The organism is Anabaena sp. CCY 9402-a, assembly GCF_963920945.1.
GTDB classification, from domain to species: domain Bacteria; phylum Cyanobacteriota; class Cyanobacteriia; order Cyanobacteriales; family Nostocaceae; genus Trichormus; species Trichormus minutissimus.
In genome coordinates this window covers 1-57,671 of sequence record NZ_CAWUDL010000030.1, presented here as the reverse complement: position 1 = coordinate 57,671, position 57,671 = coordinate 1, and the positions used below count along the sequence as shown (strand labels likewise).

Below are 57,671 nucleotides of genomic sequence, written 5' to 3'. Positions count from 1 at the left end.
TGCCATTGAACACGAATACCCAGTTGGAAGGGCGGTTTTAATGGAAGATGCTTGGGGTAACGCAGTTTACTTTGTAGTTTCTGGCTGGGTGAAAGTCAGGCGTACCTGTGGAGAAGATTCTGTAGCTTTAGCGATTTTGGGTAAGGGCGATTTTTTTGGAGAAATGGCAATTTTGGATGAATCTCCCCGTTCAACAGATGTTATTGCCCTTTCTACCGTAAAATTGCTCAGTATTTCCAGAGAACGCTTTATTCAAATACTGTTTAAAGATCCCCAGTTACATCATCGGATGTTGCAATTAATGGTGCGGCGATTGCGACAAATTAACCAACGGTTACAAATTAGGTCTTCACCACCTGCGGTCAAACTGGCTCATACGTTGGTAAGTTTAGGGGAAAGCTATGGCCATGAATCTGAAACTGGTAAGGAAATTTTGAATATTCCTTTTAAGGATTTAGCTGAAGTGACAGAAATTGGTGTGGAAGAAACGACTAAAATTATGGAAAAACTACACGAAAAAGGTTGGATAGAAATTGACCATACTAACAATATTGTGTATCTTATCAACTTCAAACAGTTGGTGAATTTAGCTGGTAAAGTCTAATAATTGCTACTTCTTAAGCATTGATTCATCAAGTAAATATAAAATTTTTATTAATTATTAATGCAAATAACCCACAAAGAATTTAATGTTTACTTTATAAATAACCTCTGAAGAAGCAGTGTTTTGTTAAGCTAAGTCAGGTGGGCGAGTCCTTAGTTCCGATATGGCAAGCATTAGTGAGCTTAATCTGGGTTAATTTTCGCCAGATTGGCTCTATCTATTGTAGTAAATGGCGTTGCTGCATACTTAAGTGCTGAGTCTAACGTTGTTAACTATTGACTATTGACCATGAACTATTAACTATTAACTATGGACTGACTTTTGACTGAGAACTTATCACTCTTAACTACAGATGACTGAAGCAACAGCACCTCGTATCGATATTGACGTCCAGGAAACCGTGCCGACGATTTATTATCAGGTGGCAATGCCACAACCAGAAACGCATCTATTTGAGGTTAGTTTACAAATTGTAAACAATACATCATCAATTCTTGACTTAAAAATGCCGGTATGGACACCAGGATCATACTTGGTGCGGGAATATGCCAAAAATCTACAAGATTTTGCAGTTTTTGCAGGAGACAAGCCTTTAAGTTGGCGTAAGATTAGCAAAAATCACTGGCAGATCAACACAAATAATGTATCAGAAGCAACTATAAGTTACCGTATTTTTGCAAATGAGCTATCGGTAAGAACCAATCATTTAGATGCTACCCACGGCTATTTTAATGGTGCAGCCCTGTTTTTGAGACTGCTGGGATGCGATGATCGACCAATCCGTATTACTGTCATACCACCGTATCCCCAATGGCAAGTAACTACTGCTTTACCAACAATCGGTGAGCAGTCTAATACTTTCTATGCTGCCGATTTTGATACCTTGGTGGATAGCCCTTTTGAAGTAGGTGAGCATCAGCTGTATCACTTTGATGTGTTAGGAAAACCTCACGAACTAGCAATTTGGGGACAGGGCAATTTTCAAGTACAGCCACTAATTAGCGATATTCAAAAAATTATCCAAGTGGAAGCCCAGATGTTTGGCGGCTTGCCTTACGATCGCTACATCTTTTTGCTGCATTTATTTGCTCAAGCCTATGGAGGTTTGGAGCATAAAAATTGTTGCTCTTTGATTTATCAACGGTTTGGATTTCGCACTCAGGATAAATATGAACGCTTTATCCAATTACTAGCACACGAGTTCTTCCACTTATGGAACGTCAAGCGCATTCGCCCCAAAGCCTTAGAGGTGTTTAATTACGACCAGGAAAGCTATACACCGTCTTTGTGGTTTTGTGAGGGGACGACTAGTTACTATGACTTGTTAATTCCTTTAAGGGCAGGAATTTATGATGCTAAATCGTATCTAAATTATTGGAGTAAGGAGATTACTAGGTTTTTGACGACACCAGGGCGGAAAGTACAATCCCTGGCTGAGTCGAGTTTTGATGCTTGGATTAAACTCTATCGTCCAGATGCTAATAGTGGCAATTCTCAAATCTCCTACTATTTGAAGGGAGAAATGGTGTCTTTGTTGCTAGATTTGCTCATTAGAGCGCGGCATTGCAATCAGCGTTCTCTGGATGATGTGATGCGACGAATGTGGCATGAATTTGGGCAACCAGAAATTGGCTACACACCACAACAGTTGCAGGCAGTTATTGAGTCTGTAGCAGAAGTAAATTTGGCGGAGTTCTTTGAGTGCTACATTGATGGTACGGAAGAATTACCATTTAATCAATACCTAGAACCTTTCGGATTATATTTGGTGACAGAGAAGGAGGAAGAGCCTTATTTGGGAATCAAAGTACATACCGACAATGGTAGAGAAATGATTAAATTTGTGGAAGCTGGTTCTCCTGCCCAATTAGCAGGAATTGATGCAGGGGATGAGTTGCTAGCGATCGCAGGTATCAAGGTGACATCTCATCAATTGAGCGATCGCCTCAAAGATTATCAGCCACATGATCCCATTCAGATCACAATATTCCATCAAGATGAACTGCGGACTGTATCTGTTACTCTCGGACAACCACGTCCTATGAAGTATCAGGTACTAGCAATAAAAGACCCCAACTCTATACAGCAAGAAAATTTTGCTGGTTGGTTAGGTATGTCGCTATCTACAATTGGTTAATCGAGATTTTAATTCAGTCAGTCTCTTATTAACTCAGAGGCTGACTGGAAATTATTTTCTATACTCAGTTCTGGCAAACCAATTATGATTTTCAGTAGTAGAATTATTTAATTAGTATATTTATTAATTTGTACTATATTTGTACCCAACCAACTAGTATATTCACTTAACTATCTAACTAATACGAGTTACAACATAGTCACGAGTACGGGAATCAAGAGGCTTGGTAAAAATTTTTTTAGTGATACCAAATTCCACCAAATGTCCAACCCGATATTCATTCAGGTGAAAGAAGGCTGTAAAATCAGATATCCGGGTGACTTGTGATAAATTGTGGCTAATAACCACTATTGTTAGTTCAGAGCGTAAACGTAAACTTTGGATCAAGCTCTCCACCTTCATACTAGCGATGGGATCAAGACCAAAACACGGCTCATCCATTAAAATGACTTTTGGCTTAACAGCTAAAGCACGGGCAATACAAAGTCTTTGTTGTTGACCTCCAGAAAGGTCTAAAGCAGACTTATGCAGTTTATTTTTTAACTCATCCCACAGATCAGCATCTTTGAGTGCTGATTCGACAATACCATCTATCTCTAATTTGGGACGCCATCCCACTATTTTGATCCCATAGGCAACATTATCATAAACACTCATGGGAAATAGATTCGGTTTGGAAAAAACTATACTCACTTGTCGGCGTAATCGATTTAAATTGACTCGACGTTCATAAATATTTTGATTAAAAAATTCCACTCTACCTTCAACTCTTACTTCTTTTTCTGATTCGTTCATCCGATTGAGAGATTTCAAGAAGGTAGATTTGCCACAACCACTAGGGCCAATAATTGCAGTGACTTTACTCTGGTAAACATCCATTGACACACTTTCTAGTATTTTTTGGGTGTCGTAATAAAAACTGAAATTTTTGACTCTGATGGCTGGAATTAATTTATTCATGCTGGTAACCCCGGTGTAATAGAGAATGATTCAACACAGCAAAAAACTAAAAGTGATGCTGTTTCACTATTTATGTAGCTAATATTGATTTTGCATAGCTCTGTAACAAGGAAATTAGCATTTAGGCTGGGTTGAATGTAGTTTTTAACATACAGATATGTATATTAAAATCCTGTTCTTTAATCTAGAAAACGTGCTATTATTTCAGTATGTTAAAATCAAGCAAGTAACAAACTAATTAAATTTTTAGACTCATTCATCAGTTGCATTGACAATCACATTGTATTCATTATTTTCAATCATTATCTGAATTATCTTATACTTAGAGACAGTTATGAGGAAATATATTAATGTTATTGCCTGCAACCCATTTTCTTAAGCAAAATTACTGAATAATTTTAAAGCTGGTATCTGAAAAGCACGAAAATTACCTAAATGGGATCAATCTGATAGTATCGACTCAGTCCATAACCTACTACCGACGTGAAGTCAAAATTCACAAAGCTTATAGAATAGGCTTTTTACTTATTTAGTAGCTTGCTTCCTACCAGGGCTATAGTAGCTCTATTTATGCCGTACTGTACTACATACAACTATCTGGAGATTTATCTCAGTATTAATATTACAAAATATATAATTGCTCTACGAGAATATAAATTAAAAACATTGATAAACTGTTACCTAAATATATGCAGAAATTCATCAAAACTTTGTAATTTAGTATTGACAGAATAAATATGAAAAATGAGATTTATCATCATCAAGTTATCCAGAGATATCTGCATTAATAAGATGCTAAAAGCTAATAAATGCTTAAATTTAAAGTTTTTAAGCTCATTAAACCTTAATTAACCCATTGAGTATGTAATTTCTAATAGTCTGACAAATCCACTTTGATGCTTGAAGAGACGTGATAAATCGCTGTCTTCTAAGAAATGCCTTCTTGTTAAAAAATTGCCATGATTAAATGTCAAAGCCTGTTTCACTTCTGTAGCCGTAAGCTCAGGCTTGCCCAATTTTTGCCGTGTCAATGAAATAGCCTTTTAGCCAAAACGCCCGGAAACGTAGTCACGGGTACGAGAATCGAGGGGGTTACTAAAAATTTGAGTTGTAACACCAAATTCGACCATTTGACCAATACGACTTTCATCTGTACTAAAGAAAGCAGTAAAATCAGAGACACGGGTTGCTTGCTGCATATTGTGGGTGACAATAGCAATGGTTAGTTCAGAACGCAAGCTGTGAATCAATTCTTCAACTTTCATCGTAGCGATGGGGTCAAGAGCAGAACAAGGCTCATCCATCAAGAGAACTTTTGGCTTGATGGCTAAAGCACGAGCAATACAAAGTCGTTGTTGTTGACCTCCAGAAAGTCCTAAAGCTGATTGCTCTAGCTTATCTTTAACTTCGCTCCAGAGTGCAGCCCCTTTGAGGGCAGATTCCACAATTTCATCTAATTCTGCTTGCGGTAGCCTGCCTGATATTCTCACACCATAAGCAACATTTTCATAGATGCTCATCGGAAAAGGATTTGGTCTTTGAAACACCATCCCAATTTGGCGGCGGAGTCTATTAATATTGATGCGAGGATCATAAATATTTTGACCGAAAAATTCTACTCTTCCTTCTACTTTGACTGGCCCTTCTAATTCACTAATTCGATTTAGGGTTTTGATAAAGGTAGATTTACCACAACCACTAGGGCCAATAATTGCAGTTACTTGATTCTGGTAAATATCCATTGACACACCTTCAATTGCCTTTGAGGTGTTGTAGTAAAAGCTGAGACTTTTAACTTTAATGGCTGGACTTAATTGATTCATGATGTTAGGGGATGTCACGTCGCTTCGCTCCGAATTCAAAATTAACAATACCCATAAATAAATTTAGGGGCTTGTATTCTTCTTTTTTTAGGTCAGATTTTACGTCATGCTTGAAGTATCAGAGCTAGGATATCTGTATCCTAATGTGAAAATTTTTAGCTTTCTACTTCATCTTTTGCTTACTGGTAACTAAGCGAGAAATGAGGCTAACACACACAACTAAGCTGAGTAAGATGATAGAAGTTGTCCAGACTAGTTGATTTCTTTCGGGATCGGGATCGTTGTAGAGGTTAAAGATTAATACTGGTAGGGAAGCTGTAGGGCTAAGTAATCCGGCTGACCAATCTAGACTAAATAAGGCGGTAAAAATTAGGGGTGCTGTTTCTCCAGCTGCGCGAGCTAGAGCGAGTAGAATACCTGTAGTGATGGCGGGTATGGCAGCTGTTATAACTATGCGAAAAGTAGTTTGGAAGCGTGTTCCTCCTAACGCAGCAGAGGCCAGACGTTGATCTATGGGAATAAGTTTTAAGGCTTCTTCTGTGGTGAGGACGATGATAGGCAGCATGATTGTTGCTAAGGCAAAACCACCTGCGATCGCACTAAATTTTTTAGTCAATAACACTATAACCCCATAAGCGAATATACCCACCACAATAGAAGGAACGCCAGTGAGAATACTAGTAATAAAGCGCACAAATTTAGCAGTGATATTAGTTTGACCAAATTCTGCTAGAAATATGCCTGTTAATAACCCTATGGGAATACTTAATAAAGAACCAATCATCACAACTGTGATTGTGCCTAAAATGGCATTACCAAATCCGTTATCAATTACTGATTTGACAAATAATTCTGTTTTTATGCCGCCGATTCCTCTAGTAATAATTTCCCACAAAATCGAGATTAAAGGAATTAGTGCCAAACCTGATAAGGCAAAGGCCATCACATTCATTAAATATGTGAAAAATAGCCTTCTTGTTGGTAATGGATTATATAATTCTGCTGCTAAAAATTTATCTACTTCAGATTGTTGATAATCATTCATTTTTACTAATTCACTTAATATATTATTTATTTTTTATTACCAACCCACTGCACTAGTAACCTAGCACCAATATTTACAGTTAAAGTCAAACCAAATAAAATTAAACCCAAATAACTTAAAACTCCAATGTGTAATCCTGGATTGGCTTCAGCAAATTCATTGGCTAAGACAGAAGGAATTGTATAAGCTGGATCGAGTAAAGATAAACTTATTTGGGCAGAATTACCAATTACCATAGTTACAGCCATTGTTTCACCCAAGGCTCGTCCTAAAGCCAGCATAGATGCACTGACAATTCCAGAAAATCCAGCAGGTAAAAGCACTCGAAATATAGTTTCCCAACGGGTGCTACCCAAAGCCATAGATGCAGTGCGTAATTCTTTTGGTATGGCTATTAATACGTCACGAGTAATTGCTGCCATTGTAGGCAAAATCATAATAGCTAAAATAATCCCTGCTGTGAGCATATTTGTGCCTACAGGGAAATCTGATTTAAATATTGGTATCCAACCCAAGTTATTAGCTAACCACTGTTGTAGGGGTTCAATCACAGGAATGAAAGTAAAAATGCCCCACAAACCAATGATGACACTAGGGATAGCAGCGATTAATTCTACAATAAATGCTAATGTTGTTTGGGCGGATGGTGGTAAGAATTTCTCGCTGGTGACTAGAGCAATTGCTATGCCTACAGGAAAAGCTAAAAAAATAGCGATCGCACTACTTACTAAAGTTCCATAAATATAAGGTAAAGCTCCAAAATTTTCATTACTTACATCCCAATCTTGACCCCATAAAAACCCTATACCGAATTCCCCAATAGCAGGTTTAGCTTCTTGGAGAATAATCCAAGTCATCACAAAAAATACTGCAACTGTGATGGCAGAAAATATATATACTAGCCAAGTGAAGCTTTGGTTAAACCAAGAATTTGCCCCATTATTAGCCGTTAATTCAAAATTTACTTTGTCTGATGTTAATTGTATTGGAGAATTATTTTTTTTATCAGAAAAATTGGACATATAAATAATAAATTTGAAAAATGATTGAGGATATTTTATATTCATGATGGTGGACAAGTAGCCCAACATCATGAAATAACCAGAGTCAAGAGATAAATTATGGTTTAACAGTGCTATTGACTGTTTGTAATACTCGGTTTGCTATCTCAGCAGGAATTCTGGTGTAGTTGAGGTCATCATTAAGTTGTTGACCATCTCTCAATACCCAATTAATCCATTTTTTAACAGCCTCAGATTTAGCAGCATTAGGATACTGTTTGTAAACCATCATCCAGGTGAGACCAACAATGGGATAACCTTGTCCTGGATCTCCTACAAATACACGATAATTGTCTGGAAAACTTACCGATGATAAAGCGGCGTTTGCAGTTTGTAAAGAAGGTGAGACAAACTCCCCTCTCTTATTTTGTAGTTGCGCTGAATTTAGTTTGTTGGCAACAGCATAGGAATATTCCACATAACCAATAGAGCCGGGAGTACGAGACACCAAAGCCGCTACACCTGGATTACCTTTACCCTTAAGAACATTTTGCAAAGTCCATTTGGGAGCAGTATTAGCTCCAATTCTGCCTCGGAAATAACCATTAATGGTGCTTAAATGGTTAGTGAAAATGAAGGTTGTACCACTACTATCAGCACGAACTACAAATCTGATTGGTTGATTGGGTAAGTTGACACCAGGATTGTCAGCTTTGATTTTTGCGTCACTCCAGTTGGTGATTTGACCAGAAAAAATTGCTGGTAGTGTAGCGCGAGACAATTTCAGATTGTTAACGCCAGGAACATTATAAACAACAGAAACTGCACCCCCAGCTGTAGGAACTAGGATGACACCATTCTTGACTTTAGCTATTTCACTATCTTTCATAGCAGCATCACTACCACCAAAGTCAACAGTTCCAGCAATGGTTTGACGAATACCACCACCACTACCAATCCCTTGGTAGTTAATTTTCAACTCTGGATGCTTCTTTCTGACTTCACGAGCATACCTTTCATATAGTGGAGCGGGAAAAGTTGCGCCTGCACCATTGAGAGTCTGAGCTTGAGCGGTGGCTGTAAAAATAGGAGTAACTGCAACAGCAGATGCGAAGACTGCGGTGCTAAATATACGTTGAAAAACGGTGGTTGAAAAAACCATATTACCTCGTGATTTAAGGAATATTTGCTGCTTGAATTAAAGCCTTTATCAAGGTACATTTTTTGCTTTTAATCCAGGTTAAGAAAAGCTAAACTAGTGTTTAAAATGTGTTTAAATCCAGCTTATAGACAATATATTTTGTCAGTCTATTGGATGAGTGAAAACGATGAAGCTCAAAAACCCCCATTTCTTAAATAAACTGGGGTTTCTAGGCTCTAAATAATGACTGAAGATTGCTATATATTGTCAGGAAAAATTCTTTTTTGTGTTACTAAGCACTGGATACGATTAATGGAGATAAACACAGCATAAAACTGCACGAATAATATGATTTTTTGTAACTATAAAGAAATATTTAGTAAATTTTTGATGAATTAAATATAATAATTTCCTAATAATTATAGTAGCAATTGATAAAACTAATAGTTATGCTTTCAAGCATCAAGTTAAGGATTAATATCAATTTGATAAAACCTTAACTCTTGACGCGCACAGCAAGGGCGCATAGCTATGCACATCTAAGAGGATGTTTGAAAAGTTTTCTCCTCGGTAACAAAATCTTTTAGATCCCCCTAAATCCCCATTTTTAAGTGGGACTTTTAGAGGTTTCCCCCCTTTTTTTACAGGGAGCTAGAGGAGATCACAGCAAAATATTTTTCAAACACGCTCTAACAATGTATTGGTATTAGTTAAAATGAAAGTATTAGTCGCAATTAAATGAATTTGTAATTAAGTCTTGGAACGGAGATTGAGACTCAGAAACGTTAGTATAAAGTAAAACTGGCAGAGTCTATATCACCAGACTAACTGCCAGGAATACACGGTATGTTCTTGCCATGTTTGATCGGGGTAGTGCTTATTTATAGGAAATAATGCCTATCCGCCACTAAGGATAACTGAATTACTGCTACTAAGGGTTAAGGAAAGTTAACCAGAGAATTAATTTACAGTTAAAGGTTTCTGGGTCTTCTTTGTCTCTATGTCAGAGTACAGTAGCCGATCGCTAATAATATAAGAAGACACTTTACATTTCTTAAATATTAGCTTAACTAGAACTATGGCCAGAGATTTACGGGGATTCATTAAAATTTTAGAAGAAAAAGGGCAATTGCGGCGTATTTCTGCATTGGTTGACCCAGATTTAGAAATCGCGGAGATTTCCAACCGGATGCTGCAAAAAGGTGGCCCTGGTTTGTTATTTGAAAACGTCAAGGGTTCATCCTTCCCGGTGGCGGTGAATTTGATGGGAACTGTAGAAAGGATATGCTGGGCGATGAATATGCAGCATCCCCAAGAGTTGGAAACTCTGGGTAAAAAGCTGAGTATGCTGCAACAACCAAAGCCGCCGAAAAAGATTTCTCAGGCGATAGATTTTGGGAAAGTGCTGTTTGATGTAGTGAAAGCCAAACCTGGGAGAGACTTTTTCCCGGCTTGTCAGCAGGTAGTAATTCAAGGAGATGATTTAGATTTAAACAAGTTACCTTTAATACGTCCCTACCCTGGTGATGCTGGCAAGATTATTACCCTGGGATTAGTGATTACTAGGGATTGTGAGAGAGGTACGCCAAATGTGGGTGTGTATCGCTTGCAACTGCAATCCAAAAATACTATGACAGTCCACTGGTTATCAGTGCGGGGTGGGGCGAGACATTTACGCAAGGCTGCCGAAAATGGTAAAAAATTAGAAATAGCGATCGCACTTGGTGTAGATCCTTTAATTATTATGGCAGCAGCTACACCCATTCCTGTAGATTTATCAGAGTGGTTGTTTGCGGGACTGTATGGCGGTTCGGGTGTGCAGTTGGCGAAGTGTAAAACCGTAGATTTAGAAGTTCCCGCCGATTCAGAGTTTGTTTTAGAAGGGACAATTACACCAGGAGAAATTTTACCAGATGGCCCCTTTGGCGACCATATGGGTTATTACGGCGGCGTGGAAGATTCACCATTAATTCGCTTTCAGTGTATGACGCACCGCAAAGACCCAGTTTATTTAACTACATTTAGCGGTTGTCCCCCCAAAGAAGAAGCAATGATGGCGATCGCACTCAATCGGATCTATACTCCTATATTGCGCCAGCAAGTCTCAGAAATCGTTGATTTTTTCCTCCCAATGGAAGCTTTGAGTTACAAAGCGGCAATTATTTCCATTGATAAAGCATACCCCGGACAAGCACGGCGGGCAGCTTTGGCGTTTTGGAGTGCATTACCCCAATTTACTTACACTAAATTTGTGATTGTCGTCGATAAAAACATTAATATTCGTGACCCGCGTCAAGTAGTATGGGCAATTAGTTCTAAAGTTGACCCCACACGAGATGTCTTTATTTTACCAAATACCCCCTTTGACACTTTAGATTTTGCGAGTGAAAAAATTGGTTTAGGTGGACGCATGGGTATTGATGCAACTACCAAAATTCCGCCAGAAACAGACCATGAATGGGGCGCACCTTTAGAATCTGACTCAGATATAGCTGCGATGGTAGAAAGACGATGGTCTGAGTATGGTTTGGGAGATTTGCAACTAGGTGAAGTTGACCCGAATTTGTTTGGTTACGATATGAAGTAAGACTCCAGAATTCAAAATGCAAAATGAACCAAACCTAATTTTGCATTTTGAAATGACAGGGAGTTAATTCAAAATCAATTACTTGAGTGCGTAATCAGGCTGATATTCTACTAACTCAATTTCATTACCATCTGGGTCAGTGACATAAATTCTATGTTTAGTTTCCGGTGCTGACATTGTGTAATATTCAATGTCTTCCTTGTCTAGTAATTTTTGCATAGCTTCCCCATCTTTAATCACAAAGCCAACGTGATTAATCCCAATATTTTCATAGATGTGATGGACACGCTTTTGTTCTGGACAGTTATTGAGGGCTAAATAGAATTGATCATTGCCAAAATGTATCCAGCGATCGCCTTCATTTGATATCCCCTCAGCACGCACATACCAATCAGGAAATAGTGTTTGGTAAAACTTTTTAGTTGTATCAATATCTTGACAGGCAACATTAATATGTTCAAAGCGAGTAAAATTCATAATTTGCTCCTTTGCAGTTACATAAAAACCATTTTTCAAAGGCACAATAAATCGTGTCTTATCCCAAAGAAATATCCAAAAACATCATCACTACAAAACCCAACATCACACCGATAGTTCCTTCTTTTTCTAAGCCTTTACGATGAGATTCCGGGATGATTTCATCACTAATTACAAATAACATCGCCCCAGCTGCAAAAGCCATTGCCCAAGGTAAAACAAAATTAGCTACACTCACCACACCTGCACCAATCAAACCGCCAATTGGTTCTACTAAACCCGTCAGTAAAGTAATCCACAAAGCATAACCTGCGGAATATTTCTCAGCTACTAAAGATAAGGCAACTACTAAACCTTCAGGAATATTTTGTAAGCCAATTCCTAACGCGATGGGAATCCCATCAGTAATATTATTATTACCAAAATTCACTCCTACTGCTAAACCTTCGGGGAAGTTGTGAATAGTAATAGCCGCAATAAATAACCAAATTCGCTTCAGTTCATTACCGCGACAGTTTTCTTTTCCCTTAAAAAAATGTTCATGGGGTAAAAACCGATGGGCTAGTTGCAGAAATAGTCCTCCTAGCAGCATACCTGCAACAATAATTAAAGCGGCACTGGCTTGAGATTGACCTTGAGCAATTGCAGCCTCTGTTCCAGGTAATATTAATGAAAATGATGTCGCTGCTAACATCACTCCTCCACCAAACCCCAGCATTATCCCCTGCACTCGCTGTGTGAGATTAATTGGTAGTAAAACAGGTAACGCACCGACTACTGTGGCTAATCCTGCACCTAAGCTGGCTAATGCACCGATTACAAGGTTATCCATAGCTGGGGTTGTTTGTTCAATTTACTAAACTAATCATAGTCGAAATGACTATGAGTTGCAAGTAGTTCAGATAAAAAATCGCAGACATTGAGGCTGCGATATTAGTGGACTAATTTTGTAGTCAGGGTTTTGTCCCTGAAGCACCTAATTACCAAATAAATGGAATCAAGCGAGAGGTAGCTTGTTGGTACTCAGCATAATCTGCATATTTAGCAGTATTCTGCATATGTTGACCGACTCGATATTTTCAGTAAGCTTATTCTGATACTCGCCGATTAACTAGGGTAGCACTAGCTTGGTCTACGGGCATAAGTATGACCTCACTAATATTGACATGAGGCGATCGCGTCGTACAGAAAAAAACCACATCAGCCACATCATCGGGTGTTAGTGGTGTAACTCCCTGATACACTTTTTTGGCGCGTTCCGTATCACCATGAAAACGCACATCACTAAATTCCGTTTCCACCATACCAGGATCAACGGAAGTTACACGAATGGGAGTACCTAAGAGGTCTTGTTTTAAACCTTCAGAAATCGCCTTCACAGCCGCTTTAGTAGAACAGTAGACATTACCACCGGGATAAGTTTGATGTCCAGCGATTGAACCGATATTGACTACATGACCGCGATCGCGATTTACCATACCCGGAACAACATAACGGGTGAGGTACAGCAAGCCCTTGATATTGGTATCAATCATTTCTTCCCAGTCTTGGTAGTCGCCTTCATGCAGCTTATCTAAACCGCGACTCAAGCCAGCATTATTAATGAGAATATCTATATCTGACCAAGCAGGGGGGAGGCTAGATATAGCAGATTCTACAGCAGAGCGATCGCGCACATCTAACTGTATTAAATGAACCTGTGCAGACGTTACATTTAACGTCTCTACAAGTTGCTGTAACTTATCTAACCGCCGTGCCGCTAAAATTAGTTTTGCACCCGCATCAGCAAAAACTTTGGCACAAGCAGCACCGATACCGCTACTTGCACCAGTAATTAAAACAATCTGATTTTTGAGAGAAATCATTGTAATTCGTAATTCGTAATTCGTAATGAGGACTGGGGACTGGGTACTGGGTACTAGAATTAGTATTTGTTACTTATTACTTATTACTTATTACTTATTACTCAGCACTCAGCACTCAGCACTCCCCACTTACTTCCTAACAACTTGCAGACGCTGAGTAACTATTGTCATCCCACTACCACGAAGAATCACAGCAGAAATCCAGCGATTACCGGGAGTAGAAGGGGCGCGGCCGATTTTGAATAGACCACCAGAATTGAGTGGCTTTAAATCTACACTGGTGGGATTGAGATACTTCGAGGCTTGAATTGGTTCTTCTAGTGCTGTTCCCAACAGTAAATCATCACCCAAGGGTTCTTGGACGATCGCATCAAAATTGTACTGCTGACCGACTTTAACTTGTTGTGGTAATTTCACATCTATTTGGGGTGGCTTGCTACCAGAAGTCAGTAACGTACGTTCTGATAAAATATCTTGACGTATAATTTTCCCGCCTGTGATGCGTTGACGAGATTTAATGGTGGTATTCAGTGCCAAATTATTGCTGTTTGCTGAGGGTAAACTGGTTATATTAGTTACTGTTTCCGCAATGATGCTGTTACCTTCAGACTTCCAAGATTGTAGTTGTGTGCTGTAGCGCAAATTTGGGTGGCGTTTCCAGAATGTGACCAACGCTTTCTCCATTGTTTGACGGTTTAATCCGTCTCCGTGGGCAAAATTAGGACTGTAGTATTGCAAAACTCCTTTGACATCGCCTTTACTAGCGGCTGCATCAATTTGCGTTAACAGATTTTTAACTGGGGTGGGTGCGTTTTGGACGTTATTACTCTGGGCGATTTCCACAGCTTGCGCGGGTTGTCTATGAACTAAACCAAGCGAGAATACAGACAAAACCAACGCAATACCTGTGGACAGATTGATTTGGCGTTTTAGTAACAATAAAATAGTTTTGGTCATGGGTAAGACTTTACTGATTGGAGTAGAGAAGGTCAGGAAATTGTTTTATCTTAGTGAAGCTAGGAGCTAAACAGTAGAGTTTGAATGACAAACACACCCATAAAATTACTAATAGCTGCCAGTGGGACTGGTGGACACTTGTTTCCAGCGATCGCATTGGCAGGAAAACTACCAGAATATCAGATTGAATGGCTAGGTGTCCCCAATCGGCTAGAAACCCAGCTTGTCCCGCAACAGTATCCTTTGCATACTATTGCAGTTGAAGGGTTTCAGCAAGGGTTGAGCATTGCTTCTTTACTAACATTGGGTAAACTCATTAGTGCAGTTTTCCAGGTGCGGCGACTCTTGAAGCAAGGTAATTTTCAAGGAGTGTTTACCACCGGGGGTTATATTGCGGGGCCAGCAGTAATTGCGGCGCGTTCTTTGGGTTTACCTGTAGTTTTTCACGAATCAAACGCTTTACCCGGTAAGGTAACTCGTTTTTTTGGCCCTTGGTGTACTGTCGTCGCCTTGGGATTTGACGTGGCGAGTCAGTATTTACCCCGTGCTAAGAATGTCTGCGTGGGTACTCCCGTCCGTTCTCAGTTTTTAGATGCAGGTAGTTCAAAATTAGATTTAGCTATTCCTGAAAATGTTCCCTTAATTGTCGTATTTGGTGGTAGTCAAGGCGCAGTGGCGATAAATAAGTTGGTGCGAGAGTCCGCGTCAGCTTGGTTTGATGCTGGTGCTTATGTAGTGCATTTAACAGGCACTCTCGATCCTGATGCCGGGAGTTTACAGCATCCCCAGTATATAGAATTACCTTTTTATGATAATATGGCGGCACTGTTGCAACGAGCTAGTTTAGCCATTAGTCGTTCCGGCGCGGGTAGCTTAACAGAATTAGCTGTGTGTGGTACGCCGGCAATTTTAATTCCCTATCCCTTTGCAGCCGAAGACCATCAATCTTATAATGCTGCGGTCTTTACTCAACCGGGTGCAGCTTTAACTTTTAAACAATCAGAGTTAACCGCAGAGTTATTACAAACTCAAGTTTTACATTTATTGCGATCGCCAGATGAGTTAACCAAAATGGCGGAGAATGCGAAGGCGATCGCAGTTCCTGATAGTGCTGATAAGTTAGCCTCTTTAGTGCGGGAAGTGGTGGAAAGTTAATTAATTTCCCATTCAACCAGCATCTGGATCAATACCTAATTCCCGTAATTTAGCAGCGAGTGCGGCTTGACGCTGACGTTCAATTTCTAATTGGGCGATCGCATCATCAGCCCGTTGACGTTCTTGTTCTGCACGCTGACGTTCTTGTTCTGCACGCTGGCGTTCTTGTTCTGCACGCTGGCGTTCTTGTTCTGCTTGTTCGGAACTCCACAGCAACAGGTTATCCTTTGCATCCCACCAACGCAACCAATTTATATTTAACCCTAAGCGATTTCCCTGCCAAATTCCCAAAAATAAATCCAACTCAGGAATCCAAAAGCGTCCTAATTCTGATGGTGTCTGTAAAGTATACTGACCATTTTCCAGACGGTGAACTTCTAAAGTGACCTCATAAGGATTAAAAATCACATAGACGGGAACTTGTAAGATTTTTTCATAAAAGTAGAGTTTCCCGTAAGGAAAGGTGGGACGAATGGAATATTCTGTGTTGTCGCTGTCCGAAAGAAATTCCATCACCACAGCTACCGGTTCACCTTCGGTGTTAGGTGTATAGCTGCGACGAATTACCCCTGTACCCACAGGTAAAACACGCGGTACATATAACCAATCTGGTGCTTTAACGACGGTTTTTTGATTAATATTGGCGACAAGACCAAAATTAGATGCAACTAGCATTTCTGGTTGAATGCGATTAGCTGCATCTAAAGCATCTGTTAACGCAGCTGCAAGAGAAGGCTGTTGAATATTTTCCACTGGATCGTCGGGAAGAATAAAGTCGTCGGGGAGTTTTTCCCAAGTCACTACAGGCGTTTGGCGTTGGGGTGCTGCTAAAACCATGATGATAATAAAATTATCGCTGGTGTTTTTATCAAAGCTAATTGTTAATATTTTACATTGCTTTTCAGGTGCATGAACTAACAACACTATGCAGAATTAATTACCCATTATGACCTGCGATTTTGGCGTAATTGAATACGTTCAATACCGTAAAAGATAATAAAAATCACCAATAACAATTGCCCAAATTGTAGAATCGGATCGAGCCGCCATCCCTGAAAAATGAGAATAAAACCACATAATAATCCCACGGCTGCAAAAAAGATATCTTCATCTCTTGAGATTTCTGGACGCACGACACGCAAAAAATAAAGTGCTAACCCCGCGATCGCTAGAAAAATTCCTAGAATAGTGGCTGAGTTCGTACCAAAATTTACCTGAGCTAAAATTGGGACTAAGTTGAACATCTTAAGCATAGTTGAAGATGATATATTTCAATTTTTATCTAATCCTACGTTGGCGAATAGCATCTATTACAAAAAATGTAGCTGTCCCAACTAATAGAAGTTGCCCAAACTGTAAAATAGGGTCTAGTCGCCATCCTAGAAATATCAATATCCCACCGCAAATCCAACCAAATTGAGCCAACAGAATATCATGATAACGGGCAAGGTGTGGTTTAAATAAGGCTAAAGAACACAGTAATGCTCCACCAAAATATACAAAAATCCCAAGAATAAATGCAGAGTTAGTCCCGAAATTAACTTGAGCAATTAAATTTGGGGTACTAAATATTGATTGATACATATGAATAAAATAATAAAACCAGTAAATTATTTAAAAAGATTTAACAAAATTACTATTAATCCTATAATGATGGGAGCAATAAAAGGAATTAATCCAATCATAGCTACATTTTTTATTGATTTGTAAGAGGTAGGATTAAGTTGCCCAGTGTTAGCTTTTGATTGATATGTATTTACATTATTAATATTTTGTTTGGGAATGTATCCTAAATTGAGAGGTTGAGTTGGCGGTACAGGATTAGCTAATAGCTGAATATCCTGAAATACCTCACCTACTGATTGATAGCGATCTTTGCGATAGTCGTAGCGTACCATTTTATTCAGAATAGCAGCTAGGCGATCGCTCACTTGGGCGTAGTTTTGCCACAGAACTTCTCCCGTGTTTGGATCTTCCTGTAATTGGGTCGGATAACATCCTGTCAGTGCTTGAATCCCAATCATCCCTAGCGCATAAATATCACTATTCGGGCGTGGTTTACCTTGTCCCTGTTCCGCCGGCATATAACCAGGAGTACCAATAGCTACAGTAGCAGTTATTTGGCTTTGATTCGTAGCTAGTGGCGATCGCACTTGCTTCACAGCACCAAAATCAATCAGCACTAATTTGTCGTCTTTAACTCGTCTAATTAAATTATCAGGTTTAATATCTCGATGGATCACACCGTAGCTATGTACAAAATCTAAAATACCTAAAACATCTTGTAGCATTTCTACAACTTGGCTTTCACTCCAGCGTTGACCAGGAAGCATTTCCGCACTGAGTGGCCGCCCTTCTATAAAATCTTGTACTAAGTAAAATTCTTCATCCTCTTCAAAGTAAGCCAAAGGTCGAGGAATCTGGTTATGGTCGCCCAACTTTTCTAAAGTTTCCGCCTCGCTGTAAAATAAGCGTCTAGCAATTTTGAGGTAGTTAGGATCGTCACTGGCAGGTTTGAGGTGCTTGACAACACATCTGGGATTACCAATGCGCCGTGTATCTTCAGCAATATAAGTTTCTCCAAATCCCCCTGCACTGAGAACTTGGATAATTCGGTAACGCCCATCTAGTAACTTGTCTAACATGACATCGGTAGTCTGAATGTCTACTACATCATTTTGACAGTAGTCGCGTGGTATGCCAATTGTGCGATCGCACCTGCTAATTCTACCCCCGTTGGGCTTTGAGTTATCCAATGTGGATGATTATTTATCTGCTTGGGTGTAATGGAAAATTATGATCAAGTCATCACATCCGTGCCATCAAGTATATATATTGACACTAATACCAGTACAAGTTAGATTAAGAAGTGTGAGTATTTAAGTAGACAAAATTTCCTTTTAACAACAAGGTTAAAGGCGATAAATAAGACAAATATCGTATCTAGCCTTAGCCTTGATTCATTTTTCTTATCAGTTCTTGACGAACACCAACAACTGAGTTTTACTAAAGATAACGAGCGTTCGATATAAAAAAGACATAATGCCCAAAGTTGTTGATCATGAGCAATACCGCAAAGAACTGCTCGGCAAGTGCTTTGATTTATTTGCCTCCAAAAGCTATGGTTCGATTACTATGCGGGAAATTGCTCAAGGCCTAAATGTTTCGACAGGTACGCTGTATCACTACTTTCCTAGTAAACAGGCTTTATTTGAGCAATTTGTAGAGGAAATCGGCCAGCAAGATGTGAGTGCAGCCTTAGCTGAGATGGAAGGAGCAAAAACGCTGGAAGAGACGATGACAGCTTTGGGTAGATATTTGGTAAAAAATGAAGATTACTTTATTAAATGGACATATATTTGGGTTGATTTTTGTCAGCATCAAGACATAAAGGAATTACGAAGAAATAATGTCTTCAAGCGTGCTAATAGACATTATCAAGAAGCAGTTTGTGAGTTATTAGGTGTCCAAGATACAGCCTTAGCAGCTTTTGTTTTGAGCTTGGTGAATGGCTTGATTTTAGAAAAGCTGTGGTGTAATGAAACGATTGATTTTGTTGAGCAATGTACATTGCTAGGCAAAATGATCACGGCTTATTTAGGAAGCAAGGTAACAGGTTTTCAATAAGTTTCTCTGTGTCTCTGTGGTAAGAAATTTTGAACCACAGAGGCACAGAGACACAGAGAGAAGAAGGAATTAGTTTTTATCGAGGGGAATATGGTTCATAAATTATTATTTAAACCAGCCAATCAAGGGTTAATTGCATTAGTAATTGCAGCTACATCTATAACTACGGGAATTATTTTTTATGTAGTTTCTCAGTTTGGTCAAATTAGTAAAACTGCGGCATCGGATACTAATGTACAAGCTGAAGTGATCGCACCTAAAGTTACCGCCCTAGGGAGATTAGAGCCAGAAACCAAAGTCATCAAACTATCTGCACCCTTGGTTCTAGATGGCGATCGCGTTAATCAAATCCTTGTAGAAGAGGGTGATACTGTCCAATCTGGGCAAGTAGTAGCAATTTTAGACTCCCACACCCGCTTAAAAACGGCTGTACTCCAAGCTGAAAAGCAAGTGCGAGTAGCACAAGCTAAACTCAATCAAGTTAAGGCTGGGGCAAAAAGAGGGGATATATTAGCACAGCAAGTCAGTGTAGAACGTTTACAAGCCCAATCTCAAGGAGACATTACAGAACAACGAGAAAGCGTTGCGCGGATTGAGGCACAATGGCAAGGAGATCGAATTGCCCAAGCTGCCACAATCAGAAAGTTAGAAGCAGAACTCAATAACGCCGAAGCAGAATATCGACGTTATCAACAGCTATATTCAGAAGGGGCAATTTCTAATTCAGCCTTTGATACTAAACGCTTGAGTGTAGAAACCGCCAAACAGCAACTAGATGAAGCCAAAGCAGTGCTGAACCGGATTAACACCACCGCCAGCAAACAACTATCCGCAGCCAAATTTGCACTCAACCGCATTAATACCACCAGTAGAAAGCAAGTTAGCGAAGCCAAAGCCACACTTACCAGTATTGCCGAAGTGCGTCCTGTGGACGTGCAAGCAGCACAAGCAGAAGTTGAGGATGCGATCGCCTCACTCAAACGCGCTCAAGCTGACCTAGAAGCAGCTTACATCAGAGCATCAATGACAGGTCAAATTCTCAAAATTCATACACGAGTCGGTGAAAAAATTAGCGATGACGGCATTGCAGACTTAGCTCAAACAGCACAAATGATGGCGGTAGCAGAAGTCTATCAAACCGACATCGGCAAAGTAAAACTGGGACAAATAGCAACGATTACCGGTCAAGCCTTTACTGGAGAACTGCGCGGCGAAGTTTCTCTCATTGGCTTGCAAGTCAACCGTCAAAACGTCTTTAGCAACCAACCAGGAGAGAACCTCGACAGCCGAGTAGTTGAAGTCAAAATTCGCCTGACTCCTGAAGACAGCAAGAAAGTTGCAGGTTTAACTAACTTGCAAGTACAAACAGCAATTGAATTATAAAAGTGAGTTCATCATGCTGAAAATCATCTATCTTTCGCTTTGCATCCTAGGAACAGTTTTACCTTATTCACAGTTCATACCATTTTTATTAGAGCATGGTCTGAATATTACACTTTTCATTCAGCAGCTATTTGTTAACAGAATTTCTAGTTTCTTTGGCATGGATTTAATTATTTCATCCCTTGTTTTTTGGGTATTTGTTTTTTGGGAAGGCAAACATCTAAAAATGCCAAACCTCTGGATTTATATCGCTGCTAATCTATTGGTTGGAGTTTCCCTAGGACTGCCTTTATTTTTATTCATGCGACAGCACCAACTAGAACAGCAGACTGAAACGGTAAACTATTAAACCAATCTCCAATTCCCAATATGTTCTCCAAAATGTTTCGTAAAACACCGCTAGCATGGCGGCAATTGATGAAAGAAAAAACACGCCTAGCGGTAGCCGTTGCAGGTATTACATTTGCCGATATGCTGATGTTTATTCAGTTAGGATTTGAGAGTGCGCTGTTTGATGCTGCAATCCAACCCCATCGCAATTTACAAGCTGATTTGGTGTTAATTAATCCACAATTTCAAACCTTATTTTCCGTCAAAAGTTTTTCCAGAGAACGACTATATCAAACATTGGGTTATGAAGGTGTGCAGTCAGTCAGTGGATTATATATTGGGACTGGACAATGGCGGAATCCTGAAACGCGACAGGATCGGGCTATCTTAGTTTGGGGTATTGATCCGGCGACATCTGCGTTTAAGTTTCCCGAAGTTCAAAAAAACCAGGATTTAATCAAACCGTTAAATCAAGTCCTATTTGATCAAGCCGGTCGTCCAGAATACGGCGCAGTTGGTGATATCTTCCAAAAGAATAGCCAATTTCAAACAGAATTAAACAATATAGCTATCGATGTCAAAGGCGTATTTAGTAATGGTGCATCCTTTGCAGCTGATGGTAACGTCATTACTAGTGATTCGACATTTTTAAGACTATTTCCAGAACGGAAACCAGACCGAATTGAAGTCGGGTTAATTAATTTAAAACCTGGTGCAGATGCAGAAAAAGTGCGATCGCTGCTAGCCGCCAGTTTACCCAATGATGTCATAGTCTTAACACCAGAAGGTTTTGCTCAAACAGAAAAGGAATATTGGGCAAATGGTACAGGTATTGGTTTTATTTTCGGCTTGGGTGTAGGTGTAGGGTTTATTGTCGGTATTGTAATTGTGTACCAGATTCTTTACTCTGATGTGTCTGAGCATTTACCAGAATACGCCACCCTCAAAGCAATGGGTTACAGCGATCGCTATTTACTCATCACCCTGCTACAAGAAGCATTATTATTAGCTTTTTTTGGATACCTTCCCGCCTATATTTTCTCCTTTGGACTATACCAAGTTGCCTATGCTGCGACGATGTTACCCATCGCCATGAAATTAGAGCGGGCAATCACTGTATTTATTCTTACCATTATCATGTGTAGTGTTTCCGGCGCGATCGCCATGCGAAAACTACGTTCCGCCGACCCCGCCGACGTATTTTAACAGTCAAAAAACTCTGTGTCTCCGTGCCTCTGTGGTTTTCTTTTTACTACCGAGACACCAAGACACAGAGGAAATAATCAATCTAACTCTTCTTTATAACCCTATGCTGCAAGAATTTACACCAGAAATCAGCGATTCCTCTGCTTCCGAACCCGTGATTTCCGTACACAAACTCAATCATTACTTTGGGTCGGGTGGACTACGCAAACAAGTATTATTTGATATTAATTTAGAGATTAAAGCCGGGGAAATCGTGATTATGACTGGGCCTTCTGGCTCAGGTAAAACTACCCTCTTAACTCTCATGGGTGGCTTGCGTTCTGCTCAAGAAGGGAGCATGAAAATTTTAGGACAGGAAATCTGCGGTGCTAATAAAAAGCAGCTAACAAAATTACGCCGTCAGATTGGTTATATTTTCCAGGCGCATAACTTGATGACATTTTTAACAGCCAAAGAAAATGTGCGAATGTCTTTGGAATTACATGATCAGTATTTAAATCAGGATATCAGTACCAAAGCGATCGCTATGCTAGAGAGTGTTGGCTTGGGAGATCATTTAAATTACTACCCCGAACATCTTTCTGGGGGACAAAAACAACGGGTGGCGATCGCTCGTGCTTTAGTCAGTCATCCTAAGATTGTCTTAGCAGACGAACCTACCGCCGCACTTGATAAAAAATCTGGACGCGATGTTGTAGAACTGATGCAGAAACTAGCCAAAGAACAAGATTGTACAATTTTGCTTGTCACCCACGACAACCGTATCTTAGATATTGCCGACCGAATTATATATATGGAAGATGGTCAACTCAAAAGTGCCGATTTGGATATTACCGCTAAGATTGGCTAAGACTAAATTTGATCTGAAGAACTCATACCCCGGATTTCTCACAAATTCTTGCAACCTCAGTCCAAAGTCTGTAGGGGCGGGTTGAGCGAAATTTTCGTGAATGATTCGAGTATATCTGTGAACCCGCCCCTACTGTTTGTGAGAAATGCGAGATACGTATAACAACTGATTGCCTATGGATGTTACAAATTCAAGTTGCTCATTGTCGGTTCGACCAATGGTTACTTGTTCAGTAATAGTTGTAATATCTAAGCCCCGCGATCGCAATACCCGGATTTCTCGCTACGGTAAACGCTGGCTTAATACTTTAACAAGATCATCCTTTTTCATTCTACTGATGCCAGTAATGCCTCGTTTTTTGGCCATTAATTTTAGTTCAGCCGTTGGCATTGTTTTGAGAATATCAGTGTCGGTGATTGTATATGGCATTGGTTGAGGAGTAAGATAAAAAACTTGATTTAAAGCATCAAGTTTTTGACCTTTAGTAATGCCACACTTTAGATTTAAAATTGGATCTAATGTTTTCCAATATTGACGAGGAGCTTCATCAATACGGTTTGTAGCTATAGCAGGTTTAACAGATTTAATAACACTCCCTGGTTGTTTAACTAAATATTCTAATGCTGCCATAATTTCATCTCTAGATGCCTTAGAGAGATTTATTTTTGGAATTTCTTCCCCTGCAAGTATTTTTGTGACTTCAACTGTCTCATCACTACCATCACTAATAATGCACCAAACACGATCTAAACCCGCCGCTTCTACAATCGCATAAATGAAAGAGTTAGCAATTACTTGATACTTATCTTTGCCAGTTTCTTTTACAATAACTGGAATCCAATTTCGTCCGCCCTTTTGGTTAAGCAAATGGGCTGAAGCTTTAATTAAAAATTCAGGTGCATTAGTTCCTTCACCAGGGTCAATCTCATCCAAATATAAAAGCATCAAATTTCCAATATCGCTGAGGCTACTCATTGTAAAAAATACTCCTTGGCTAAATTTTTGTAATATTCATGAGCGGATATATATCGATAAACCGCAGGAATACGCGAGAAAGCTGAACCTGCTATGTTAGCGTAGCTTGGAACTTCATGAATATAAAGGTCTTTGTTGGCTTTGGTATACCTAGGATAGAAGTAAGGAAGTAAGTGCAATCCTTCTTTTTTCAGAATGTTATTAATTTCTTGTTGAGCAACTTTCAACTGAGGATCTGTTATCTTTTCTCCATTAAAGAAAATTGGCAATGGAATAGGGCTACCATCACGTTTCTCTGATTGTACTTCAGGAATAAATTTCTTCATTGCCATTGCTGCATTTTCTAAAGAGAAAAGATTGTTATGCTTTGTGGGAATGAGAACAACATCAGCTGCATAAACAGCCAATTGGCTAAAAACTCTCCAGTTCGGTGGTGAATCTATCAAAATATAGTCATATTCTTGTCTTGCCAATTCTAGCTTGCGATAAAGAGTATGACTTTTCAGATGATTACGCAAGGATTGTTCAGCTTTATCTGTTAGTGTTTGATCAGCAGGGATAACATCAAATCTCAGTTCTTTTTTCAACTTTTTTAGAGGAAATCTATAAGGATATAGAGTACCTTGAAGTTCTACATTCCTTTCTGTCAGAGCTTCAAATACACTGCCTTGACTTAATGGAATACCTAATGAACTCGTTAAATCTTGTTGGTTTGGGTCAAAGTCGATTGCTAAAACCTTCTTTCCCAAAAAAGTTAATATAGCTGCCAGATTGACAGTAGTTGTCGTTTTTCCAACTCCACCCTTGTTGTTATAAACAGCGATAGTTAAGGCTTTAGTGGGATTTTCAATTTTCTGCCGAATTGAAGCAACCACATTATCAATATTGTCTACATCAATTGGAATACACTGTGTTGCAGGATAAATCACTTTTCCATGCTTCCGAAACAGTTGAATATGACAAGAATTAGTAATTATTCCCCACTGTACAGTTTTGCAATTACGTGCAAGTAGATAATGTTTCAGTTGATTAACCGTTTTTTGGTACTGTGCAGCATCTTCAGATAGGTTAATATCTCTACCCTTTAATTCCAGAAGAAGGTAGGGATTAGATTTTGTGTGTAAAAAAACATCGTCATCAATGGTTTTCCTGACTGCTTTATCAACAGATCCGTGACCAGTGTTATATTCTGGATAAATTTCTTCAGATTCAAACCCTAAAGTCCTCAACAAGTGAGGAGCAAAAAGGTCGCTTACAATTGCTTCTGGTGCATTTTCGGGAAGGCTTTGCAAGGCCGCTTGAAGAGTGGTAATTGTAATGCTCATAGTGTGAGGTAACTTCCAGCAATGTCTAAGTCTAGTATTCCCACTTGAGGACAAGTATTAATTAAATAGCTGGCAAGAGTCATTTTTGGCGGTCTGCTTTTCGCCTACCCTCCGGGAAAGCCAAAGTTTTTATGCAATAAGTCTATTAGATCACCATCGATTCTTGGCAGATAAAACGCTGATAGATGATCAGTAATCTGCTAACCTGAGTTTGCATTGATGAAATGAGTAAAAGTAGATGGCAATTATTAATAATTTATTTACAGCCGGTGGCGTGGTCATGTGGCCACTGCTGGGATTTTCACTCTTAGCAGTAGCCTTAATTATTGAACGAATTTGCTTTTGGGCAAAAATCACTGGTAAACAAAACCGTGTAGTCCAAGAAGTCCTCAAGCTGTACCGTCTGGATAATGTCGTCAGTGCTTTAGACAAGTTACAGCAAAATACAGATTTACCCATCGCCCGGATTTTTTTAGCTGCTTTAGAGTTGGAAGATGCAACCCCAGAGGATTTTCGCTTGGCTTTAGAAAGTGAAGCACAAGCCGAGATACCAATACTGAAACGCTTCCAAAATATTTTTGATACAATCATCGGTTTAGCACCGCTTTTAGGTCTGCTTGGTACGGTTTTAGGATTAATTACTTCCTTTGCTTCTCTAGATATCGGTGATGTAGGAGGAACAAAAACCGCAGATGTTACAGCAGGTATTAGTGCAGCGTTGGTGTCTACAGCATCAGGATTAGTTGTAGCGATATTTACCCTGTTGTTTGCTAATACGTTCCGGGGACTTTATCTACGTCACATCGCCTGGATTCAAGAATACGGGGGACAACTAGAATTACTTTACCGTCGTCGTTATGAACGAAAAGATAAGTTTTGACTAGCAATAATTCAGTTTTTTACCCTTAATTTAGTATATTAAAAAAATAAATTGTTTTTTGGAGCATAGTCTATGACCATCTGGGTAAATGAGCAAATTGATCCTTCAGGCATGATTCACGCGTGTATCGCTTGTTGTGATGAATCTCAGGCTAAAGATTGCCATGACTCCTTTGAGGGGAATTTGACTGATATGCAAAAGGCATCAGGTTGGTTAGCACGTTTGCGGACGGTTGATTCTTGGGATGAAGTCCCAGTTAATGCTTTAAAACTAGATTAGCGTGGTCAAAAATTTTGGATTTTAGATTTAGCATTTTGGATTGATTCCACAGATAAATCTGTACGATGATCATAAATCAAGGTTTTTCTAGCGTTTTTTTAATCTTTCTTGATCTACTAGTACAGTACGGTGTAAATAAACCAAGCATTGCAAATCAACGAAATACTTACGCTGTATTCATTTTGACTTTTGACTTCCGCGTAGCGGTACTAGCCATATCAGTTTAGGTTAATAAAAAATCAAAACTAGATTAAGACTTGAGAATTCATCAGTCATAAATTTATAGGAAAATCAATTTTCCTGATCTTGTAGTGATTTTTTGTAATTATTAAGAGTTATCATCAATTCTAAAGAATCAATTACAAATTTGCAGAAACCGAATCAATGTGGTGAACTATTATAAAGTTTACGCTGCGACACCAAGCAGTCCCATTAGTTTGGTTGGCAAAACGGGACAAGCTGTTCAAATTTCGATTCATGCTCCCAGTCAGTATATCTGTGCCAACCGCGATCGGATATTACCAGATTGGCAACAACAACCTCTATTTTGGGTCGTGATTGTTTTACAGCGATCGCGTTATCCTTTAGTGAAGATTACCCCACAAACAGAAACCCAAAAAGAACATTTGCGCGCCAACTTTATGAGATTTGGCTGCGACTTAGCTTTTAATCTGAGCGATCGCGGTTATTTAGCTGACCTCATAGACCCCCGTACTGGCTACCCTCTTTTCTCCCGTCCTGGGGAAATACCTCACAACGACACCGCAGTTGTTAAAGCTTTACTTCACTACCCAGTATTGAAAAATAAATGCTGTGTATTAGTTCATCCCACCTGGGGGACAGCAGTTTATCCCAGTATATTTATCTCAACCGCACCGCCAACCATTCTGGAATTGGTAATCAAAAGTGTAGCACTCATGCACGGGTGGCAAGAAGTTGAACAGGAGTTAAGCAATTCAAAATGAACAGCATAGATTTGATTTGGCTTTCCAGATCATAATTTATGTTACTCCACAAAAGACTTACAAATAAAAAATTAATCGTTTTAGTTTAGTGAGTAGGGGTATAAATCTGATCATCATCTTTTTAATATTCCAATACTAGAAAACAACCAGATTTCATCAAAAGATAATTTGGGATACTGTCGCAGGTCATAAATCTGTATACTGATTGTTATGTAATTTTCTAGTATAGAATCAGAATAATGGCTACGAATTCTTCAAATATTTCAACTGCTATCCGTTTTACAGCCAAGCCAATTTCTGAGTTCTACACTCTTTTTTCAGAAGCAGAGATTTTAGAAATAATTGATGCCTTAGAAGTCAGACAAGAGATTCCCTTAAAGTATGCTTACAAAGGTAGAGGTGCAAAAATTTGGGATGATTTTTATCTAAAATATATTATTCCCAAATGGTATCGGACATCAAATGTAGAAATTGACTTATTAAAGGAAAATTTTGCATACATTAATTCTAATGCCCTAAGTGCAGAGAGAATAAATATTATAGATGTCGGCTCAGGCAATTCATATCCTGTTAAAGATTTTATTTCTAGATTGAATAAATTAAATAGAATTAATAAATATGTTGCTTTAGATGTGAGTGATGAATTATTAAAAATATCTAGAAAGAATTTTCAAAAATGGTTTCCATTAATTGAGTTTGTCAGTCAAGTAATTGATATAGAAAATAATTGTATTTCCCCAGATTTATTAAATAATCAAACTGAGGGCGAAAATGGTACTACAGCCAATATAATTCTACACTTAGGAGTAACAATTGGTAATCATCAAAATAGAATACAAGTCTTCAAGAATTTGAAAGATAGCATGGGTAAGAATGATTTTTTGGTATTTACAAACGAAATCGGTGCTAACTCAACATGGGATGAAAAAGCTAGAGGTGGTTGCGATTATCATGCCAGAGAAATATATGAATGGATTAAAAAAAATATGGGAATTAGATATGAAGATTGTGAACTGATACGAAGGTATGATTTAGCAATAGATAGCGTCGTTGTCAATATAAAATTTCGTCAAAATTATACTATTAATTTTAATTATCAAGGAATAGATAAAAACGTTAGCTTCTCTGAAGGTGAAGAGATTACTATTTGGCGACATCATAAACATGAAATACCTGAACTTATGCAAGAAATAGAACAAGCCGGTCTACAACTCTCTCACTATACTACTAATAAATACTCATCACATATTATGGCGATTTGTCAGGTTGCTAGTAATTAACTTGAAAGTTCTCAACTACTTTTAGGTTTACGCAAATTTTGGGAATTGATGGGGCCGAGAATTTGATTCAGGTCTCGCAACTGTTCAGCCGTACCCATACAAATTAGCGTGTCTCCCGACATTAAAATCGTGTCGCCTGTTGGTCCACCAATGAGATTACCATCGAGACGGCGGATAGCTAACACTAATGCCCCAGTTTGCGATCGCAGTTTGGCTTTTTGCAAGCTTTGACCAACGAAGGGACAAAAGGCTGGGTCGAGTAAAAATTCTTCCATGTACAGTTGGCGGTCTGCACCTGTGAGAATCCCATCCACAAAGTCTAAAACTTGTGGTCTGAGAGCCGCCGCCGCCATGCGCTTCCCTCCAGTAATATAGGGTGAAATTACTGCATCTGCACCGCCACGTTGTAGCTTTTGCAACGCCTCTTCTGTGCTGGCGCGAGCGATCGCCCGGATTCTCGGATTTAAAGTCTTGGCAGATAAAACAGTATATAAATTTTCCGCATCGGAAGGGAGAGCCGCAACTAAACAAATGGCTCGCTCAATCCCCACTTTCAGTAATGTATCATCCAGGGTAGCATCCCCTTGAAATGCAATGTGTCCTTCATTTTGCGCCCTATCGATAGATTCCTGATCGGAATCAATCACCACAAATGGGACACCTTCAGAGCGAAATTCCTTGGCGATTTGCCGACCAGTCCGACTAAATCCACAGATGATGTAATGTTGTGATAAGGATTCCATTAACCGCCTCTGTTGTCGTAGTCGAATGCCTTGTTGAAAGTAGCCTTGAATTACTGCCTCTGTAAATCTATTGACAATGTAACCAATATTGACCACACCCAGAACAATCAAGGCAATGGTAAACAACCGTCCTCGGCTACCCAAGGGGTGTGTTTCACCATATCCCACAGTGGCTAAAGTAATGACAGTCATATAAGCGGCATCTGCCCATGACCAGCCCTCTACGAACTTGTACCACAAAGTGCCAATCAAAAAAACACCGCCGAGAGCGATCGCCCCGGCCATTAATTCTTTTTGAATTCGTTGGTACTTTTGCTCAAGAGTTGAATACAAAGTTATATTTCACCACTACCAATGCTGGGAGGATATATAATGTTAGACCCAAGTGAAAGTATGAGATGCCGTAAATCCAAAGCAATTTTGTAGATTTTCTAGGAAACTAGTAAGTAAGTATACGATCAAAAATTCTTAGGAGGAGAGGTAGTGAGCCTACAAACTCTACTTGAGCAAGGCACAAACCCCCCAGAGTCAGGTTCTGTTGCATCTAACCCCTTTAGTACAGATAGCTTTGACTCAGCTGTCATGTCTACCTATTCCCGGTTTCCCATTGCCCTAGAACGGGGTGCTGGATGCCGTGTTTGGGATACCCAAGGCAAGGAATATCTAGATTTTGTCGCTGGAATTGCTACTTGCACTCTAGGACACGCCCACCCAGCTATGGTAGAAGCGGTAACACGCCAAATCCAAAAGCTGCACCATGTTTCTAATTTGTACTACATCCCCGAACAAGGGGAATTAGCCGAATGGATTATTCAACATTCTTGCGCCGATCGCGTATTTTTCTGCAACTCTGGCGCAGAAGCTAACGAAGCCGCAATAAAGCTGGCGCGTAAATATGCCCATACAGTTCTAGACATTGAAAAGCCTATTATCATTACAGCCAACGCCAGTTTCCACGGACGGACTTTGGCAACCATTACCGCCACGGGGCAACCAAAGTATCAAAAATACTTTGATCCCCTAGTACCGGGATTTCATTACGTACCCTATAACGATATCAGTGCAGTCGAAACTGCCGTAACTGAGTTAGACGAAGGTGATTATCGCGTCGCCGCCATTCTGATAGAACCATTACAAGGGGAAGGTGGTGTGCGTCCTGGAGATGTGGAATACTTCCAAAAAATGCGGCAAATCTGCGATGAAATTGGCATTTTGTTGATGTTTGACGAAGTGCAAGTGGGGATGGGACGCAGTGGTAAACTCTGGGGTTATGAACATCTCGGCGTTGAACCAGATATTTTCACCAGTGCTAAAGGTTTGGGTGGTGGTATCCCCATTGGGGCGATGATGAGTAAGAAATTCTGCGATGTGTTCCAACCAGGGGAACACGCCAGCACCTTTGGGGGTAATCCCTTTGCGTGTGGGGTGGCGTTGGCTGTCTGCCAAACTTTGGAGAAGGAAAATATTTTGCAGAATGTGCAAGATAGAGGCGAACAGTTACGGGCTGGATTAAGCGCGATCGCCGCTAAGTATCCCCATCATATAACTGAGGTGCGGGGTTGGGGTTTAATTAACGGTATGGAGTTGTCAGCAGACATCCCGCTAACTGCGGCGGAAGTTGTCAAAGCTGCCATCAATGAAGGTTTATTACTTGTACCAGCCGGGCCAAAGGTGGTGCGGTTTGTACCGCCGTTAATTGTTACAGAGGCAGAAGTAAATGCTGCTTTGCAAATTGTAGAGAAAGCGATCGCAACTGTAACGGCGTAAATCAATACCCTTCTTTATGTAGAGACGCGATCCATCGCGTCTTTAAACTTTTGTTTCACGCAGAGGCGCAGAGAGGAGGAGTTTTACGAGTAAGCAATACATTACGGCTACTTACTGGAGAGATTTTCTACAAAACTCTGATGTTCTGCACTTGTCAAACCTTCCTGTAAAACTTCTAAAACTTTAGCTAAATTTCCGCTTAATAATGCTGATATATCTAAATATAAACCTGGAAAGACTTGAGAGAAAATCACACCACTAGCATTAGCTGGAAGCTGGATATATTCTCCTTCCTGTAACTTGAACCAATCAAATTCACCGTCATAAACTCGCCAAATTAAATATTCTTGCACCTGATTGCGGCGGTATACTTTTAACTTGTCGTGTAAATCTAGAGAAACACTGCTAGCGGCAACTTCCACAATTAACTCTGGCGCACCTTCAATATAATCATCATCGCTAATACGTGCTTGTCCTCCATTAGCAATTAGCAAACAAGCATCTGGTTGAGGTTCGTTATCTGCATCTAAGCGCACCGTTGCATTATCACCCAACTCTACCCCAGGTGTAGCAGATTCATATAAGCCCAACCAAGTCATGATATAAGCATGAGGTTTGCCATGACTTCTGAAACGTAACGGAGATGCCATATAAACAATTCCTTCAATCAGTTCCGCTTTTTTAACTTCAGGCATAGCATCATAACGACGCTCAAATTCTACACGGGTGAGCTTATCACCGTTTTCCAAAGGCGGAAGGGTTGAGAAAGGAGTGATAATTGCACTAGGACGTTTCATCATAGTTTGATCCACAGCAATTTAACTATTAATCTCATTGTCAATTAAAAAATAAACAGGACACGGGCAACAGACAACAAAAATATTTATCTGTAACCTGTAACCTGTCCCCTGTCCCCTACACTACCGGATGCTGCCCATAATAAGGTAAGGCCTCCGACCAATAAGGACGCTTACCCAACTGCCAATCAAAATAAGCTAGTTCTAAAATACTAGTCACAGTTGCCGCTAATCCAGAGTTGGCAGCAATTAACTGATAGTCAGTTTTCCAGTTAGCCAGGGTTTCTTGCCATGCTTCTGGGGTAAAAACAGTGTCAGCCAATAAAGTGATTAAGCCAGAATTATCGGGAGAAGGTTGATAAATCGCACCGAAAACCTGTCCGCGTTGCGCTGGCATTTCCACTGCGATCGCTATAGTCTCCTGATTTTTGCTAGCATAAGACCAAGCTACTGCCGCTAAGGTAGAAATTCCCAACACAGGAATATCTAATTGTTGCCCTAAAGTCCGCGCTAAAACAACACCAATACGAGTGCCTGTGAAACCTCCAGGGCCTTGAGCAACTGCCAGAAATGCTAAGTCTGTCCAAGTTTGTGGTTTGATAAATTCGATTAAATATTGATGTACGTAACTCGATAAGTCACGTCCTAAATCCCAAACCTGAGAACGAGTATCCCCAGCAAAATTACTAATTGCTAAACCCAGTTCAGGAGTAGTGGTATGCAATGATAAAGCGTATTTTGTGGATGTGAGGTATTCTACTTGTATAGTCAAAGTCAATTAAAGTATTAATGTTTTAAAAATAATATAGGAATCCTCTTTGCTTTTTGAAAAAATTTAGCTCCCATAACTTTTTATTTGTTCCCTGTTCGTTTACGGATAATAATAGTCGGACACAATTAAATTTATTAGCAAAAATATAGTATTTCTTCATCAAATGAGGTACGCTATATTCCCCTGCTCATTTGCGGGGAGGGGGTTGGGTTCTTGTCTCAATCAACCGAGAAACGCTATAAGTAGTCAAAAAAGACTCAGTTTACCCGTAGAGTGCGTTCGTGGTAGCGTTGCGGATCAAAAAGGAGCGATCGCAACTGTGAATATTTTTGCCCATCTACTTAGGGGATAGGAAACAAGCAAAAAATTCGTGTAATTAATTTTGTTTCATTACTTAAATTATCTTTTAGAAAAATTACAATTTCATTTAAATTTGCAATAGATTGATCAAGATTAAACAAAGCTTAAACAAAAACAAAAAAATGGTCATCCAAAACCTCAAAATCTAAAACTTGCAATTGGCTACTACATTGGCTGCATAATTCACAGTTTGGCTAAATTTTGCTATGCAAGGCAATCTTAGCGATATTACCAAAATAACTGAAAAATTAGAGCCATTGGATAAAAATCAATCCGAGTTGTCAATTATTTAAGTCAACTTGTAACAAGCCTTTCAAGGCAATAAAATTGTAGATTTTCTTGCACATTTTTAAACATTTTTTGAAAAACTTTAAAAAAATACAAATTACATGACTATTAATTCACTTGAGCAAGGTGTCATCCTCATTGTCGATGATACTCCCATCAATTTAGAAATGCTTTTTGATTTTTTAGCTAATACTGGATATAAAGTATTAGTCGCGGAAGATGGTGAAAGTGCTTTGTCTACAGCTGAATATGCTCCCCCCGACTTGATTCTTTTAGACATTCTTATGCCAGGAATAGACGGTTTTGAAACTTGTCGTCGCTTAAAAAATAATGAATTAACAAAAGACATTCCTGTTATTTTCATGACCGCCCTCTCTGAAACAGTAGATAAAGTCAAGGCTTTGAGTCTGGGTGCAGTAGACTATATCACCAAACCACTACAACATGAAGAAGTTTTAGCCCGCCTCCAACTCCATCTCAGACTACGAAACCTGACAAAAACATTGCAAGCACAAAATCAACGTTTAGAAGTGGAGATTGAGGAGCGCACACAAGCAGAAAATAAATTAAGAGAACAAGCTGCTTTACTAGATATCACCACAGATGCAGTGCTTGTCAAAGACTTTAATGAATATATATGTTTTTGGAACAAAGGAGCGGAAAATTTATATGGCTGGCAGATACAAGAAGTCCTTGGTAAAAATGTTCGTCAGTTACTGTATCTACCAGATGCTTTTCCCCAACTACAAAATGTTTTGAATAGTTTGGCTGAGTGTGATTTTTGGTATGGTGAATTGCATCAAGTCACCCGACAAGGCAAAAAAATTATTGTTGCTAGTCGCTGGAATGTGATGCGCGACCAAAATGGGCAACCACAATCAATTATGACGGTGAACACCGACATTACAGAAAAAAAACAACTCGAAAGTCAATTTTTACGCGCTCAACGACTAGAAAGCATTGGTACGCTAGCTGGTGGTATTGCCCACGACCTTAATAATGTACTGACCCCCATTTTAACAGCCGCGCAACTACTACAAATAAAACTTCCCAACGTTGACGATCGCTCTCAACGGATGTTTCAAACTATCGAATCTAACGCTAAACGTGGCGCGGCTTTGGTCAAGCAAGTGTTGCAATTTACTCGTGGCGTTGAAGGCAAGCGCACGATTGTACAAATTAACTACCTGTTCTCAGAGATTAAGCAAATTGTCCAAGAAACCTTTCCCAAATCTATTGAATTTTCTACGAATATTCAACCAGAACTTTGGACGGTCATTGGAGATGCTACCAATTTGCATCAGGTACTCATGAACCTAGTGGTTAATGCTCGTGATGCTATGTCAGAGGGAGGTAGTTTAAGTCTTTGTGCCGAAAATCTATTTATTGATGAACATGACGCCCGGATGAATCTTGGTGCTAGTGTCGGACATTATATTGTGATTTCCATTACAGATACAGGTATGGGCATAGAACCAGAAATATTAGATAGAATCTTTGAGCCGTTTTTCACGACGAAAGACGTTGGCAAAGGTACAGGGCTAGGTCTGTCAACCGTACAGGGTATCATTAAAAGCCACAATGGTTTTGTGAAAGTGTACAGCGAAGTTGGAAAAGGCACAAAGTTTCAGGTATTTTTACCAGCAGTCGAGGCAGCAGCAAACGCATCTGTGGAAGACTTGGAACTCCTCAAAGGCAATGGCGAATTAGTTCTAGTTGTAGATGACGAAGCTAAAATTCTGGAGACTACCAAAATCTTGTTAGAGGCTTATAACTATAGCGTATTGACGGCTGAGGATGGCATGGAAGCGATCGCACTATATGCCCAACACCAAGATAAAATTAGCTTGGTATTAATGGATATGATGATGCCTGTCATGGATGGTAGTACGACCATTCGCGCCTTACAAAAAATTAATTCTCTGGTCAATATTGTTGGTGTTAGTGGGTTGCTAACTAGCACTCAATTGACAAAAACCGTGAGAGTGAAAAAGTTTCTTGCCAAACCCTACACACAAAAGGAGTTGTTAGAAACTCTACACAACATACTCTCCCAGACATCGAAAACCCCGCAAAGGAATCTATTGGAGAAGAGAAGCTAGGGATAGGGAACAGGGAATAGGTGACAGGTTACAGGTTACAGGTTACAGGGGACAGGTGAGAGAGTAACTCATCCCCAATGCCCAGCATTTCGTTATTCTGTATATATGAGAGCCAAAATTGACAATCAAGTGCTATTTTTACACCATGAGGACTTACCAGAGTTTAAAAAAGGTGGTTCTGTAGTTAGAAACTCTTATTTCTGGGCATTGCGTTCAATTGCTGGTCGTTCTACCCGTTATCGTGATTGGGAATATGAGCCAGAAGTTTGGCTAGCACTGACGCGAATGCTGTTATCATTTGCAGAATCTGGATACTTAGGTTATCGAGAAACCACCTTGGAGTTTCCCCTATCCCAAGAAGAAATTCCTGATGTATTGCGAGACGTATCAACGTGGGAATAGGGGACAGGGGACAGGTGACAGGGAAATGACTAATAACTAATGACTAATGACTAAGATTAATCGCCGCCAATTTCTGACAACTTGTAGTCTAGCTACCTTAGCTACCCAAATTCCCCAAGTTACTGTCCAAGGTCAACTATCCCCCAACCATATAATTAAACCGCCAAGGCTCAAGGTAGGTGATACGGTGGGATTGGTTGCACCGGCTGGTATTTTTGACCCTAAATATATTGAAGTAGGACAGCAATATCTGACGCAATTAGGATTAAAAACTAAACTAGGAAAACATATTTTAGATCGTTATGGTTATTTAGCTGGGAAAGATAGCGAGCGCGCTCAAGATTTAAATGATATGTTTGCTGATAATTCAGTCACAGCTATTCTCGCTATCCGTGGCGGTTGGGGCTGCAATCGCATTTTACCTTTACTCAATTACTCCTTGATTCGCTCCCATCCAAAAATTCTCATGGGCTACAGTGATATCACTGCTTTATTGTTAGCAATTAATGCCCGTAGTCGGATGATGACTTTTCATGGGCCAGTCGCCACATCTACCTGGACTCCCTTTATGTTGGACTACCTCAAGCGCATCCTCTTTCATGGGGAAACTGTCACACTTGAAAATACCAACTCTCCTGAAGGGCAAGTACAAACTATAGCATCAGGAAAGGCCAGGGGTAAACTTGTGGGTGGTAACTTATCAGTCCTATCTGCAATGGTGGGTTCACCTTACTTACCCTCTTGGTATAAAAGTATTTTGTTTGTAGAAGATACCAACGAAGATATTTATCGGATAGACCGGATGTTAACACAGTTAAAAAATGCAGGTATACTGCACCAAATTTCTGGTTTTATTTTTGGACAATGTAGTGATTGTAGCCAAGGAGATGAACCTTCGCTGACATTAATGCAGGTATTGCAAGACCACATCCTTCCTTTAGAAATTCCCGCTTGGTATGGAGCGATGATTGGTCATATTCAGGATAAATTTATCTTACCAATTGGGCTGTCTGTAGAAATCGATGCCACCCTGGGAACAATAAAATTATTAGAGGCCGCAGTTAGTTGAAGGATCATTTGTCAAGTTAATATAAGCATCATTTGCAATTCCAGCTATTGCGGTTAGTATAGTTTAGATCCTAGGAAATTACTTAAAATATATTTTTTGATCAAAAAATATTTGCTTCAGTTAGGAAACACTGGCAATCATCAGTTAGTCTGTTTTTCAGCAGAAGTAAAGTATGGTTATTTAGTTCTATGACTATTGCAAATTGGTTTCAAAATTCTCAACAACATTCACTATGTGGCAACATCACAGGATACAAACCAAATAATCATCACGCTATCAACTTATTTATTGGCTTGTGTGCTGCTTTACCTGTGAGTTTGGCTTTACCTGTAGCAGCTTTGCAAGTACAGGTGACTCCCGTGAAACCTCGCTTGGGAGATACGATATCTGTGTTGATAACCCCAGATAATCCAGATAGTGCCACCACCCCAGAAGTATTAGTGGGAGAAAAAACTTATCCAGCTTATCAAATTGCACCTAACAGATACCGCACCTTTATTCCCACAACTCCTCTAGAAAAGCCTGGTGCTAGAACTATCAAAATAGTTGGTGATGGCAAGGTAAGAAATTTGGCTGTCTGGGTAAGTAATCGTAAATTCCCCTTACAGCGTATTACTTTACCACCCGGAAAAGCTGGTGCTGGGGCGACTGAATACGAACTCAACCGAGTAGCTGCTTTTAAAGCGTTACAAACACCGCAAAAGTTTTGGCAGGGGACATTTCTCGCACCCAATAAAGGGCGACTCAGTACAGGTTATGGTGTACGTCGCTACTATAATGGTAAATTTGCAAATAATTACTATCATCGCGGCCTTGACTATGCTGGTGCGGCTGGTTCTCGTGTAACTGCCCCCGCAGCAGGTAAGGTTGCTTTAGTAGGCACGGTGTCTCAAGGATTTCGGGTGCATGGCAATGTAGTTGGCGTTGACCACGGACAAGGAGTGGTCAGTATTTTTATGCACCTCAGCCGCATCAATGTCAAAGAAGGTGATATTGTCAAGGCTGGACAGTTAATTGGTGCAGTTGGTTCTACAGGGGCTTCTACCGGACCCCATTTGCATTGGGGTTTGTATGTTAATGGGCAATCTATTGACCCAACATCTTGGCGAACTCAGACTAAGGAATAGTAGAAGTGGAACTAATCGCTTTTGCTGTTAGTTTTGGTATATTTTTTGTCGATAATATAGACAAAATAAGTTTGTTCCGTACCGTCCTTACCTTGCTTGGGTGGATTAAATTAAGATGAGCCTTATGAGTATTGAAAAAATTGTAGAACAAGCTCTCCAGGATGGTTATCTCACACCAGCAATGGAAGCAGAAGTTGGACGCATCTGTGATAACGCTTCGGAACTCTCGATTGAAGAGTATATGGCGTTGGATAAATTGATGGGGGCATTATTAACTGGTGAGGTAGTGGCAGTACCTCGCAAACAATTCATTAACGTCATGGAAGAATTGGTATTGACTGAAGCGATCGCCCGCGTAGCGGAAATTGAAGCCACTAGTGAAAGTTCCATAGATGTGGGTGATATCGCCGCTTATGCCCTCAATCGTCTCCCACCCTTATACGCCACCACAGAAGAAGGTGCTAACTACCAGCGTCAACGCGCCAAAGCTGAACTGCAAGAATTAATTTCTCAGCAAGTTCATGAGGCTATCAACCGTAACCTCGACCAACCCAATGATAATCGCACACCAGTTACAGCTAAAACCACTGGTAATGAGGTATTGGATCGAGTTAGTAGCTTATTGCAAGTCTATGCACCTAGCTTTGAGCAGAAATCGGCAACTTAAATTAATAGTCAATAGTCATTAGTCATTAGTTTTGAAATAGAGGCTTTTGACTGTGGACTATTGACTATTATTATTCACGGACTACGACCTTCATACCTACACCTACTTGTTCGTAAAGTAAGCGGACATCAGAGTTACGCATTCTGAGACAACCGTGAGAAATTGCTGCTCCTAGGAGATGAATATCTGGTGTACCGTGGAAGCCAATTTCATTACGACCATCCGACCAAAAACCAATCCATCTTTCTCCCAAAGGACTATCAGAACCAGGCGGAAAAATTTTGCCAGTTATGGGGTGTCGCCAGATAGGATCATGCTGCTTATCATTCACTTCAAACGTACCTGTAGGCGTTTCCCAACCCTTCTTACCTACGGCAATTGGGTAACTGGCGATAACTAAATCTCCCTTATAAACATAAGTGCGGCGATCGCTTAAATCAACTACCACTTGCTTGTTGATCTTGCCTTTTTGATTAGAAGACTTGTTCTGAGTGAAAATCTGAGAAAATATAGACCTCGGTTGCTCAGAAGCATTGGCCTTTTGTTTGATTTCTGGTGTTAATAATTTTGATTTTTCGGGTGTGTTAGTCGTTAAAGCTACATTTTGATTAACAGTATCTGAACTATTATGAGACTCCATAGCCGAGGACTTTGTTTGGGAAGCCCTCTGGTTGGTTTTATTTGGAGGTGTAGAAGCACCGAACGCGGTTTCACCTAAGCCTCCTGTGTAAACATCTCCAGGGCGGCTGGCTATGGTGGAGGCTGGCTTTTTAAACTGCCCTTGCGTTGTAGTAATGCGCCAATGGATAGCTACCGATAAAATAGCTGTGCCAAAACAGATAAGCATTACCATACGTGCTAGAGATTCATTTTTTACCATTGCCATCACTTCTTGTTTATCCCTGACATACTCAGCTTAATAGTTGAAGTCCTTGATTATTCAATTCTTAAGAATTTATAAATTCCTATCTGTTAACTTATAACTCTATTGATAACCTTGGGCAAACTAAGGCGATCAGAAAATTTTAACTAATAGACTTGCCAAGAACCACTTTATTGTCTTGGCGTTGCCAAAATGTCTTTCTAAATTTTGAAATTATCTTGATTGCTCTCCAAGAGTCAGAATAAATCATTAATGGTGTGGGTGGGAGAAAGACTATGTTGGAAAAAGTATTATTAGCAATCACAATTACATTTGCCCTCAATTTATTTTCTCAAGTCCGCGTGCCTCGTTACACTAATTCTGGTGCTAGTGACCAACAACATACAGAAACATCAGCAACAGTTTTGGTAACAAGACCGGAAAAATAACATTTTTTAAGGTTACATATCCATAAGATTAGTAATACTAAAGTTACACTGAGTCTTCAAATATCAAACTAGCAGAGTATTTACCCTGAATAATCGCCTAACATCATAGCAAAGGTTAGACATTTGCCATATTATAGCTGTCTTTATCACGGTTCTTATAATCAAAAATAGATGCTCATAAGTGAAATTTCTGTCTGCCAGATGACTGAGTTTTTAAATTTGATTGTTAATTGCCAAGTTGTCTAATTTACATGATAGGTATTTGAACAAATCATCCCTACAATATTTATTGTTTAATTTTGAATTGTTAATTGGCTATTCGCTGATATCCCCCGCATAAATGAGGGGAGTTTTACGCATTACGCCTCATAAGTTCTAACTAGATAGATATTTTTGATACATATGATACAGCATTTGTCAATATTGGATAGTCAGATGAGCTGGTCTGCACAGACATTTGTCAGATTGCAGTAACGGAGATGATGCACCATAATAGTCCAGGCAATTGCTAACTGGGAAAATTGAGATTTTGCGTAATCAAAAATCCAGCCAAAATTTTATAACTCAGTGTTCCAGTCTTCAATCCGTCCCTTATTCAGGAACAAGCTGCCAATTACCAAGTCTAATAGATAGGGATGATTTACAACCAGTACGATCTATGAGTCAATCGATTACTGTATCCTGGTCAACGGGTGATGCGGGGTATTCAGAAGCATCGGTGCAAGTTGACAAACTCTCTAACCACGATTTAATTTTGCGCTGTCAAGTCGGACTGCGCCCAGATCGTGCTGCGTTTGCAGAACTGTTGCGCCGCTATCAAACCCAAGTTGATAGGGTTTTATACCACCTAGCTCCAGATTGGCCAGACAGAGCTGACTTGGCTCAAGAAGTGTGGATTCGAGTGTATCGGAATGTTAACCGATTGCAAGAACCATCTAAGTTTAGGGGCTGGTTAAGCCGCATTGCCACTAATTTGTTTTATGACGAATTACGGAAGCGGAAGCGGGTTATGAGTCCCTTATCGTTAGATGCTCCCCGTTCAGTAGATGACGGTGAAATGGATTGGGAAATTGCGGGAGATACTCCTGGGCCAGAGGAAGAACTGACAACAAGAGAATTTTACGAGCAATTGCGTGAGGCGATCGCGGATTTACCCGAAGTATTCCGCACTACCATTGTTCTGAGAGAAATCGAAGGGATGGCATATGAAGAAATTGCCGAAATCACCGGAGTTTCCCTAGGAACTGTGAAGTCAAGAATAGCCAGAGCGAGAACCCGCTTGCAAACTCAATTGCAAAACTATCTTGATGCCTAATTTACAGTATCTTCACTCTGCCCTATGGCAGAATTTAAGCATTGATTAAGAATTGTGAGGAATGTGGCTCGTGCCTCTGCCATCAGGAGAAAAATTTAATTATGCTCTTAGGTTTGCCCACTCCTTTTACCCGTGGATGAATTGCTAATAATGTTAGTATGACTACTGATTCTCAGTTTAATGATCCTTGTCGGTGGCAAATTCCAAGAGATTTACCAAATGAGATGGCAAAGCATACCAATGAAGCAACGGGTGCTATGGATATGGTGAAGCGCGATCGCTTTGAATTATTGAGTGCTTATTTAGATGGTGAGGTGACAGCAGCAGAACGTCGGCAAGTAGAAGATTGGTTAGCCAATGATGCCTCTGTTCAACGCCTGTATAGCCGACTACTAAAGCTCAGGCAAGGTCTGCGGACTATGCCAGTGCCAACAACCCAAACGACCCCAGAAACGACAGCCGACCAAGTATTTGAGCGGATTAATCGTCGTTCTAGAATTAAATGGGTATTTGGTGGTGCGGCGATCGCTGCTTGTATGATTGGTGCATTATCTAGCTGGCTGCCAAATCGAGAATCTGGCATATTGCAGCTAGCACAACAACCACAAGCACAACCTACCCAGGCTGCTGCTAAGTCAGAACTATTGCCAATGATCGCCTTGAACAACCCAGTCATGGAAATTCCCAAGGCAGCAACATCTTCTCCAAAGAAGTTGATCAATCAACCATCATCGGGACTAGGAGAAGTTATCCCAAACATCAACTAATCTCCATGTTTGTAGTCAGCACTTAAGTGCTGATTTTCAGGGCTAAAGTCCTCACTACAAACCCTTAGTCCCAGCTATCCTGGAGTGATAGATCACAACCACTCCACCAACCATCAGGTAGGAGTAAACCTCCTAGCTTTTTGATTCTTTCTGGGTTCATCAGATATCCCCAAGCCCAACCCAGAGACAAACCCTGGAGATTGTATACTTCCACCTCTTGGCGATTGTAGAGATTTCCTGACATTTGTCTAGTCGGTTGATAATCCTCCAGCTCGTCTAAGACATCTAAAATCCAGGGTTCAGCAAAAGAGACTAAATATCCGTGGACTAGTTCTTTTCCTATAGTCATAGCTGGGTAGCCCATCGGCAAAGTAAACAGTTGACCCAGAGTGGTGCATCTTTGGGTATCTACTACCAGCCCAGCACAGTATTTTTGATAATTGACTTCACCTGGTTTGAGTGTACCGTAGACAAAAACCCGCACTCTCCCAGAAATTTTTGTATGGAATATCATATGAGCTTAAGCAAAGTTAATTACACAGTTACTTATTAAGCTTGAAAGGGATTGCTCTAAATTTAAATTCCCCTAGCGCAATTACGAATTAGTAATTACGAATTACGAATTGTCATTTGCCTACCATCATCTACAATATGGAGGCACATAAGATTTACAGTCCAGTAGGAGAATTTTTGGTGGATTCCCGATACAACCCAGAAGCGATTGAGGAAAAATGGCAAAAAACATGGTTAGAACTTGGCTTAGATAAGACCCCTACAGATAGGAATAAGCCCAAATTCTACGCTCTATCCATGTTCCCCTATCCATCGGGCAGCCTGCACATGGGTCACGTCCGTAACTATACAATTACCGATGTGATTGCCCGCCTCAAACGAATGCAAGGGTATCGGGTACTGCATCCAATGGGATGGGATGCCTTTGGCTTACCCGCAGAAAACGCTGCCATTGACCGTGGCGTACCCCCTTCCCGGTGGACTTATCAAAATATTGACCAAATGCGGCAACAATTGCAGCGTCTTGGCTTGTCAATTGATTGGGATTGTGAACTTGCCACCTGTTCACCAGACTATTACAAGTGGACACAATGGATTTTTTTGCAGTTTTTAGAAGCTGGTTTGGCTTATCAACGAGAAGCAGCCGTTAACTGGGATCCTATTGACCAAACTGTATTAGCAAACGAACAAGTTGATAATGAAGGACGTTCTTGGCGGAGTGGTGCTAAAGTTGAGCGCAAATTACTCAGACAGTGGTTTTTCAAAATTACCGACTACGCCGAAGAATTATTAAACGACCTGGATAAATTGACAGGCTGGCCGGAACGGGTCAAGTTGATGCAGGCGAACTGGATAGGGAAATCTACAGGAGCGTATTTAGAATTTCCTATTGTCGGCAGCGATGGAAAAATCGCCGTGTATACCACTCGTCCTGATACTGTGTTCGGTGTCAGCTACGTAGTCTTAGCACCAGAACATCCCCTGACTCAGCAAGTCACCGCTAAAGACCAAAAAGCGGTAGTAGAAGCCTTTATTCAAGAGGTGACAAATCAAAGTGAGTTGGAACGTACCGCCGAAGACAAACCCAAGCGCGGTGTTCCTACTGGTGGCAAAGTCATTAACCCGTTCACAGGGGAAGAAGTACCTATTTGGATTGCCGACTATGTACTGTATGAGTATGGTACTGGGGCGGTTATGGGTGTACCTGCCCATGATGCACGGGATTTTAAATTTGCCCAAAGATATGATTTACCCATTGATTTTGTTATCGCTGCCCTAGAAGATGTGGCAGGTTTTGATTTAAGCCCAACATCAGAAACAGAAGAAGTTACCCAACTAGTTCAGATTGAATATAACGAGGCATACACTGAGCCAGGAATTTTAATCAATTCTGGGTTGTTTACTGGCATGACTTCCGCAGAAGCCAAATCAGCAATTACTAAATATGCCCAAGAACAAGGTTTTGGTAAAGAACGTATTCAATATCGCTTACGGGATTGGTTGATTTCGCGCCAACGCTATTGGGGCGCACCCATTCCAGTTATTCACTGTCCCAACTGTGGGATAGTACCAGTACCAGATGCAGATTTGCCTGTACAGTTGCCCGAAGAAGTGGAATTTACCGGCCGTGGTGGTTCACCGTTGGCGCAGTTGGAAAGTTGGGTAAATGTGCCTTGTCCTACTTGTGGTACTCCTGCTAAACGAGAAACCGACACGATGGATACCTTTATTGATTCCTCGTGGTATTTCTTGCGGTTTCCTGATGCTAAAAATGAAAATCAGGTGTTTGACCCTACTAAAACTAATGACTGGATGCCCGTAGAGCAATACGTAGGTGGTATCGAACACGCTATTTTACATTTGTTATATTCCCGGTTCTTTACTAAGGTATTGAGAGATAGAGGTTTGTTGAACTTTGATGAACCATTTGAACGCCTATTAACTCAAGGGATGGTGCAGGGTTTAACTTACCTGAATCCCAACAAGGGAGGTAAAGATAAATGGATTCCTTCCAATTTAGTTCACCCCAATGACCCCCGTGACCCTCAAACGGGTGAACCATTGGAGCGTCTTTACGCTACTATGTCCAAGTCTAAGGGTAATGGTGTTGCGCCAGAAGATGTAATTTCTAAGTATGGTGTAGACACAGCGCGGATGTTCATCTTATTCAAAGCACCACCAGAAAAAGACCTGGAATGGGATGAGGCGGATGTTGAAGGACAATTCCGGTTTTTAAATCGGGTTTGGCGGTTGGTGACAGATTATGCTGCGGCTGGGGTCTGTCGTAAACAGGCTCAACTTGCTGATTTGAGTAAGCCAGAAAAGGAATTACGGCGGGCAATTCATACGGCTATCCAAGCTGTAACGGAAGATTTAGAAGATGAGTATCAATTCAATACAGCCGTTTCCGAGATGATGAAGTTAAGTAATACCCTCTCTGATGCCGACTGTCGCAATTCACCAATTTATGCTGAAGGTGTGCAAACTTTGGTGATTTTATTAGCTCCTTTTGCTCCACACATTGCTGATGAATTGTGGCATTTATTGGGTAATAGTAAATCAGTTCATAATCAGACTTGGCCTGCTTTTGACTCGGCTGCTTTGGTGGCTGATGAAATCACGTTGGTGATTCAGGTTAATGGTAAGAAACGCGCTGATTTGCAAGTTCCAGCCCAAGCAGATAAGTCTGAGTTGGAAAAATATGCCCGTGAATCAGAAGCGGTTCAGCGTTATTTGGAAGGCAAGGCAATTAAAAAGGTGATTGTTGTACCTGGGAAGTTGGTCAATTTTGTGGTTGTTTAGTTGCTCACACGAGTTATTCGTGTAATGAAGAGTGCTGAGTAAATTTATTTATGGAGACGCGATGAGTCGCGTCTCTAAAAAGGGTTTATTTGTTGTATTCTTTCTGCAAATAGCTAATAAAAATATAGTTATTTATTCAAGTTAAATTTTTGATATTTTATCAAGAATCAATAGTATTTAAGAGTCGCTACTAATATCTTTTTGAATACCATTTCTTTCACGTTTAAGGCTTTCTTCTAGAGCTTGAATTTGCTCACGACGCGCTTCTAATTCTAGTGTGCGACGTGCTAAATCTTGGTTTTGTAAAGTTAGCGATTGTCTCCACTGTTCGGCTCTTTCTGCTTCTTGTTGTAAAAATTCTGGGGTGACACCAGTTGTTAGATAAGCTTGCACTAAATATAATACCCAGTCACAAGCATCTTCCATATGTTCGATATGACCTGTGGCGGAAAGTTCTACTAACACCAGCAATTTTTCGCTGATTGTGTTACTTTTGCCCAGTAAAATGAAAGCTTCTTCTGGAATCATTGTCCAAAGGGAATCAGCTTCTTGACGTGCTAACAAGCGTAATTGGTACTGGTTTAAAAATTCATTTTTATGGACTTGGGCTAGATATAGCATGGCTGTGGCTTTATTCCCATTCAAAATTCAAAATTAGGGTAATGGGAAGACTCCCATTACCCTTTACAGCTATGCTAAACCACTCAGGCGATCGCGTAAAATCTCTGCTTGTTTTTCCGCTTCGGCTAAAGCTTCTCTTGCACTCTGCACTACATCTGGCCTAGCTTTATCCACAAAGTTGGCATTGCTTAACCTACCTTTGAGAGATTGCGCTTCGGCTTCAATTTTGCTCAGGCTTTTCTCTAGCTTGGCACGCATGGCTGCTAAATCCACCACACCATCTAGAGGTATGACTACCTGTACTGTACCAACTACACCTGCAATAGCTTTTTCTGGTTCTTGTGTTGGTGGTTGTAATTCCTCGGATGCTGGAGTTTTTTCTGTGGCGGGTGGGAATAACTGCGCCCAGAATTTTTGTCTGGCTTTGGCTGACAATAAAGTGCTGAGAACAAACCAAGTTGCGTAACCCAAACCAACGAGTTCAAAGAAAATGCCAATGACAGGAATATCATCTAGGGTATCGCCAACAGCTATGGCGATTCTGAAAAAGATGAAACCGACGATAATCCAAACAATTGTCCGCCAACTACTTTTGGGTTTTGGCTGTACGACTGTTTGGGGTTTTGGTTCATCAGCAATGGTCAAAGTCTCCACCTTGGCTAAATCTTTAATGTAAGATTGTCCCGCCGTGAGGATTTGGCGTTCTTGTGGATTTTCCGACTGTAAATTTGCTGTGACTTTTACCCCTGGTTTGACTTCCGCTTCGGCGCGTAAATTGCGGATGGTGCGGATAGTACCAATTAGCAGTTCAAACTGTGTTTCTAAGGTTGGGTTAATGAGGTTGGTATCAGGTTTCGGATATGGCTGTAAAGCTAACGTCTCGACTCCGCTCGACGTTAACGTTTGTTGAGAATCGGCTGGTTGTTGGGTGAGAGTCTGCCAAATTTCTTCGGTGATGTGGGGCATAAAGGGATGCAGTAGCTTTAAAATCCCTTCTAGTACGTAGGCGAGAATTTGTTGGGCTACTCGCCGCGATGCTGGGTCTGCGTCTTTTTGCAGTCTAGATTTTACTAGTTCAATATACCAGTCGCAAAAATCACCCCAAATAAATTCGTATAGTCCCTTGGCTGCTTCTCCTAAACCGTAGTTATCGATGGAGTTAGTGGTTTGCTGGATAACTTGATGATAGCGGGAAAGAATCCAGCGATCGCTTAATTCCGTGGCAAGTGGTTGACCTAATTGTGCTGGGGTTTGTCCATCTAGATTCATCATCACAAAGCGGGCGGCGTTCCACAACTTGTTGGCAAAGTTGCGGGAAGCTTCTACTGATGATGATTCATCTTTTTTGCGATCGTATTCTAAACGAATATCTTGACCAGCACCCGCTACTTCTTTAACTAAGGTGTAACGTAGGGCATCAGTACCGTATTTATCAATCAGCAACAGTGGGTCAATCCCATTGTTAGATGACTTGGACATCTTTTTATTGTTTTCATCCCTGACCAAGCCGTGAATGTAAACGGTCTGGAAGGGCATTTTTCCAGTAAAGTGACCAGCCATCATCGTCATTCTAGCTACCCAGAAGAAGATGATGTCAAAGCCTGTAACTAGGGTAGTGGTGGGGTAGTAGGTGGCTAAATCTGGAGTTTGTTCTGGCCAGCCTAATGTAGAAAACGGCCATAACCCAGAAGAAAACCAGGTATCTAAGACATCTGGGTCTTGTTCTATCTGGACATTTTCCCCAAATTGTGATTTGGCTTTCTCCCATGCTTCATCTTGGGATTTAGCAACTACAAACGGTGTGCTATCGGTGATTTGTCCGCCTGTCTCACTGATAGCATACCAAGCGGGGATTTGATGACCCCACCATAATTGACGCGAGATACACCAATCCCTGAGACTTACTAACCAATCGCGGTAAACCTTTGTCCAGCGTTGAGGGACAAATTCGGGGGTGTTTTGCTGGTCAAGGAAGTCTAATGATTTATCCGCCATTGGGCGAATTTTGACAAACCACTGAGTAGATAATAATGGTTCAACGGGAACTTTACCGCGATCGCTATAAGGAACGGTATGCTTATAATCTTCTATCTTTACCAGCACACCATCGGCTTCGAGGCGTGCAACTACATTCTTTCTCGCTACAAAGCGGTCTTGTCCTTGAAACTCCCCGGCGTTGGCGTTCAGTGTACCGTTTTTATTAAGGATATTAATAAACGGCAGATTGTGACGCTTACCCATTTCAAAGTCATTGGGGTCATGGGCGGGTGTTACCTTCACGCAGCCTGTCCCGAAAGTGGGGTCAACTAATTCATCGCCAATGATGGGAATTTCCCGTTGCATAATTGGCAGAGTTAAAGTTTTACCAATCAGGTGTTTATAACGGTCATCATTGGGATTGACAGCTACACCCGTATCACCCAGCATAGTTTCTGGGCGAGTCGTCGCCACCTCTATATAACCAGAAGCATCTGTCAAGGGATAGCGGAAATACCAAAGATTACCCTCAATCTCTCTAGATTCCACCTCAACATCAGAGACAGCCGACTGGGAAGCCGGACACCAGTTAACTAAATATTCACCACGATAAATTAAACCTTCATCATAGAGACTCACAAAAGCTTCCACCACAGCTTTAGATAAGCCCTCATCCAGCGTAAACCTCTCCCGTGACCAGTCTACCGACACACCCAAGCGTCGCAGCTGATTAACAATTGTTCCCCCTGATTCCGCTTTCCATTGCCAAGCACGTTCTAAAAATTTGTCGCGTCCCAACTCATAGCGGGTTTTACCCTCGGCTTTGAGTTGTTTTTCTAGAATGGTGTGGACAGCAATACTGGCGTGGTCAGTTCCTGGTAGCCACAGGGTATTTCGTCCCTGCATCCGGTGATAACGCACTAGAGTATCAATCAACGCACTCTCAAAGGCGTGACCCATGTGCAGACTACCGGTGACGTTTGGTGGCGGAATTACGACACAATAAGGTTCACCAGCATGATTGGGGTCAGCTTTGTAAATTTGGTTGTCTTCCCAGAATTTTTGCCACTTTGCTTCAGTGGAAAAAGGATCGTAGAGACTGGGAAGATTCGGTATAGTTGCGGTCATTCTGGGAAAACTGCGTTTGGATGGACTCTTATAAATTTTGCCACAGGGTTGGGGTATGGGGCATTGGGAACAAATCAATTCAAAATTCAAAATTAAGAACTTAACTATTCACTCTTAACTTTTGATTTCTCTCATCTAGGAATTTTAACTGGTGGTATAGACAGCTAATTTGTGGTAGGTTTACCCCGGTGGATTGAGCTTTTCTTAAAGGGTTGCCTAAAATTGCTTCTACCTCTAATTGGCGGCGTTCATCATAGTCGATTTTCATGCTAGGACAGTAAGGGGTCATCTTGATGGTGTAATCTAGCATGGTTTGAATGAAGCTATCAGGAATTATCCGCCCCATGCTGTTCGCCCCAGCTTTCACTTCATACATGATTTGTTTTACTAATGTGCTGGTGTGGGTATCTGTCATTAATTCGTTGGTGCTGGCGTTGAGAATTACAGACAGTCCATTGTAAGGAATATTCCACACCAGTTTTTTCCAACGTGCCAGTAATAAATCTTCTGCTAATTCAATCCCAACTCCTGCGCTTTGGAAATCTTTGGCTATTTGCTGCATTTTTTCTGTAATTCCAGCCGCAGAATATTCGGGGATATATTCCCCTAAAGTAATGTGTCCATAGTCTAAATGCCGGATATGCCCTGACCCCACTTTATTAGAACACAGGAAGCACAAACCACCAATTACATGAACTTTGTGGAGAATTTGGGCTATTTCTTCTTCTACACCTAGTCCATTCTGTAATAACAACACCACTCCACCATCTTTAACGACGGGTGGTAACAATTGCGGTAGCAAATGATTTTGAGTCGTTTTTAGTGACACTGCTACCACATCGCATTTTGGCATCTTGGTGACATCGTTGTAGGCGTTCACTTGGGGGAGGGTAAAGTCACCGTCTTTTGATTCGACGATTAAACCGTGGTTTGTAACGTGTTCGTAGTCACTCTTGAGTAAAAAGTGAACATCTAAACCAGCTTTTTGCAATTTAGCACCGTAAAATCCGCCTAATGCACCAGTTCCCAAGATGCCATATTTGCAATGCTGTTCACTCATACTTTTTTGCCCAAAATTTTCTGATGATTATCATAGACCAGTGTCTAAAAACCAACTACTACCGCTACGCAAAAGTCAAAAGTCAAAAGTTTTTCAAGTAGAACGGCGTAAATGATTAATGGTTTGTAGTGTACCCATGCGGGGTGAATCCTACGGATACGCTACGCGTTCACGCAGTGTTCCGTAAAGCCTGCGGTATAGCTACGCTTAGGGCGCAGTCTCTCTGAGAGAAGGAAGCTAGTTTGAAATAATTTATTCACAAAAATTAAACCTGTTTCACAATAATTTAAAATTTTTGGCAGGAGACACAATGAAAATCTATTTTCTCAATCCCCAATCATTAGGTAAAAAAATGGCTGATATTGTTGATATTGCAATTAGTGCTGATGCCTTTAAAACTCTGGTGACTGCTGTCAAAGCTGCTGGTTTAGTAGAAACATTAAAAAGTCCTGGCCCTTTTACTGTTTTTGCACCCAATGATGATGCTTTTGCTAAATTACCGCCAGGAACTATCCAAACTTTGGTACAGAATATTCCCCAGTTAACCAGAATACTCACCTATCATGTCGTGCCTGGCAAGCTGAAACAGGCTGACTTAGCGAAACTTGGTACAGTCACATCTGTTGAGGGTTCACCTATCAAGATTGATTGTTCTGAAGGTTTTGAGGTCAAAAACGCCACGGTTTTAGCCGCAGATATTGAAGCTGATAACGGTATTATTCACGTTATCGATACTGTGATTTTGATGGGTTAACGGGACTTAAACATTTTTGAGGGTTAAATAAGCTTAAAACCTTTGCGGGGTAAGGGAAATACACCAAATACACTAAAACGCCTGAAACCCAGATATACGAACAAATCAATCAAAGCGATGTCCAAGTCTCTTGATATATACGTTTGAGGCTATTTTATAGGTGTTTTTTGCCTAAGACCCATTAATGATTATTTGGGTGGGTATTACCCACCTGATTTATCGCTAAATCATTAGAATAGTTTATTAAAAGCATACTTATAGACTGATGAATTGTAATTTATGTTAAATACACACAGAAGTATTTACTTTAGATATATGCTAAGTTAAGTTGATATATCTAAAAATATATTGAGTTTTAGATGCCAACATTATCCCAACAGATTAATGCTTTATTTTCATAACTTAGCTGAGTTCTCTCGTGCTAACTGCGTGGGGATTTGTGCCTTTCTTGTCCCTGCTAATTTACTAGCTACATTGTCAACCATAATTTTAGCTGTCATTAGTCGTCCAACCCTTCAAATTTGGCAAGCTGCTAGCATTGCAAGTGTTTTCGCAGTCTTAATGATACTACACGTATATACTTGGTTCATGATTGGTGTGGTGATGTCTCCCACCTATATTTTGTTAGGTTTAGCAATTACCTGCTTACTTACCAACGTTGCAGCTATCGTTTTACAGAAACGCCACCTTCACCGCTTCACTATTTCCCAAAACATTTGAACTAAATGCGGTAAGCCCCACACTCAAATCTTAGTAGGGTGGCAAAGAATAGCAATTGACGACGATTGCTCCATGACCAAAGGCAACCAATGTTGAGTATAGCCGTTCTGGAAGGTCGAGTCGGATTTGGTTTGATATTCTTTTCTCATCATAAATGTTTGGATGTACTGTAAATCCCAGAAGTCATAGTTAGCTTTAGTCTCAGCCTATGATATTCAAGCTATTAGGACATGGGCTGAGACTAAAAATTTTTCCCTCAAGCCTTGTTCCTTAAGAATTAACCCTCTCTCAAAGCCAAAAACTGCTCATCATTAATCCTTCCAGATTGATGAAGAACATCTGTTATTTCCGAAATAGTTAAAACTGCATGGCCACGATAACCATTTTCTACTAATCTCTTTTGTACACCTTGTTCATGGTCAATAAATACCACAATATCCTGCACATTTAGCCCAGATGACTTTAACTTTTCTGCCCCTTCCATCACACTTTTACCACTAATGAGAATATCATCAACAACCGCCACTGTTTCCCCTGGATAAAAATTACCTTCAATTAGTCTGCGAGTTCCATGTACTTTTACCTCTTTTCGAGGGAAAATCATTGGACAATGCAGACGTAAAGATAAGCCAGTAGCAGTGGGTAAAGAACCATAAGGAATACCCGCTAATCTGTCAAAAGTTAAATTTTTTAAAATTTTTTCATAGCCACTAAGAACTTGATTAAAAACCTGGGGGTTAGAAATAATTTTGCGTAAATCAATATAATAAGGAAATATTGCCCCTGATGCTTGGACAAATTCACCAAACATAATGCAACCAATATCATGAAGCTGTAAAATCAAATCATGGTAAGGGTGTTGCTTTGGAAAAACAACATCTGGAAGCCACACAGAACAGGTAGAAGCATTTTGAATTACTTGAGTTTTTATCTGATTAATTTCTGCGCGTAAAGACTTCGCTTCTTCAGATAAATTTTGTTTTGCCAACATATCTTGAGGCACAGGAATTAATAAACGATTCCCGTTACTATCTAAACCTGCTTCTAAGATTCGGTTTAAATTACCTCCCTCACCCCAAACACTACGCGCCATGATTATCCGTTCTGGTGCAACTGCCCTAATTTGAGATAACACTTCAGAATTAGTAGTTCCTACTTCTAAACCCAATTGTTCTGGAGTTCCCCAATTTTTTGATTCTTTTACTACTTGTAAATAAAGCGGTGATTCTTTCGTAGGATATTGCTGTAAAGCTTCTGCACCTGGGTTAGAAGTACAGCATAAAACAAAGACTGCTTTATCAGGATAAACCAAAAATGGAGCTACATGATCTTGTCCTGTATAGGGAGTAAGTGTAATTGCATCTACTTGCCATTCTGTAAATACTGTCTTAGCAAAGATAGTGCTGGTATTTAAATCACTATGTTTCGCATCTAAAATAATTGGAATATGATTTGGAATAGCTGCTAAAGTTTTATGCAGTAGTTCTAAACCTGGAATACCCAAGGCTTCATAAAAACCTAATGTTGGCTTATAAGCACAGACAAAATCAGCAGTTTCAGTGATAATAAATTGCATCCATTCCCACAAACCAGAGATGATAGCTTGAGATTTATAAATATCAGGCATCATCTCTATATTTGGGTCAAGACCAACAAACAGTAAACTTTGATTTTGCGATATAATTGTTTGTAATTTATCAGAAAAAATCATTTGTTTAGTCAATAATCATTAGTTAATGGGCATTGGGCACGGGATATTTATTCCTTGTCTCCTTCCCTTGCGTCCCCTACACTCCGAACTCTTCTAAATACCCGCAAACCATTCATAACCCTGATCCTCCCAGTAGCCTTGGAAAGGTGTTAGATGGCTCGTGAGAGTAATTTGAGTTACCCACTTACTCTGTTTATAACCAAGTTTAATTGGCGAAGCAAGGCGTAAAGGCGCACCATTATCAACTGGTAAAGGTTCACCATTTTTTTGATAAGCTAACAGTGTTTGAGGATGTAAAGCTGAAGCAATATCCCAACTTTCGTAGTAGCCGTCAGCCGATTTAAAATACGCATATCGGACATTACTTTTAGGTTGGGCAAGGGCAATAATTTCTCTTAAACGGATGCCACCCCATTGCACGATCGCAGCCCAACCTTCTACACAAATATGGCGTATAATCATGGAAGTTAAGGGCAAATTTTGAATCTCTGCCATACTCAGGCTTAAAGGATGATCAACTTCACCATCAATAATTAAACGATATTTTTCTATATCAATAATTGGCGTATACCGAAAGGTATTAACTATTAATTCCTCTGGTTGAATTTCGCTAATTGAAAATTCTGGGACTGCCTTCTGGGGGCTAAATATTAGCTTTTCTATTTTTTGATTCAGTGGTTCAGAAAGTGTACCCACCAAATCTTCAAATATTGGTGTACCACAACCACCTAGCAAAAAACTCATACTAGAAATACCGGAAATAGTTAAATATTTACGGCGGCTTAATTGGAGATGGCGTAGACGAATTAAATCCATATTTAATCATGCAAAATTAGCAATTACTATTTGTTCTACCAAAACATTGAGGCTGTGAGTTCTTCCCCTCCCGCTTTACGTCCTAAAAATGAGTGAATAATAGCAAATATTATGGACATTGGGACTGAGGTAAAATGAACTATTCGTAAAGCTTCCCAACTCCCAAACATATCAACAATAACAGGAAATTGAGCAGGTTTATACATACCTATCCCAGTCAATAATGCCAGTAGCAAAATCGGAATAATAGATGTATAGACAATCCGATGCCAAGCATAAACTAGACGTTTAGGATTCTGAGTTTTTTGTAATGCTTTGATATCGTTAACACCAACAAATCGATGTCGCCAGCGTCGAGTAGTTAAAACATAAATTCCGTACCACAGAAGATTTAGGGAGAATAGCCACATAGCTGCAAAATGCCAGTGTCTACCACCTGCTAACCAACCTCCTAACGTAAATATAGGAGGTATGTGTAAACCGGCACGTCCACCAAACACAGGGTTAGCATTGTAAATTTGCAGTCCACTAGTCACCATGAGAAATAGGCTAATGATGCTGATAGAGTGGAAAACCCTAGCCCCTATTGCTTGGGTAGGTAGTTTTCTCATCTTTGGGGGAATAGTTGCAGTCATTGATTTCAATGTTTTAGTTAAATAATTATATTAAAAAATGTGAAGCAAACTTTTCAAATCACATACTTAGAGGTAATCATCAGCACAAGACAGGCTGAAGAAGAAAATGAAATGTCCTCATTGTGCATCAACTTCATACCGTAAAAATGGTCATCGGAAGGGTAGGCAGAATTACCTGTGCAAGAATTGCGGTAAACAATTCCTAGAGTCTGTATTACCCCATCCCGAAGAAAATGAGTTGATGACGGATATTATTGGGCATAGTGAAGTATCAGTCGTTTTAGAAAATCAGTCTATAACGGAAAACACGACTGCACCATCTACGGCATCTTTTAGTTTAAGCCTATTAGAAGAACTATTACAAAATATCCTATCAAATGGGTGGTTAGAATCTCCCCTAGTCTATCAGTTTATTAAGAAAATTCAACAACCAATAGAAAATAGAACTGATTTTGCAGAAACAGGAATTTCTTTAATACTATTGGATGTAGAAAACTTAAAAATAAATATTGATATCGAAACATTTTTAGCCAGCATATGTAAATATCCGCTCAAAGTCAAAATAGGTTTTGCAAATTGGAAAAATCCTAGTATTGGCAAACAAGATATAGATTTATATGCGCGAGGTTATCAACTCGTTCATGTACCTGATGGCAAAGACAGTGCTGATGCGAAAATGATGACAGTTGGTGCTAATATTTTACGTTATTATCCTACTGTTAAAGAAATATTAGTCTGCTCTGGAGATGCCATTTTAAAGCATCTTTGTAATGAACTGCTAAACCAGGGTTTAACAGTGTATTGGGTACGTAGACAAGCCCAAATCCTGCATATAGAAAACTGCAATAATAGGCAATCGATTTTCTATTCTCTCCCCTTGACAATGGAAATTCCTTCTTTGGAAGATGTAGTACATAAAATAGAAAATTTAATTAAGTCTGAGCAAGAATCTATTGAAACTAAACTCAATAATCTCGTGGCGATCGCTAACCTATTTCAAGAGCGATGTCATCTAGAGTTGCATAATGATAAGTCAGAAAAAGCAGAAAAAATAGATCCGCTTACACAAACGCCTCATTCTCTTACAACATCCCCTGTTTGCCAAGAGGTTAATTCCCAAACAGACTTAGAGCAATTGCTTTTAGAAATTATTCATAATATCTATATTAAGTCTCCTAAAAGTAAATTATCTGTATCAAAATTAGGCACAGAATTACAAAAAATATGTGGTCAATCGCCTAATTCAATTATCAAGAAATTAAAACTTGGTTCTAGCTTTATCAAGTTTTTGCAGTCATCAGCCCTATTTACCTTGAAAGCCAACGGTAAAGAATACGAAGTCACTAAGTCTAAAGATCAGCCCTTGGGATGTAGCAATTTATAGCTTGATTATGTATGTCAATGTAATCTAATTTACTGCGTCTGCATAATTATTGCCCAGGCAAGACTCAAAAATCTAGCAATAACGACAAAATTTACAATTAGATCAGCTGTGGTGCTAGATTTTGAGAATATATGAAAATTGATCATGTTCACTTCTATGTAGAAGATGCCAAAGTCTGGCGAGATTGGTTTGTAAACTATCTGGGTTTCACATCAGTAGCTAGTGGTATCCATTCATTCCACACTTGCACAGAGGCAGTGAAAAGTGGTGTGGTCAAGTTTTTGCTGTCTTCACCTGTATTACCCACCAGTCCAGTAGCTGATTTTTTGCGTCAACACCCCCCTGGTGTAGTAGATATTGCGTTTGCAGTTGAAGATGTGGAAGCGGCGATCGCTCATGCTCAAAATCACGGTGCGAAAGTCTTACAATCTATCGAGGAACGCCCAGTAGGTGATTTTTTCCACAAATGCAGCAAAATAGCCGCTTGGGGTAGTTTGACTCATACCTTAATTGAACGCCCCCCAGAACTCCATCAAAGCCCATCAAACAACATTGTTACCGCTATAGATCATATAGTCTTGAATGTGGCAGCAGGTGACTTAGAGCGGGTAGTTAGTTGGTATGACAAAATTCTAGATTTTCAACCCCGCCAGACTTTTAAAATTCAAACCGATCGCTCTGCCTTGTATAGTCAAGTCATGGTTTCCCGTCAAGGTAACGTGCAGTTACCAGTAAATGAACCAGCTTCCCCAAATTCCCAAATTCAAGAGTTTTTAGATTGCAATCGCGGCGCAGGCATTCAACACATCGCCTTGCAAACAACCAATCTCGTCAATGCGATCGCCCAATTTCGTCAGCGTGGGTTATCTTTACTCTCCGTACCCCAAACCTACTACTCCCAACTCCAAAGCCGCCCCGGACTTCCCCTATCATCTGTAGAATTAGCCGCGATCGCTCAACAGGAAATTTTGGTAGATTGGCAGCAAGATTCCGATCAAGGAGTATTGTTACAAATTTTCACTCAGCCTATCTTCGGGCAACCAACCTTTTTCTTTGAATTTATCGAACGTCGTCGCCAAGCACAAGGCTTCGGAGAAGGTAATTTTCGCGCCTTGTTTGAAGCTATTGAAAGCGAACAAATCAAACGCGGGACTTTAGAGTGCTGAGTGCTGAGTGCTGAGTGCTGAGTGCTGAGTGCTGAGTGCTGAGTG

The 57,671-nt window shown here is 40.2% G+C and carries 52 protein-coding genes and 1 pseudogene (1 of these 53 running past the window's edge); 27 read left to right on the top strand and 26 right to left on the bottom strand.

Annotated elements, in window-relative coordinates:
• A protein-coding gene (locus ACM0OR_RS13190) for a Crp/Fnr family transcriptional regulator (protein ID WP_414576618.1) crosses the window boundary here: on the top strand, positions 1 to 604 show its 3' portion. The gene continues 80 nt to the left of window position 1, outside the view; the window shows 604 of its 684 coding nt (coding positions 81–684); its start codon lies beyond the left edge, outside the window; its stop codon occupies positions 602 to 604.
• Between the two features lie 352 nt (positions 605 to 956).
• Positions 957 to 2,741, top strand: a complete 1,785-nt coding sequence (locus tag ACM0OR_RS13185) for a M61 family metallopeptidase (protein WP_414576617.1) — start codon at positions 957 to 959, stop codon at positions 2,739 to 2,741.
• Positions 2,742 to 2,915: 174 nt separating this feature from the next.
• Here ACM0OR_RS13185 and ACM0OR_RS13180 read toward each other — a convergent pair whose 3' ends face one another.
• From ACM0OR_RS13180 to pstS, 5 genes are all read right to left on the bottom strand, one after another.
• A complete protein-coding gene (locus ACM0OR_RS13180; protein WP_414576615.1) occupies positions 2,916 to 3,701 on the bottom strand; it encodes a phosphate ABC transporter ATP-binding protein in 786 nt (261 codons plus the stop codon).
• Positions 3,702 to 4,744: 1,043 nt separating this feature from the next.
• The gene (gene pstB / locus ACM0OR_RS13175; protein WP_414576613.1) at positions 4,745 to 5,524 is read right to left on the bottom strand and encodes a phosphate ABC transporter ATP-binding protein PstB; all 780 of its coding nucleotides are present in this window, start codon (positions 5,522 to 5,524) and stop codon (positions 4,745 to 4,747) included.
• A 163-nt stretch (positions 5,525 to 5,687) separates the two neighbouring features.
• Positions 5,688 to 6,569 (bottom strand): phosphate ABC transporter permease PstA, encoded by an 882-nt coding sequence (pstA, locus tag ACM0OR_RS13170; RefSeq protein WP_414576612.1) that lies wholly within the window; start codon positions 6,567 to 6,569, stop codon positions 5,688 to 5,690.
• Positions 6,570 to 6,595: 26 nt separating this feature from the next.
• Positions 6,596 to 7,591 (bottom strand): phosphate ABC transporter permease subunit PstC, encoded by a 996-nt coding sequence (gene pstC, locus ACM0OR_RS13165; RefSeq protein ID WP_414576610.1) that lies wholly within the window; start codon positions 7,589 to 7,591, stop codon positions 6,596 to 6,598.
• 97 nt (positions 7,592 to 7,688) lie between these two features.
• Positions 7,689 to 8,732, bottom strand: coding sequence for a phosphate ABC transporter substrate-binding protein PstS (gene pstS, locus ACM0OR_RS13160; protein ID WP_414576609.1), 1,044 nt, complete (start codon positions 8,730 to 8,732; stop codon positions 7,689 to 7,691).
• 1,057 nt (positions 8,733 to 9,789) lie between these two features.
• Between pstS and ACM0OR_RS13155 the strand changes: the two genes are divergently transcribed.
• Entirely contained in the window at positions 9,790 to 11,298 is a 1,509-nt protein-coding gene (locus tag ACM0OR_RS13155; protein ID WP_414576607.1) for a UbiD family decarboxylase, read from the top strand.
• Between the two features lie 78 nt (positions 11,299 to 11,376).
• Here the strand turns inward: ACM0OR_RS13155 and ACM0OR_RS13150 are convergent, their stop codons facing one another.
• From ACM0OR_RS13150 to ACM0OR_RS13135, 4 genes are all read right to left on the bottom strand, one after another.
• Positions 11,377 to 11,775, bottom strand: coding sequence for a VOC family protein (locus ACM0OR_RS13150; protein ID WP_414576606.1), 399 nt, complete (start codon positions 11,773 to 11,775; stop codon positions 11,377 to 11,379).
• Between the two features lie 58 nt (positions 11,776 to 11,833).
• The gene (locus ACM0OR_RS13145) at positions 11,834 to 12,607 is read right to left on the bottom strand and encodes a ZIP family metal transporter (protein WP_323267096.1); all 774 of its coding nucleotides are present in this window, start codon (positions 12,605 to 12,607) and stop codon (positions 11,834 to 11,836) included.
• Between the two features lie 256 nt (positions 12,608 to 12,863).
• The gene (locus ACM0OR_RS13140) at positions 12,864 to 13,640 is read right to left on the bottom strand and encodes an SDR family oxidoreductase (RefSeq protein ID WP_414576604.1); all 777 of its coding nucleotides are present in this window, start codon (positions 13,638 to 13,640) and stop codon (positions 12,864 to 12,866) included.
• 129 nt (positions 13,641 to 13,769) lie between these two features.
• A complete protein-coding gene (locus ACM0OR_RS13135; RefSeq protein ID WP_323267098.1) occupies positions 13,770 to 14,597 on the bottom strand; it encodes a nuclear transport factor 2 family protein in 828 nt (275 codons plus the stop codon).
• Positions 14,598 to 14,681: 84 nt separating this feature from the next.
• Here ACM0OR_RS13135 and murG point away from each other — a divergent pair, with 84 nt between their 5' ends.
• On the top strand, positions 14,682 to 15,752 hold the full coding sequence (gene murG / locus ACM0OR_RS13130; protein WP_323267099.1) for an undecaprenyldiphospho-muramoylpentapeptide beta-N-acetylglucosaminyltransferase: 1,071 nt from the start codon (positions 14,682 to 14,684) through the stop codon (positions 15,750 to 15,752).
• A gap of 12 nt (positions 15,753 to 15,764) precedes the next feature.
• Here murG and ACM0OR_RS13125 read toward each other — a convergent pair whose 3' ends face one another.
• The 4 genes and pseudogenes from ACM0OR_RS13125 to ACM0OR_RS13110 form a co-directional block, all read right to left on the bottom strand.
• Positions 15,765 to 16,589, bottom strand: coding sequence for a DUF874 family protein (locus tag ACM0OR_RS13125; protein ID WP_323267123.1), 825 nt, complete (start codon positions 16,587 to 16,589; stop codon positions 15,765 to 15,767).
• 125 nt (positions 16,590 to 16,714) lie between these two features.
• Positions 16,715 to 17,005 (bottom strand): annotated as a pseudogene (locus ACM0OR_RS13120) (Ycf66 family protein); the annotation flags it as partial.
• Positions 17,006 to 17,030: 25 nt separating this feature from the next.
• The gene (locus ACM0OR_RS13115; RefSeq protein WP_414576602.1) at positions 17,031 to 17,336 is read right to left on the bottom strand and encodes a Ycf66 family protein; all 306 of its coding nucleotides are present in this window, start codon (positions 17,334 to 17,336) and stop codon (positions 17,031 to 17,033) included.
• Positions 17,337 to 17,362: 26 nt separating this feature from the next.
• Complete coding sequence (locus ACM0OR_RS13110) at positions 17,363 to 18,508, bottom strand: protein kinase domain-containing protein (RefSeq protein ID WP_414576600.1); 1,146 nt, start codon at positions 18,506 to 18,508, stop codon at positions 17,363 to 17,365.
• A 286-nt stretch (positions 18,509 to 18,794) separates the two neighbouring features.
• Between ACM0OR_RS13110 and ACM0OR_RS13105 the strand changes: the two genes are divergently transcribed.
• The 5 genes from ACM0OR_RS13105 to ACM0OR_RS13085 all read left to right on the top strand — a co-directional run bounded on the left by ACM0OR_RS13105 (position 18,795) and on the right by ACM0OR_RS13085 (position 23,148).
• Positions 18,795 to 19,379, top strand: coding sequence for a TetR/AcrR family transcriptional regulator (locus ACM0OR_RS13105; RefSeq protein ID WP_414576598.1), 585 nt, complete (start codon positions 18,795 to 18,797; stop codon positions 19,377 to 19,379).
• Between the two features lie 90 nt (positions 19,380 to 19,469).
• On the top strand, positions 19,470 to 20,762 hold the full coding sequence (locus tag ACM0OR_RS13100) for an ABC exporter membrane fusion protein (protein ID WP_414576597.1): 1,293 nt from the start codon (positions 19,470 to 19,472) through the stop codon (positions 20,760 to 20,762).
• Positions 20,763 to 20,775: 13 nt separating this feature from the next.
• Positions 20,776 to 21,111 (top strand): DUF2834 domain-containing protein, encoded by a 336-nt coding sequence (locus ACM0OR_RS13095; protein ID WP_323267103.1) that lies wholly within the window; start codon positions 20,776 to 20,778, stop codon positions 21,109 to 21,111.
• 20 nt (positions 21,112 to 21,131) lie between these two features.
• On the top strand, positions 21,132 to 22,298 hold the full coding sequence (gene devC, locus ACM0OR_RS13090; protein WP_323267104.1) for an ABC transporter permease DevC: 1,167 nt from the start codon (positions 21,132 to 21,134) through the stop codon (positions 22,296 to 22,298).
• Positions 22,299 to 22,401: 103 nt separating this feature from the next.
• Complete coding sequence (locus ACM0OR_RS13085; RefSeq protein ID WP_323267105.1) at positions 22,402 to 23,148, top strand: DevA family ABC transporter ATP-binding protein; 747 nt, start codon at positions 22,402 to 22,404, stop codon at positions 23,146 to 23,148.
• A gap of 282 nt (positions 23,149 to 23,430) precedes the next feature.
• On the opposite strand, the gene ACM0OR_RS13080 is transcribed toward ACM0OR_RS13085, so the two are convergent.
• Positions 23,431 to 24,123, bottom strand: a complete 693-nt coding sequence (locus ACM0OR_RS13080) for a Rho termination factor N-terminal domain-containing protein (protein ID WP_323267106.1) — start codon at positions 24,121 to 24,123, stop codon at positions 23,431 to 23,433.
• Positions 24,120 to 25,448, bottom strand: a complete 1,329-nt coding sequence (locus tag ACM0OR_RS13075) for a ParA family protein (protein WP_323267107.1) — start codon at positions 25,446 to 25,448, stop codon at positions 24,120 to 24,122. The genes ACM0OR_RS13080 and ACM0OR_RS13075 overlap by 4 nt, the downstream gene beginning before the upstream one ends.
• A gap of 238 nt (positions 25,449 to 25,686) precedes the next feature.
• Here ACM0OR_RS13075 and ACM0OR_RS13070 point away from each other — a divergent pair, with 238 nt between their 5' ends.
• From ACM0OR_RS13070 to ACM0OR_RS13055, 4 genes are all read left to right on the top strand, one after another.
• Positions 25,687 to 26,328 carry a MotA/TolQ/ExbB proton channel family protein gene (locus ACM0OR_RS13070; RefSeq protein WP_323267108.1) on the top strand — a complete coding sequence of 214 codons (642 nt, stop codon included), beginning with the start codon at positions 25,687 to 25,689 and terminating at the stop codon, positions 26,326 to 26,328.
• A gap of 72 nt (positions 26,329 to 26,400) precedes the next feature.
• Positions 26,401 to 26,607 (top strand): glycogen debranching protein, encoded by a 207-nt coding sequence (locus tag ACM0OR_RS13065; protein ID WP_190702265.1) that lies wholly within the window; start codon positions 26,401 to 26,403, stop codon positions 26,605 to 26,607.
• 386 nt (positions 26,608 to 26,993) lie between these two features.
• On the top strand, positions 26,994 to 27,572 hold the full coding sequence (locus ACM0OR_RS13060) for a methylmalonic aciduria and homocystinuria type D protein (RefSeq protein ID WP_414576594.1): 579 nt from the start codon (positions 26,994 to 26,996) through the stop codon (positions 27,570 to 27,572).
• Positions 27,573 to 27,811: 239 nt separating this feature from the next.
• Positions 27,812 to 28,852, top strand: coding sequence for an L-histidine N(alpha)-methyltransferase (locus ACM0OR_RS13055; protein WP_414576592.1), 1,041 nt, complete (start codon positions 27,812 to 27,814; stop codon positions 28,850 to 28,852).
• Positions 28,853 to 28,863: 11 nt separating this feature from the next.
• On the opposite strand, the gene ACM0OR_RS13050 is transcribed toward ACM0OR_RS13055, so the two are convergent.
• Positions 28,864 to 29,928, bottom strand: coding sequence for a potassium channel family protein (locus tag ACM0OR_RS13050; protein ID WP_414576590.1), 1,065 nt, complete (start codon positions 29,926 to 29,928; stop codon positions 28,864 to 28,866).
• A 150-nt stretch (positions 29,929 to 30,078) separates the two neighbouring features.
• On the opposite strand from ACM0OR_RS13050, the gene ACM0OR_RS13045 reads away from it, so the two are divergent.
• Positions 30,079 to 31,362, top strand: coding sequence for an aspartate aminotransferase family protein (locus tag ACM0OR_RS13045; RefSeq protein WP_414576588.1), 1,284 nt, complete (start codon positions 30,079 to 30,081; stop codon positions 31,360 to 31,362).
• 107 nt (positions 31,363 to 31,469) lie between these two features.
• Here ACM0OR_RS13045 and ACM0OR_RS13040 read toward each other — a convergent pair whose 3' ends face one another.
• Both ACM0OR_RS13040 and tsaB read right to left on the bottom strand, forming a co-directional pair.
• Positions 31,470 to 32,162 (bottom strand): Uma2 family endonuclease, encoded by a 693-nt coding sequence (locus ACM0OR_RS13040; protein ID WP_414576586.1) that lies wholly within the window; start codon positions 32,160 to 32,162, stop codon positions 31,470 to 31,472.
• Between the two features lie 115 nt (positions 32,163 to 32,277).
• On the bottom strand, positions 32,278 to 32,931 hold the full coding sequence (tsaB, locus tag ACM0OR_RS13035) for a tRNA (adenosine(37)-N6)-threonylcarbamoyltransferase complex dimerization subunit type 1 TsaB (protein WP_414576584.1): 654 nt from the start codon (positions 32,929 to 32,931) through the stop codon (positions 32,278 to 32,280).
• 749 nt (positions 32,932 to 33,680) lie between these two features.
• On the opposite strand from tsaB, the gene ACM0OR_RS13030 reads away from it, so the two are divergent.
• From ACM0OR_RS13030 to ACM0OR_RS13010, 5 genes are all read left to right on the top strand, one after another.
• Entirely contained in the window at positions 33,681 to 35,681 is a 2,001-nt protein-coding gene (locus ACM0OR_RS13030) for a response regulator (RefSeq protein ID WP_414576583.1), read from the top strand.
• A 105-nt stretch (positions 35,682 to 35,786) separates the two neighbouring features.
• Complete coding sequence (locus tag ACM0OR_RS13025) at positions 35,787 to 36,083, top strand: hypothetical protein (RefSeq protein WP_414576581.1); 297 nt, start codon at positions 35,787 to 35,789, stop codon at positions 36,081 to 36,083.
• Between the two features lie 46 nt (positions 36,084 to 36,129).
• Complete coding sequence (locus ACM0OR_RS13020) at positions 36,130 to 37,152, top strand: S66 peptidase family protein (RefSeq protein WP_414576579.1); 1,023 nt, start codon at positions 36,130 to 36,132, stop codon at positions 37,150 to 37,152.
• A gap of 188 nt (positions 37,153 to 37,340) precedes the next feature.
• Complete coding sequence (locus ACM0OR_RS13015; RefSeq protein ID WP_414576577.1) at positions 37,341 to 38,279, top strand: M23 family metallopeptidase; 939 nt, start codon at positions 37,341 to 37,343, stop codon at positions 38,277 to 38,279.
• A 124-nt stretch (positions 38,280 to 38,403) separates the two neighbouring features.
• Positions 38,404 to 38,946 (top strand): late competence development ComFB family protein, encoded by a 543-nt coding sequence (locus tag ACM0OR_RS13010; protein ID WP_414576575.1) that lies wholly within the window; start codon positions 38,404 to 38,406, stop codon positions 38,944 to 38,946.
• Between the two features lie 70 nt (positions 38,947 to 39,016).
• On the opposite strand, the gene ACM0OR_RS13005 is transcribed toward ACM0OR_RS13010, so the two are convergent.
• On the bottom strand, positions 39,017 to 39,832 hold the full coding sequence (locus ACM0OR_RS13005; protein ID WP_414576573.1) for a L,D-transpeptidase: 816 nt from the start codon (positions 39,830 to 39,832) through the stop codon (positions 39,017 to 39,019).
• Between the two features lie 272 nt (positions 39,833 to 40,104).
• Between ACM0OR_RS13005 and ACM0OR_RS13000 the strand changes: the two genes are divergently transcribed.
• The 3 genes from ACM0OR_RS13000 (at position 40,105) to ACM0OR_RS12990 (ending at position 42,339) form a co-directional block, all read left to right on the top strand.
• Positions 40,105 to 40,257: a hypothetical protein gene (locus ACM0OR_RS13000; RefSeq protein ID WP_414576571.1), complete on the top strand. Its 153-nt coding sequence runs from the start codon at positions 40,105 to 40,107 to the stop codon at positions 40,255 to 40,257.
• A 658-nt stretch (positions 40,258 to 40,915) separates the two neighbouring features.
• Complete coding sequence (locus ACM0OR_RS12995) at positions 40,916 to 41,572, top strand: sigma-70 family RNA polymerase sigma factor (RefSeq protein WP_414576570.1); 657 nt, start codon at positions 40,916 to 40,918, stop codon at positions 41,570 to 41,572.
• Positions 41,573 to 41,730: 158 nt separating this feature from the next.
• A complete protein-coding gene (locus ACM0OR_RS12990) occupies positions 41,731 to 42,339 on the top strand; it encodes an anti-sigma factor family protein (RefSeq protein ID WP_414576568.1) in 609 nt (202 codons plus the stop codon).
• A 64-nt stretch (positions 42,340 to 42,403) separates the two neighbouring features.
• Here ACM0OR_RS12990 and ACM0OR_RS12985 read toward each other — a convergent pair whose 3' ends face one another.
• A complete protein-coding gene (locus ACM0OR_RS12985) occupies positions 42,404 to 42,853 on the bottom strand; it encodes a gamma-glutamylcyclotransferase (protein ID WP_414576566.1) in 450 nt (149 codons plus the stop codon).
• 179 nt (positions 42,854 to 43,032) lie between these two features.
• Between ACM0OR_RS12985 and leuS the strand changes: the two genes are divergently transcribed.
• Positions 43,033 to 45,654 carry a leucine--tRNA ligase gene (gene leuS / locus ACM0OR_RS12980; protein WP_414576630.1) on the top strand — a complete coding sequence of 874 codons (2,622 nt, stop codon included), beginning with the start codon at positions 43,033 to 43,035 and terminating at the stop codon, positions 45,652 to 45,654.
• Positions 45,655 to 45,831: 177 nt separating this feature from the next.
• Here the strand turns inward: leuS and ACM0OR_RS12975 are convergent, their stop codons facing one another.
• From ACM0OR_RS12975 to ACM0OR_RS12965, 3 genes are all read right to left on the bottom strand, one after another.
• Positions 45,832 to 46,275, bottom strand: coding sequence for a hypothetical protein (locus ACM0OR_RS12975; RefSeq protein ID WP_323266049.1), 444 nt, complete (start codon positions 46,273 to 46,275; stop codon positions 45,832 to 45,834).
• Positions 46,276 to 46,344: 69 nt separating this feature from the next.
• Positions 46,345 to 49,380 (bottom strand): valine--tRNA ligase, encoded by a 3,036-nt coding sequence (locus ACM0OR_RS12970; protein ID WP_414576564.1) that lies wholly within the window; start codon positions 49,378 to 49,380, stop codon positions 46,345 to 46,347.
• Positions 49,381 to 49,480: 100 nt separating this feature from the next.
• A complete protein-coding gene (locus tag ACM0OR_RS12965; protein ID WP_414576562.1) occupies positions 49,481 to 50,440 on the bottom strand; it encodes a putative 2-dehydropantoate 2-reductase in 960 nt (319 codons plus the stop codon).
• 352 nt (positions 50,441 to 50,792) lie between these two features.
• Here ACM0OR_RS12965 and ACM0OR_RS12960 point away from each other — a divergent pair, with 352 nt between their 5' ends.
• A complete protein-coding gene (locus ACM0OR_RS12960; RefSeq protein WP_190706390.1) occupies positions 50,793 to 51,194 on the top strand; it encodes a fasciclin domain-containing protein in 402 nt (133 codons plus the stop codon).
• 384 nt (positions 51,195 to 51,578) lie between these two features.
• Positions 51,579 to 51,914: a hypothetical protein gene (locus tag ACM0OR_RS12955; RefSeq protein ID WP_190706280.1), complete on the top strand. Its 336-nt coding sequence runs from the start codon at positions 51,579 to 51,581 to the stop codon at positions 51,912 to 51,914.
• Positions 51,915 to 52,191: 277 nt separating this feature from the next.
• Here the strand turns inward: ACM0OR_RS12955 and ACM0OR_RS12950 are convergent, their stop codons facing one another.
• From ACM0OR_RS12950 to ACM0OR_RS12940, 3 genes are all read right to left on the bottom strand, one after another.
• A complete protein-coding gene (locus tag ACM0OR_RS12950) occupies positions 52,192 to 53,625 on the bottom strand; it encodes a bifunctional orotidine-5'-phosphate decarboxylase/orotate phosphoribosyltransferase (protein ID WP_414576628.1) in 1,434 nt (477 codons plus the stop codon).
• A 93-nt stretch (positions 53,626 to 53,718) separates the two neighbouring features.
• Positions 53,719 to 54,441, bottom strand: coding sequence for a molybdopterin-dependent oxidoreductase (locus ACM0OR_RS12945; protein ID WP_414576560.1), 723 nt, complete (start codon positions 54,439 to 54,441; stop codon positions 53,719 to 53,721).
• A gap of 35 nt (positions 54,442 to 54,476) precedes the next feature.
• Positions 54,477 to 55,076 carry a cytochrome b/b6 domain-containing protein gene (locus tag ACM0OR_RS12940; protein ID WP_414576558.1) on the bottom strand — a complete coding sequence of 200 codons (600 nt, stop codon included), beginning with the start codon at positions 55,074 to 55,076 and terminating at the stop codon, positions 54,477 to 54,479.
• Positions 55,077 to 55,182: 106 nt separating this feature from the next.
• Between ACM0OR_RS12940 and ACM0OR_RS12935 the strand changes: the two genes are divergently transcribed.
• Together ACM0OR_RS12935 and hppD are read left to right on the top strand one after the other, a co-directional pair.
• On the top strand, positions 55,183 to 56,460 hold the full coding sequence (locus ACM0OR_RS12935; protein ID WP_414576556.1) for a transposase-like zinc-binding domain-containing protein: 1,278 nt from the start codon (positions 55,183 to 55,185) through the stop codon (positions 56,458 to 56,460).
• A gap of 131 nt (positions 56,461 to 56,591) precedes the next feature.
• Positions 56,592 to 57,626: a 4-hydroxyphenylpyruvate dioxygenase gene (gene hppD / locus ACM0OR_RS12930; RefSeq protein ID WP_414576554.1), complete on the top strand. Its 1,035-nt coding sequence runs from the start codon at positions 56,592 to 56,594 to the stop codon at positions 57,624 to 57,626.
• The last annotated feature ends 45 nt before the right edge of the window (positions 57,627 to 57,671 follow it).

Bases quoted from the DNA above. Each gene is read 5' to 3' on its own strand.
- ACM0OR_RS12940 (WP_414576558.1), bottom strand. From the start codon at position 55,076: ATGACTGCAACTATTCCCCCAAAGATGAGAAAACTACCTACCCAAGCA.
- ACM0OR_RS13095 (WP_323267103.1), top strand. From the start codon at position 20,776: ATGCTGAAAATCATCTATCTTTCGCTTTGCATCCTAGGAACAGTTTTA.
- ACM0OR_RS12975 (WP_323266049.1), bottom strand. From the start codon at position 46,275: ATGCTATATCTAGCCCAAGTCCATAAAAATGAATTTTTAAACCAGTAC.
- ACM0OR_RS13085 (WP_323267105.1), top strand. From the start codon at position 22,402: ATGCTGCAAGAATTTACACCAGAAATCAGCGATTCCTCTGCTTCCGAA.
- pstA (WP_414576612.1), bottom strand. From the start codon at position 6,569: ATGAATGATTATCAACAATCTGAAGTAGATAAATTTTTAGCAGCAGAA.
- ACM0OR_RS12955 (WP_190706280.1), top strand. From the start codon at position 51,579: ATGCTTTATTTTCATAACTTAGCTGAGTTCTCTCGTGCTAACTGCGTG.
- ACM0OR_RS13030 (WP_414576583.1), top strand. From the start codon at position 33,681: ATGACTATTAATTCACTTGAGCAAGGTGTCATCCTCATTGTCGATGAT.
- ACM0OR_RS13100 (WP_414576597.1), top strand. From the start codon at position 19,470: ATGGTTCATAAATTATTATTTAAACCAGCCAATCAAGGGTTAATTGCA.
- murG (WP_323267099.1), top strand. From the start codon at position 14,682: ATGACAAACACACCCATAAAATTACTAATAGCTGCCAGTGGGACTGGT.
- ACM0OR_RS12995 (WP_414576570.1), top strand. From the start codon at position 40,916: ATGAGTCAATCGATTACTGTATCCTGGTCAACGGGTGATGCGGGGTAT.
- ACM0OR_RS13140 (WP_414576604.1), bottom strand. From the start codon at position 13,640: ATGATTTCTCTCAAAAATCAGATTGTTTTAATTACTGGTGCAAGTAGC.
- devC (WP_323267104.1), top strand. From the start codon at position 21,132: ATGTTCTCCAAAATGTTTCGTAAAACACCGCTAGCATGGCGGCAATTG.
- ACM0OR_RS13105 (WP_414576598.1), top strand. From the start codon at position 18,795: ATGCCCAAAGTTGTTGATCATGAGCAATACCGCAAAGAACTGCTCGGC.
- ACM0OR_RS12990 (WP_414576568.1), top strand. From the start codon at position 41,731: ATGACTACTGATTCTCAGTTTAATGATCCTTGTCGGTGGCAAATTCCA.
- ACM0OR_RS13145 (WP_323267096.1), bottom strand. From the start codon at position 12,607: ATGGATAACCTTGTAATCGGTGCATTAGCCAGCTTAGGTGCAGGATTA.
- ACM0OR_RS12950 (WP_414576628.1), bottom strand. From the start codon at position 53,625: ATGATTTTTTCTGATAAATTACAAACAATTATATCGCAAAATCAAAGT.
- ACM0OR_RS13020 (WP_414576579.1), top strand. From the start codon at position 36,130: ATGACTAAGATTAATCGCCGCCAATTTCTGACAACTTGTAGTCTAGCT.
- ACM0OR_RS13025 (WP_414576581.1), top strand. From the start codon at position 35,787: ATGAGAGCCAAAATTGACAATCAAGTGCTATTTTTACACCATGAGGAC.
- ACM0OR_RS12935 (WP_414576556.1), top strand. From the start codon at position 55,183: ATGAAATGTCCTCATTGTGCATCAACTTCATACCGTAAAAATGGTCAT.
- ACM0OR_RS12945 (WP_414576560.1), bottom strand. From the start codon at position 54,441: ATGGATTTAATTCGTCTACGCCATCTCCAATTAAGCCGCCGTAAATAT.
- ACM0OR_RS13010 (WP_414576575.1), top strand. From the start codon at position 38,404: ATGAGTATTGAAAAAATTGTAGAACAAGCTCTCCAGGATGGTTATCTC.
- ACM0OR_RS12965 (WP_414576562.1), bottom strand. From the start codon at position 50,440: ATGAGTGAACAGCATTGCAAATATGGCATCTTGGGAACTGGTGCATTA.
- ACM0OR_RS13065 (WP_190702265.1), top strand. From the start codon at position 26,401: ATGACCATCTGGGTAAATGAGCAAATTGATCCTTCAGGCATGATTCAC.
- ACM0OR_RS13000 (WP_414576571.1), top strand. From the start codon at position 40,105: ATGTTGGAAAAAGTATTATTAGCAATCACAATTACATTTGCCCTCAAT.
- pstC (WP_414576610.1), bottom strand. From the start codon at position 7,591: ATGTCCAATTTTTCTGATAAAAAAAATAATTCTCCAATACAATTAACA.
- ACM0OR_RS12985 (WP_414576566.1), bottom strand. From the start codon at position 42,853: ATGATATTCCATACAAAAATTTCTGGGAGAGTGCGGGTTTTTGTCTAC.
- ACM0OR_RS13080 (WP_323267106.1), bottom strand. From the start codon at position 24,123: ATGAGTAGCCTCAGCGATATTGGAAATTTGATGCTTTTATATTTGGAT.
- ACM0OR_RS13005 (WP_414576573.1), bottom strand. From the start codon at position 39,832: ATGGCAATGGTAAAAAATGAATCTCTAGCACGTATGGTAATGCTTATC.
- ACM0OR_RS13055 (WP_414576592.1), top strand. From the start codon at position 27,812: ATGGCTACGAATTCTTCAAATATTTCAACTGCTATCCGTTTTACAGCC.
- ACM0OR_RS13015 (WP_414576577.1), top strand. From the start codon at position 37,341: ATGACTATTGCAAATTGGTTTCAAAATTCTCAACAACATTCACTATGT.
- pstB (WP_414576613.1), bottom strand. From the start codon at position 5,524: ATGAATCAATTAAGTCCAGCCATTAAAGTTAAAAGTCTCAGCTTTTAC.
- ACM0OR_RS13150 (WP_414576606.1), bottom strand. From the start codon at position 11,775: ATGAATTTTACTCGCTTTGAACATATTAATGTTGCCTGTCAAGATATT.
- ACM0OR_RS13155 (WP_414576607.1), top strand. From the start codon at position 9,790: ATGGCCAGAGATTTACGGGGATTCATTAAAATTTTAGAAGAAAAAGGG.
- ACM0OR_RS13125 (WP_323267123.1), bottom strand. From the start codon at position 16,589: ATGGTTTTAGCAGCACCCCAACGCCAAACGCCTGTAGTGACTTGGGAA.
- ACM0OR_RS12970 (WP_414576564.1), bottom strand. From the start codon at position 49,380: ATGACCGCAACTATACCGAATCTTCCCAGTCTCTACGATCCTTTTTCC.
- ACM0OR_RS13070 (WP_323267108.1), top strand. From the start codon at position 25,687: ATGGCAATTATTAATAATTTATTTACAGCCGGTGGCGTGGTCATGTGG.
- ACM0OR_RS12960 (WP_190706390.1), top strand. From the start codon at position 50,793: ATGGCTGATATTGTTGATATTGCAATTAGTGCTGATGCCTTTAAAACT.
- ACM0OR_RS13040 (WP_414576586.1), bottom strand. From the start codon at position 32,162: ATGATGAAACGTCCTAGTGCAATTATCACTCCTTTCTCAACCCTTCCG.
- ACM0OR_RS13075 (WP_323267107.1), bottom strand. From the start codon at position 25,448: ATGAGCATTACAATTACCACTCTTCAAGCGGCCTTGCAAAGCCTTCCC.
- pstS (WP_414576609.1), bottom strand. From the start codon at position 8,732: ATGGTTTTTTCAACCACCGTTTTTCAACGTATATTTAGCACCGCAGTC.
- hppD (WP_414576554.1), top strand. From the start codon at position 56,592: ATGAAAATTGATCATGTTCACTTCTATGTAGAAGATGCCAAAGTCTGG.
- ACM0OR_RS13115 (WP_414576602.1), bottom strand. From the start codon at position 17,336: ATGTATCAATCAATATTTAGTACCCCAAATTTAATTGCTCAAGTTAAT.
- ACM0OR_RS13180 (WP_414576615.1), bottom strand. From the start codon at position 3,701: ATGAATAAATTAATTCCAGCCATCAGAGTCAAAAATTTCAGTTTTTAT.
- ACM0OR_RS13185 (WP_414576617.1), top strand. From the start codon at position 957: ATGACTGAAGCAACAGCACCTCGTATCGATATTGACGTCCAGGAAACC.
- ACM0OR_RS13135 (WP_323267098.1), bottom strand. From the start codon at position 14,597: ATGACCAAAACTATTTTATTGTTACTAAAACGCCAAATCAATCTGTCC.